Source organism: Caballeronia terrestris (assembly GCF_001544515.1).
GTDB lineage: Bacteria > Pseudomonadota > Gammaproteobacteria > Burkholderiales > Burkholderiaceae > Caballeronia > Caballeronia terrestris.
On record NZ_FCOL02000042.1, the window covers coordinates 1 to 48396 of the forward strand.

A 48396-nucleotide genomic window follows, 5' to 3' on the forward strand; every position below is an offset into this window, starting at 1 on the left:
GTGCACCCCACGTCTGAGCGCGTAGCGCGAGGACGGATGTATGACTGCTGCACCTGTCCGGTGTACTGCGAGTTGCCGCAGTGGGTCCGCGAGCCAAGCCCGGTTCCGCCGTGAGGGCGACACTTACTCTCCAGCGCCAATCCGTTTTTATGCGAGTGAGGGTTGGTTAGCTTTGGCGGTGGGAAGCTGCTTTCTTTGCTTACTTTCTTTGCAGCAGCAAAGAAAGTGAGTCCCGCCCCGGACAGGGGCAGAGCAAATAGACCGCTAAGAAAGCAAGTTCCATCGAAGCGCAGCAACATCAAACGGCGTACACAAACCCCCGAGCGAAGTGCAAACGCAGCCTCACTCCACGACAATGGTCCCCATCATCTGCGGATGCATCGAACAAAAATAGTGGTAAGTCCCCGGTTTGGCGAAGACGAACGAGTACGACTGATCCGTATCCATCGGGTCCGACTTGAACGATCTCGGCGTAGCCGCATCGACGGTCGTATGGATCATGTCATCGCGATTGACCCAAGTTACCTTAGTCCCCGCCGACACGCGCAATGTCGGTGGATTGAAAGCGAAGTTATCGATGTGAATCGTCGCATCGGCGGCCCGAGCGGGCGCACTGCTGAACAGCACGAGCGCCGTGAAAACCGCAAGCAAAGTCGCACGTTTCATCATGATCACGCTCCCAGCGTTGTATCGACGATCGCCAGCTCGCCACGGCCGGGCACATAATTGACCGACCGCAGCCCGAGCATCGAACGCAGCTTGTCTGCAGGCACTTTCATCGGCCCAGGCCCTGCCGCCGTGCCCGGCGCGGGCTGCGGAAACGCCGTCGACAACGCCGAATAGAAGCTCAAGTTGCCTTCTACTTTCTGCGCCACCTGATGTACGTGGCCATTGAGAACCGTCACCGACCCGAAGCGCTTCAGATAAACCAGCGCTCGTGCGCTGTCATCCGTGCCCCAACCCCATTGCGGATACAGCGACCACAGCGGAATGTGCGCAAACACGACGATCGGCGTGCTGCTCGACTTTCCTTCGAGATCGCGCCTGAGCCATTCGAGTTGCTCGTCGCCGAGAAAGCCGAGGCCGCCGCCCTTCAGGTCGATCACGTTCACGAGACCGACGAAATGCACGCCGCCCTGGTCGAAGCTGTACCACTTCGTGCCGCCGTTCTGCTTCGAAAAGCGCTCGAAATACGGATCGCCATTGTCGACGAGCACGTCGTGTTCGCCCGGCACGTAGTGCACGTCGAGACCGGCGCCGTCGATGATCTTCGCGGCCGTATCGAATTCGGCCGGTTTCGACAAGTGCGTGATGTCACCGGTGTGGATCATGAACGCGGGCCGCTGCGGCATCGCGCGGACGCGGCCGATGGCGTCGGCGAGCGTGCTCGTCGGCTCCGTGTTCGGGTCCTTTGCGAAGCCGATGTGGCTGTCGCTGATCTGCACGAAGCTAAATGCGCGGCTGTCGGCGGTCGCGGCCTCGGCGCCGCCGATGAGCCGCGAGCCCGGAATGCCGCCGCTCAACGTCCACACGACGCCCGCGCCCGCCCACGCCATGCACGTGAGCGCCGTGCGGCGGCGCTGGCCGTGCGCGCTGAGTTCTTCGTCCGCGCCTGGGACGCGGGGTGTATCGTCGGTCATGTCTGTTCTCCTCGAAGCGGGCTGCAACAATGAAATGTGGGGCTCGTGCACGCAGCATCGGCACGAGGGAGCCGTCTCGAGCGAGACGTGCGGCATCCGTCCATCGAACCATCGGCGGGACGCGCTTATTCCGGATTTATTTTTTGCATCGGCGATGAAAATCGGGAATAAAGCAGGCGCGGCAGCAGTATTTATCGATGAGAACGCGCGGCACGCTACGCGTCGCGCCGTCCGATGAACATGCTTGGCGACCGGAGAGCCGCGCGATGTGGCATCAGAAATCCGCGCAGGAGAAGGACGCGAAGCCGGCGCGCTTCGAAGCGGCGTTGCTGCCGCATATCGACGCCGCGTACAACCTCGCACGCTGGCTGACCGGCAGTCCAAGCGATGCCGACGATGTCGTGCAGGAAGCGTTTCTGCGCGCGTTCCGCTTCTTCGATGGCTTCGAAGGAGAGGAAGCGGCGAACGCGCGCGCGTGGCTGCTGCGTATCGTGCGCAATACGTGGTACACGGAATGGCGCCGTCGTATGCACAAGGCGGACAGCGTCTCCTACGACGACGAGTTGCACGCCGACGACCCGCTGCCTGGCTGGATCGACGACTCGGGGAACGATCCGGAGACGCTCGCTGTCAGGCGCGACGAGATCCATCTGATTCATCACGCGCTGGAGGCGCTGCCGGTAGCGTATCGGGAGGTGCTCGTGCTGCGCGAACTGGAGGACATGAGTTATCGCGACGTCGCGGCGGTCATCGGCGTGCCGATCGGCACGGTGATGTCGCGGCTTTCGCGTGCACGGCCCTTGCTTGCCGCGGCAGTGCGCGCGGCGCAGGGTGCGGCAGGAGAACGGCCGGGTGTCAGGCTCGTAAAAAAACCATCGGCGGGATCGGCCGAATCGGGGGAATCGCGCAATGGACAATGACAACGACATCGCGTCGCTCGGTACGAGACTGCGCGACGGCTCGCTCTACGAGCGGGCACCGGACCACCTGCGCGCGCAAGTGCTCACGCGCATCTGGAATGAGGCGCCGCCCGCGCTCCCGGCCCGCGCGCGCTCGCGCTGGACGTGGCCCGCCTGGAGCATGCCGTGGCAGTTCGCCGGCGGCGGGCTGGCGGGTGGTGCGCTCTGCGCGCTTATCTTCACCGCCGTGCTCACGTTCCAGCGCCCGGCACCCACGGACCCCATCGCGCAGGAGATCGTGTCGAGCCACGTCCGCGCGCTGCTTTCGACGCGCACGATCGACGTCGAATCGAGCGACAAGCACACGGTGAAGCCGTGGTTCAACGGACGCATCGACTACGCGCCGCCCGTGGTCGATCCGGCGACGCCGGGATTCGCGCTCGTCGGGGGACGGCTCGACTACGTGGGGCATCGGCCGGTCGCGGTGCTGGTGTACCACTACCTGAAGCATCCGATCGACGTCTACGTGTTCCCGGACAACAGCCGTGCGCCGAACGCCCCGTCGAAGCCGACCACCGCCGTCACGCAATCCGACGACGGTTACGGCCTTGCGAACTGGCACAGCAACGGCATGAGCTACTGGGCGGTGAGCGACGCGTCCACTTCGGTGCTGCACCAATTCGCGCAGGCGCTCCAGGCGGACGAGGCGCGTTGAGGGCGCCCAGGCTCCATCGGCATAGCGATTGCTGCACAAGCTGTGCCGCAGCGAACCCGGATGGCGTCGCGGCACGCCCGAAGGCCAGCGGCTGGCGGACGTCGACGAAACGTGCATCCGTCCCGAACGACTGAATGGAGCGCCGCATGGACAATACGTCGAAGGACGAAGAAATTCGCAGGAAAGCGTACGAACTTTGGGAAGAGGCCGGGAGCCCGGAAGGACGCTCCGAAGAGTTCTGGGAACAGGCGCGTGCGGCAGTGGGCGACGATGCGGAACCCGTGTCGTCGGATCAAAGCGATACCGGACCCGCCGGCGAGGTCCTGACGAAGACGTGACACGCATCGCGCGGACGCCGCGCATCGCATCGCCTGAGACGCGCACCCCGCAGTGCACGAAGAAGCGCCTTCGCTCGAATGAATCCGATCAAGCAAAAGCGGCGACTCCCGGTGGACTCGCCGCTTTTCCAATGTGCGTCAGCGCTCCCTACACTCGGGTAACTCCGAATATTGTCTGATTCTTACAATTTCTACACTCGGACACCGATAAGTATTGAACAAACGTTCGGATTAAAAAAGCGACAGGCAGCGAGTGATGCGACCGCATTACGCTGTAATCGATTCATGCGACGGAGACTGAAAACATGGGTATCAAACTGAAGCTCATCGCGGGTGCGCTCGCGTTCGGCATGTTCGCCTCGGCCTTTGCTGCCGACCCGATCAAGATCGGCGTCGACGGCCCGTTCACCGGCGGTTCTTCGTCGATGGGCGTGAGCATGCGCGACGGCGTGCGTCTCGCGACCGCCGAAATCAACAAGGCGGGCGGCGTGCTCGGCCGGCAGATCGTGCTCGTCGAACGCGACGATGAAGCGAAGAACGAACGCGGCGTGCAGATCGCGCAGGAGCTGATCAACAAGGAGAAGGTCGTCGCGGTGGTCGGCTACATCAACACGGGTGTCGCGCTCGCGTCGCAGCGCTTCTTCCAGGAAGCGAAGGTGCCGGTCTTCAACAACGTCGCGACGGGCACCGTCATCACGCGTCAATTCGACGACCAGCCCGACAACTACGTCTTCCGCAATTCCGCCGCCGACCGCATCCAGGCGCCGATGATCGTCGAAGAAGCCGTCACGAAGCGCGGCTTCAAGAAGGTTGCGATCCTCGCCGATTCGACCAACTACGGCCAGCTCGGCCGCGAGGATCTGGAAAAGGCGCTGTCGGCGAAGGGCGTGAAGCCGGTGGCCGTCGAGAAGTTCAACATCAAGGACGTCGACATGACGGCCCAGTTGCTGAAGGCGAAGGAAGCGGGCGCCGAAGCCGTGCTGACCTACGGCATCGGACCGGAACTCGCGCAGATCGCGAACGGCATGGCGAAGCTCGGCTGGAAGGTGCCGCTCGTCGGCAGCTGGACGCTCTCGATGGCGAACTACATCGACAACGCCGGCGCGAACGGCGAAGGCGCGCGCATGCCGCAGACCTTCATCCAGGAAGAAAATACGCCCAAGCGCAAGGCGTTCATCGAAGCCTATCTGAAAGAGTTCAAGCCGAAGAACAACCGCATCGATTCGCCGGTGTCGGCGGCACAAGGCTATGACTCCATCTACCTGCTCGCAGCGGCGATCACGCAGGCCAACTCGACCGAAGGGCCGAAGATCCGCGCGGCGCTCGAGAGCCTGAACACGAAAGTGGAAGGCGTCGTGATGGTCTACGACAAGCCGTTCACGAAGGGCGATCACGATGCGATCAGCCCGAACGTGCCGGTCGTCGGCGAAGTGAAGGGCGGCCGCGTGGTCTACGCGTACGACACGGACAAGAAGGGCGGCAGCACGCTGCGCGCCAAGCAGTCGACCGCCTCCAACTAAGGCGTTCTTCGTGCATGTTGGAGCCGCGCCCGCCTGATGGCGGGGGCGGCTTTGCTTTGTTGTCTGACCGTTCGAACCGTAGGCGACTCGACGATGGCCATCCTTCTACAGCTTGTGTATAGCGGCATCGCGCTCGGCATGATCTACGCCGTGATCGCGTTCGGCTATCAACTCACCTTCGCCACTTCCGGCACGCTCAACTTCGGCCAGGGCGATGCGCTGATGCTCGGCGCGCTCGTCGGCCTCACGCTCGTCACGATGGGCGTGAACTACTGGCTCATGATTCCGCTCGTGTGCCTCTTCGGTCTCGCGCAGGGCGCGTTCGTCGAACGCATCGGCGTGCGGCCCGCGATCAAGATCAAATCCGAATTCGGCTGGATCATGTCGACGATCGCGCTCGGCATCATCTTCAAGAACGTCGCGGAAAACGTCTGGGGCCGCGACGACCTGCGCTTTCCTTCGCCGCTGCCCGAGGCGCCGATCAAGGTGTTCGGCGCGAATGTGCTGCCGATGGAACTGCTCGTCGTGGGCGGCGCGCTCGTGATGATGCTTGCCGTCGAGTTCTTCAATCGCAAGACGATCTTCGGCAAGGCCGTGGTCGCGACCGCGAACGATCGCGATGCGGCTTCGCTGATGGGCATCAATACCGGCCTCGTGATCACGTTTTCGTATGCGCTTTCATCGTTGACGGCCGCGTTCGCGGGCGTGCTGATCGCGCCGCTCACGCTGACCGGCGCAACGATGGGCGCGGTGCTCGGCCTCAAGGCGTTCGCGGTGGCGATCATCGGCGGGTTGTCGAGCGGGATGGGGATCATCGTGGGCGGGATGATCCTCGGCATCGCGGAGACGACGACCGGGTTCTATATTTCGACCGGCTACAAGGACGTACCGGGACTCGTGCTGCTGTTGATCGTGCTGGCGATGAAGCCTGCCGGTCTCTTCGGCAAGACTGCCATCAAGAAAGTCTGAGGCTACCGTGAAAACAGGCAAAATCGTCGCGACTGCCGTCGGGCTCGCCGCACTCGCGGTATTCCCGGTGCTTTCGGGCAATCCGTATTACATCCATCTCGTCGAGACCATCATGATCTACGCGATCCTGCTGTTCGGTCTCGATATCGTCGTGGGATACACGGGGCAGGTGTCGCTCGGACACGCGGGGCTGTTCGGCGTCGGCGCGTACACGGCGGGTGTGCTCTTCATCAAGCTCGGCATGCCGTTCTACGTAACCGTGCCGCTGTCGATCGTGGTGACGTCGGCCTTCGGCGCGATCCTCGCGTTGCCCGCGCTGCGTGTCTCGGGACCGTACCTCGCGATGGTGACGCTCGCGTTCGGGACGATCATCCAGATCCTAATCAACGAGATGGACTTCCTGACCAACGGACCGATGGGCCTCAAGATTCCGAAGCCCACGCTCGCGGGTCACGCGCTGAACGAAGTCGAGTACTACTGGCTCGTCGCGGCGCTGCTCGTGGTGTCGCTCGTGGTGGTGCATCGCGTGCTGAAGTCGCATCTCGGACGCGCGTTCGAGGCGTTGCGCGACAGCCCGATCGCATCGGACTGCATGGGCGTGTCGGTCTACAAGTACAAGGTCTACGCGTTTGTGATCAGCGCGGGCTTCGCGGGTCTTGCCGGCTGCCTCTATTCGTATTCGGAGCAGTACATCTCGCCGAATACGTACAACTTCGAACTGACGATCCTGTTCCTGCTCGCGATCATCATGGGCGGGCGCAAGACGCGCACGGGCGCCGTGCTCGGCTCGACGATCATCGTGCTCCTGCCGAAACTGCTCGATGACATCGCGCTGTTCCGCATGGTCTCGACCGCGCTCGCGGCAGTGGTCGTGATCGGCGCGGTGGTTGCGCTCGCGCGCCGCATCAGCACGCCGCAGAAGGTGGCGATACCGGTGATCGGCACTGCGGGTCTCGCGATCTTCTCGTACTGGATCGACGCGCTGACCGACTGGCGCCTGACCATCTTCGGGTTGATGATCCTGCTGGTCGTGTACTACCTGCAGGACGGTATCGTCGGATTCGTGCGCAAGATTCTGAGCCTCGGTCGCGTGCGCGTGACGAAGATCGATCCCGCCGATCTGAAGAACGCGCAAGCCGATGCGTTGCTCAAGGTGCGTCCCGAAGGAGCGGAGACGATTCTCGATCTGCGCAACATCCTGATGCAGTTCAGCGGCCTGAAGGCGCTCAACGACGTAAATCTGACAGTGCGGCGCGGCACGATTCACGGCCTGATCGGACCGAACGGTTCGGGCAAGAGCACGATGATGAACGTGCTGACCGGCATCTACGTGCCGACCGCGGGTTCGATCGAATACGACGGCCATTCGATTGCAGGGCGCACGTCGGCGAACATCGCGCTTTCGGGTATCGCGCGGACGTTCCAGAACGTGCAACTCTTCGGCGAGATGACGGCGCTGGAGAACGTGCTGGTCGGATTGCATCACACGTTCAAGTCGAATTTCGCCGACGTTGGTTTGATGAGCGGGCGCTATCGGCGTGAAGAGCGGCTCGCGCGCGAACGTGCGTTCAATCTGCTGCGCTTCGTCGGCCTGGAAGACGTGGCGACCGAGGAAGCGCGCAACTTGCCTTACGGCAGGCAGCGGCTGCTGGAAATTGCACGGGCGTTGGCGCTCGATCCGCAACTGCTGTTGCTCGACGAACCCGCTGCCGGCCTCACCGCGCCGGATATTCGCGAGCTCGTCGCGATCATTCGCAAGGTTCGCGATCACGGGATCACGCTCGTGCTGATCGAGCATCACATGGACGTGGTGATGAGCGTCTGCGATACGGTGTCGGTGCTCGACTTCGGGCAGAAGATCGCGGAAGGCAAGCCTGCGGAGATTCAGGCGAATGACAAGGTCATCGAGGCTTATTTGGGCGGGCAGGCGGCGGAGGTCGTTTAAGGCCAGCGACCTCAGCGCTCAACCACCTAACACGGACCCAAATAAAAAATGCTATCGATCAGAAACCTGCACGCCGGCTACGGCAAAGTTAAAGTGCTGCACGGCATATCGATGGACGTGCCGAAGGCGAAAGTGGTCACGCTGATCGGCTCGAACGGCGCCGGCAAGACCACGACGATGCGTGCCATCTCCGGGATGATCAAGGCGACCGAAGGCGAGATCACGATGGGCGTCGGCAGCGATGCGAAGCGCATCGACGCGATGGACTCGCACAAGATCGCGCGCCTGGGTCTTGCGCATTCACCTGAGGGCCGGCGCGTCTTCGCGACGATGTCGGTGACCGACAACCTGATCCTCGGCGCCTTCCCGCGCCTGACCTGGGCGCGTCCGAAGGGCGACGTGTCGGCAGACCTCGAACGCGCGATCGAACTCTTCCCGCGCCTGAAGGAGCGTCGCCATCAACTCGCGGGCACGCTCTCGGGCGGCGAGCAGCAGATGCTCGCGATGGCGCGCGCGATCATGCTCAACCCTGACCTCGTGCTGCTCGACGAACCGTCGATGGGCCTGGCGCCGATTCTCGTCGAGGAAGTGTTCCGCATCATCGCGCGGCTGAAGGAAGAAGGCGTGACGATGCTGCTCGTCGAGCAGTTCGCGGCCGCCGCGCTCAACGTCGCGGATTACGGCTACGTGCTGGAGAACGGACGGATCGCGACGCACGGCCCGGCGGAACAGCTGCGCAACGACCCTTCGGTGAAGGCGGCTTATCTGGGGACGAGTCACTAATTCGGCAGACGCTTAAAGCGCCATCTTGAGAAAGGCCCGATGCGATTTGCACAGAATGTACCATCTGGTACACAATGGCGTGCCGGCATGCAAATGACTGGCGTGCCATTGCTGGCAGGCGCACTATGACGTTTGCCGCGGCCGGCACGAGCCGCAGGCAATCGTAAGCCTGATCCAGGAACTCGTTAGAAAAGGAGCGCTGCGATGATCAGCGGAAAGACGACGCTAATCGCCCATCTGGGATTCCCGACCGAGGCGTTCAAGGCGCCGATGATTTACAACCCCTGGTTCGACAAGAAAGGTATCGACGCGGTCGTCATGCCGATGGGCGTCAAGCCCGAGGACTACGCGGCGTTCCTGCCGCTGCTGTTCCGCCTGAGCAACATCCGCGGCGCGCTCGTCACGATGCCGCACAAGGTCACGACCGTCGGCCTCGTCGATGAAGTCACGCCTACCGCGCGCATCGCGGGCGCTTGTAATGCGATCCTTAAGCGCGAAGACGGCAAGCTCGTCGGCGACCAGTTCGACGGCGCGGGCTTCGTGCGCGGCGTCGAGCGCAAGGGCCGCGCGCTGAAGGGCGCGCGCGCGCTCGTGCTCGGCAGCGGCGGCGTGGGCTCGGCGATTGCTGCATCGCTCGCGGCGGCGGGCGTCGGCGAGATGGCGCTCTTCGATACGAACACCCCGTCGGTCGAGGCCCTCGCGGGCCGCCTGCGCGAGCACTATTCTCAGCTCGTCGTGACGACGGGGTCGAAAGACCCGGCGGGCTTCGATCTGATCGTCAACGCGACGCCGCTCGGCATGAACGAAGGCGATCCGTTGCCATTCGACATCGACCGCATTGCGCCGAGCACGTTCGTTGGGGAAGTGGTGATGAAGTCGGAGTACACGCCGTTGTTGCGCGCTGCGAAGGACAAGGGATGCGGCGTGCAAGTGGGCACGGACATGCTCTACGAGATGATCCCGGCGTACCTGGAGTTTTTCGGCTTCGGCACGGCAACGGCCGATGAACTGCGTGCCGTATCGCAGATCAAGTACGCGTAAACCCATAGAGCGCGGTGCAGGAGCACACCGCGCCCTACCGTTCCCTATACTGATACCCAAAGCAAACGCAGCAGCGCTCATCCTCTGACGAATAAACCGGCGCGCGGAAAAGCGTAAATCTGGGAGGCATCATGGGATTGATTGCATCCGGCGCGCCGGCAGGCGGCAAGGCGGGCGAGCCCGCTCCGCATCATCCAGCCCTCCTGGGCCTTTCTCTGGCGGCGCTCGGCATCGTCTACGGCGACATCGGCACGAGCCCGCTGTACACGCTCAAAACCGTCTTCGATTCCGAGAACGGCTTACCGCTCGAACCCCTGAACGTGATCGGCATCGTTTCGCTGATCTTCTGGTCGCTGACGGTGGTCGTCTCGCTCAAGTACGTCACGCTCATCCTGCGCGCAAACAATCACGGCGAGGGCGGCATCATGGCGCTGCTCGCGCTCGCGGCATCGTCGGTAGCGAACAAGCCGCGGCTGCGTCATCTGCTGCTTGCCATCGGCGTGATGGGCGCGGCGCTGTTTTACGGCGACGGCGTGATCACGCCCGCGATCTCAGTGCTGAGCGCGGTCGAAGGGCTCGAAGTCGCCACGCCCTTGCTCAAGCCCTACGTCATTCCGATCACGCTCGTCGCGCTGATCGCGCTCTTCGTGATGCAAAAGCGCGGCACCGCTGGCATCGGCGCGGTATTCGGGCCGGTGATGGTGGTGTGGTTCGTCGTGTTGGCCATTTCGGGCTTGATCAACATCTTCGATGCACCGCGCATTCTCGAAGCGCTCGATCCGCTCGCGGGCCTTGCGTTCTGCCTGCATCACCGCTGGCTCGCGTTCGTCGCGCTCGGCGCGGTCGTGCTGTCGCTTACAGGGGCCGAGGCGCTCTATGCCGACATGGGTCACTTCGGCGCGCGGCCGATTCGCCTGATGTGGTTCGCCGTCGTCTTTCCCGCGCTCGCGCTCAACTATCTCGGACAGGGCGCGCTGCTGCTCGCCGATCCGTCCGCGCTGCAAAACCCGTTCTACCGCTTGTTTCCGGGGTGGATGCTCTATCCGATGGTCGGCCTCTCGACGGTCGCGACCGTGATCGCTTCGCAGGCCGTGATCTCCGGCACGTATTCGATGACCAAGCAGGCGATGCAACTCGGCTTCCTGCCGCGCATGAACGTGGTGTACACGTCGGCGAAGGAGATCGGGCAGATCTACGTGCCCGGCATCAACTGGACGCTTCTGATCGCGGTGGTGGCCGCGGTGCTTGCGTTTGGTTCGTCGACGGCGCTCGGCTCCGCTTACGGCATCGCGGTCACCGGCACGATGCTGATCACGACCGTGCTCACCTTCTTCGTGATCCGCTACGCGTGGCACCTGAACTGGGGGCTGTGCGTATTCGCGACAGCCTTCTTCTTCGTGATCGACGCGACGTTCTTCTCCGCGAACCTGCTGAAGATCGGGCAGGGCGGCTGGTTCCCGCTCGCGATCGGCCTGGTCATGTTCACGATCATGGCGACCTGGGGACGCGGCTGGGAGATGATGCTCGCCGAAGCGCGCCTGCGCGCCGGCACGACGCCGCTCAGGCCGTTCCTCGCGACGCTACTGGCGCGCCCGCCAGTGCGCGTGGAAGGCACGGCGATCTTCATGAACGCCGATCCGCACGGCGTGCCGCATTCACTGCTGAACAACCTCGTGCATAACCGCGTGTTGCACGAGACGGTTGTGTTTCTCACGGTATCGAGCCGCGAGGTTCCATGGGTGCCTGCCAACGAGCGTGTCGCCGTGCAGGCACTCGGCCAGGGCTGCTATCAGGTGACGGTGCATTACGGCTTCAAGGACGAAGTCGATCTCCCCGCCGCGCTCGAAGCCTGCGCGTCGTCGGGGCTCACGTTCGATCGAACACAGATATCGTGGTTCCTGAGCCGTGCAACCGTCGTGCCGGTGCCGGGCAAGGGCATGGCGCTCTGGCGTGAGCGCCTTTTCGCGGTGATGCTGCACAATGTGGGGAACGTCGCCGCTTATCTGAAACTGCCCGCCGATCGCGTGATCGAACTGGGCGCGCGCGTCGAGATCTGAGCTGGGCGGGTGCTGTATATGGAACACTGAAAAGCACGGAGGTTCGCCTCATACGTGCGTAACGGAGACATCATGAGCGAAGGGTCCCGGCCTCACTTTCCCGCCACGGCACGCACGGTCGAGCGCGGCAAGATCGTCACGGCGCGCGAGGCGGTAAGGCTGATCCGTTCGGGTAATACCCTCGCGACGAGTGGCTTCGTCGGCATCGGCTTTGCGGAGGCCGTAGCGATCGCGCTCGAAGAACGCTTCCTCGAAGGCGACGTCCCCGGCGGCGAAGCCCTGCGGGACCTGACGCTCGTCTATGCGGCGGGCCAGGGCGACGGCAAGACGAAAGGGCTTAATCACCTCGCGCACGAAGGCCTCGTGCGCCGCGTGATCGGCGGACATTGGGGCCTCGTGCCGGGGCTGCAGCGGCTCGCTATCGAAAACCGCATCGAAGCGTACAACCTGCCGCAAGGCGTGATCTCGCAGCTCTTTCGCGATATCGCCGCGCATCGTCCGGGGCATCTCTCGACGGTCGGGCTCGGCACGTTCGTCGATCCGCGCAACGGCGGCGGCAAGCTCAACGCGAGCACGAAAGGCGATCTCGTCACGCTGATGAACATCGACGGCGCCGAGTATCTGTTCTACAAAACCTTCCCGATCGATGTAGCGATCGTGCGCGGCACCACTGCCGACGTCAACGGCAACATCACGATGGAGAAGGAAGCGCTAACGCTCGAAGGGCTATCGATTGCGATGGCCGCGCGCAATTCGGGCGGCATCGTGATCGCGCAGGTCGAGCGGCTCGCCGAGTCGAACACGCTCAACTCGCGGCAGGTGAAGATTCCGGGCGTGATGGTCGATTGCGTCGTCGTGGCGCCGCATGAACATCACTGGCAGACCTTTGGCGAGCCGTACAGCGCGGCGTTTTCGAGCGAATTGCGCGTCGCCGCGAGTTCGGTGCCGCCGATGCCGCTCACCGAACGCAAAGTGATCGCGCGGCGCGCGGCCTTCGAACTGATGGCGAACAGCATCGTGAATCTCGGCATCGGCATGCCGGAGGGCATCGCGAGCGTCGCGAACGAAGAGCAGGTGATCGATCTCTTCACGATGACGACCGAGCCCGGCGTGATCGGCGGCATTCCGGCGGGCGGCCTGAACTTCGGCGCCGCGACCAACACGCAGGCGATCATCGATCAGCCCTACCAGTTCGATTTCTACGACGGCGGCGGCCTCGACATTGCGTTCTTGGGTCTCGCGCAGGCGGATCGCGACGGCAATCTCAACGTCAGCAAGTTCGGCCCCAAGCTCGCGGGCGCGGGCGGCTTCATCAACATCAGCCAGAGCGCGAAGAAGGTCGTGTTTGTCGGCACGTTCAACGCGGGCAAGCTCGATATCGCGATCGAGGGCGGGCGCCTCAAAATCGTGCGCGATGGCAACTGTCAGAAGTTCGTCGATGCTGTCGAGCATCGCACGTTCAGCGGCACGTATGCGGCCGAACGTGGGCAGCCGGTGCTCTACATCACCGAGCGTTGCGTGTTTTCATTGACGCCTGCGGGCCTCGAACTGATCGAAGTGGCGCCGGGCGCCGACGTGCAGCGTGACATCGTCGCGCAGATGGGCTTCGCGCCGATCATCAACGCACCGCCGCGCCTGATGGACGCGCGCATCTTCCAGAACGCGCCGATGGGCTTGCGCAATATCCTGCTGGGTTTGCGCCTCAGCGAGCGCTTCAGCTACGACGCCGAAAAGAACATGATCTTCATCAACTTCGAAGGCCATGAAGTGGCGACGCTCGAAGACGTCGAAGCGATCCGGCGCGAAGTCGTGGCAAAGGTCGGTGGCCTGACGGTCAAGCCGCACGCGATCGTGAACTACGACAACTTCTCCATACGCCCCGACATGCTGGACGCGTATTCGGAGATGGTGATGAAACTCGTGAACAACTGCTATGAAGGCGTCACGCGCTATACGACCAGCAGCTTCCTTCGCCTGAAACTCGGCGATGCATTGAAGAAGCGGGGCGTCGCCGCGTACATCTACGAGAGCCCGGAGGAAGCGCAGGAGCACGCGGCGAAGCCGTCCTCGCAGTGACGGCTTCGGGCTTGGTCTCTAACGCAAACGCCCTTCCGCCTTCGCGCGCTGCTTGCTGTGCCGGATGCCATAGCCGAAGTAGATCACGACTCCGATCGCCATCCATACGATGAGCCGGATCCATGTATCGCCGGGGAGGCCTGCCATCAGGAACACGGATGACAGCGCGCCGAGCGGCGCCACGATGAACACGGCCGGCGTTTTGAAAGCGCGCTTGAGTTCGGGCTGCGTGATGCGCAGCACCATCACGCCGATGCACACGACCGCGAACGCGAACAGCGTCCCGATGCTCACCAGTTCTCCGACGAGCCCGATCGGCAGAAGCCCCGCGAGCACCATGACGATGAGGCCCGTGATGATCGTCGTGATGTAAGGCGTGCGAAAGCGCGGGTGAATCTTCGATGCGAATGGCGGCAGCAAGCCGTCCTTCGACATCGAATAGAAAATGCGCGGCTGGCTCAATAACAGCACGAGTACCACCGACGTAAGCCCGAAGATCGCGCCGATCTTGACGATCGGTGAGAGCCACTTCATGCCGATCGCATCGACGCCGACGGCGATCGGGTCGGCTACGTTCAGCTTGTCGTAAGGCACGATGCCCGTAAGCACGTACGACACGAGTACGTAAAGCAGCGTGCAGATCGCAAGCGATCCGAGCAAACCGATCGGCATGTCGCGCCGCGGATTCTTCGTCTCTTGGGCGACCGTCGATACCGAATCGAAGCCGATGTATGCGAAGAACACGACGGCCGCGCCGCGCACCACGCCGCTCCAGCCAAACACACCGGATTCGCCCGTGTTAGGCGGTATGAACGCGCCGTGCGGATTGGTGCCCGTCACCCAGTTGCGGGTGTCGACGAACGTGAAGCCCGCCGCAATGAACGCGATCACGATCACCACCTTGATGATCACGATGACGCTGTTCACGCGCGCCGACTCGCGAATGCCGAAGACGAGCAGGATCGTGATCAGCCCGACGACCAGCATCGCCGGCACGTTGAGGAGCGCGCCCGAATGGCTCCAGCCGTGAGCGGGATCGAAGATGAAAGGCGCCTGCGCGAGCGCCGCCGGTATGTCGATGCCGAGCGAATGCAGAAAGCTCACCACATAGCCCGACCATCCGATCGCAACGGTCGTTGCGCCCACCGCGTATTCGAGGATCAGGTCCCAGCCGATGAGCCACGCGATGAACTCGCCCATCGTCGCATACGCATACGTGTACGCGCTGCCGGACACGGGTACGGTCGATGCCATCTCCGCATAGCACAATCCCGCGAGGCCGCAGACGATGCCGCCCAGCACGAACGAGATGGTGATTCCAGGGCCCGCATTGGTCGCGGCCGCGTGACCCGTGAGCACGAAGATCCCCGCGCCGATGATACAGCCGATGCCGAGCATCGTCAGGTCCAGCCCTGAAAGCGAGCGCTTCAGCGTATGCGTCCCATGCTCCTGCAACGCTTCGTCTGTTTCATCGGCTTCGGCCTGCAATGAATCGATGGACTTTCTTTGCATCATGGTCACAATGGGTTCTCCCTTCGATGGAGTCATCGGGACCAAATGCGCCCCAGTTCCGTGATAGCAGATTTCATCGGAGAATTCGAGGTCAAAACGGCAGCAAGACTTGCGCCCGGCGCGCACTATAATCTGTTTGTCAGTTTGATCAACCCGGCCCCGGCGCCCTGTCGCGTTCATGGCGAAGCTCCTGGAAGGCGCCGGTTCAATCACATTGTGGAGAATGAATATGACCATCCGTATCGGTGACGAAGCGCCCGATTTCACCGCAGAAACGACTCAAGGAACCATCCGCTTTCATGAGTGGATCGGTGACCAGTGGGCGATCCTGTTCTCGCATCCGAAGGATTTCACGCCTGTGTGTACGACCGAACTCGGCTACATGGCGCGGCTCAAGCCTGAGTTCGAAAAGCGCAATACGAAGGTCATCGGCCTGTCCATCGATCCCGTCGACAACCACGCGAAGTGGGCGAAGGACATCGAGGAAACGCAAGGCACGGCGGTGAACTATCCGATGATCGGCGACGCAGACCTCAACGTCGCGAAGCTCTATGACATGATCCATCCGAATGCGAGCGGCAGCGGTCCGCGCACCGCGGTCGACAACGCAACGATCCGCGCGGTGTTCATCGTCGGACCCGACAAGAAGATCAAGGCGACCTTCACGTATCCGATGAGCGCGGGCCGCAACTTCGACGAAGTGCTGCGCTTGCTCGACGCGCTGCAACTGAACGCGAAGCACGCGGTGGCGACGCCGGTGAACTGGAAGCCGGGCGAGGACGTGATCATCCCGACGTCGGTGTCGGACGAGGATGCCAAGAAGAAGTATCCGCAGGGCTTCAAGACGTTGAAGCCGTATCTGCGTACCGTCGAGCAGCCGAAGTAAATCGCGCTCGACAGATGAACGGCCGCTCCGAAAGAAGCGGCCGTTTTTTTCAGTGCGCCGAGACCGAACGATCTACAGGCGCCGCAGCGGCATCGACCGGATGCACGGCCTGCTTGATCAGCAGCGCGACGCACGCGACCACGCCCGCCACCGCGACCACCGTGAAGATGCCCGCGAACGAGAACTGACGGCGCGTGAGTTCGGCAACGAGAAACGATCCCGCGATCCCTCCGAAGCGCCCGATGCCGAGCATCCACGCGACGCCCGTTGCGCGCCCTTGCGTCGGATAGAACGCTGCCGCGAGCGCTGGCATCGACGATTGCGCCGTGTTCATCAGAATGCCTGCCGCGAACACGCTGACCATCAGCCAGCCGACGTTGCCGATCGATTGCCCGATCGCATACACGGTCACGGCCGTGAGTGCATAGCCGACTGCGATCACGCGGTTCGGGTTGAAGCGATCCATCAACATGCCGAACAGCACGGCGCCCACGCCGCCGAGCGGGAAGAGCGCGGAGATGAGCGTCGCGCGCTGCGGGGCGAGGCCGGCTTCCTTGAAGAGGATCGGCATCCAGTTGATCGAGGCGTAGAAGATCACGAGGCCCATGAAGTAAGCGAGCCACAACATGATCGAGCCGACCACGTATGAAGGCGAGAGCACGACGCTCAAGCCGCCTTTCGCATCGGTGCGCGGCGCCTGCTCGGTCATCACGAAGGCGGTCGCGCGCGAAGCCGTCGCGGAGATGCGCGAGAGCGCCGCGCGAACCTTCTCGACCGGCTGGTTCTTCGCGACCATATAGCGAACCGATTCAGGCAAGACCAGCAGAAGGAACACTGCGAGAATCAGCGGCGTCACACCGCCGAGCATGAGCACGCTGCGCCAGCCGAAGTGCGGAATCATCCACGCGGCGAGGAAGCCGCCGAAGGCCGCGCCCAGCGGAAAGCCGCAGAACATGAGGTTGGTCATCGTGGCGCGGCGGCCGTCGGGGCAGTACTCGCTCATCATCGTGACCGCGTTCGGCATGGCGGCGCCGAGGCCGAGACCCGTGACGAAGCGCAGCACCGTGAGCTGCGTGAGGTCGGCGGAAAACGCGGAGGCGAGGCACGCGATGCCGAAGATCGTCACCGAGACCATCAGCAGCACGCGACGTCCCAGGCGGTCGGAGAGGGGGCCTGCCGCAAGCGCGCCGAACGCGAGGCCGAAGAGCGCGGCGCTCAGAACGGGCGCGAGCGCGGGGCGGCTGATGTGCCACTCCGTCACGAGCGAAGGCGCGATGAAGCCGATCGCGGCGGTATCGAAGCCGTCGAGCAGAACGACCACGAAGCACATCACGAAGATGAGCCACTGAAACCCGGAGAACGGGTGCTCGTTCAGGAACGTCTGTATGTTGACGGTCGTGTCTTTATCCATTTTTATAACCCGTGGGTTTAGCCGTGATGTGGTCGGTCAAATCAGGCGATGCGTTTCGCTCCCCGGATTGTGCAGTGGCGCCCGCATGCGCGTCGATTGCCCGCAGCACAGGATTACCCTAATTGAAATGTCGCGAAGTCGCGCTGGACAGGCGCGGCTTCGCGCGCCATGAACTCAGGCTTTGCCCGTCTGCCGCTCGGTCGAGGTCGTCATCTCGCCGGGGCGGCGCAGCATCTTGTCGACTTCGCCCGCGTGCATTTCTTCGGTATGAATCATCTGCCGCGCGAATTCCTCGAGCGCTATGGAGCGGCCTTCCACGAGGGTGAGCAGGTCGCGATAGAGGCCGAGCGCGACGTTCTCCGACTGCAGTGATTCACGCAGGATCGACGCGATGTCGAACGTGTGCGAGTCGAGCAGCGGCCCGATCGCAAGCGACGGATACGCGCCGATCGTCGTGATCCATTCGCCGACCTGCTGTGCGTGCAGCAGCGATTCGTCGGCCTGCTCGCGCAGCCACGACACGATCGGAATGCGACCGAAGCCGAAGACGAGAAACGAGTAGTGCGTGTATCGGACGACGCCAGCCAGTTCGGATTCGAGAATCTGGTTCAGCACCGCGACGACTTTTTCCTTGTCGATCTCTGCCATTTGCTGCCTCCGTTCGTATATCCGTGGCGGATGCCATCGCGCGGTCCGCCGCTGGTTCGGCTGCCGTTGCTACCTGACAGGGCATCAGGACATTGTAGGCGTGCGGCAGGCGACGTGAGGTGCGCAATATATGCGCCACGTAGGAAACGGAACGACGAAAGCCCGCCGTATGCGAAATACGGCGGGCGTGCAGCGAAGCTGCTTTTACGCGGCTTCCATCAGACGTTCTGCGGCATTGGCGAGCAATAGCGTCATGGCGGCTCTGGCACCTTCGGCATCGCTCGCCTCGATCGCACGCACCACCTTCGCGAAGTGCGCGAGATGCACTTCGCATGCGAGCGCGTGCGGGTGAATGGCCGGCCGCGCCCGCATGCCCATGCGCACGACGCTGCTCATCTGTTTGAGCAACTCGTCGCCGCTCGCATCGGCGATCGCGGAAAGCAGTGCGTCTTCCGCCGCGCAGGAATCCGCGCTGTTCGCGCTCGCATGCGCCAGGTTCTGATAGGCGATGGCGATCGCGATCCTTTGCTGGCGTCCCGCACGCATCGCCGCAAGCGACGCCGCACGCGGATCGACAAGCGCCCGGAACTCCATCAGCCCGCGCAGATACTCGGGGTCGGCTGTCGCGCGCAGGCGCCACTCCGCGACCTCGTGATCGATGATCAGCCATTCCTTCGACGGCTTGATGCGCGTGCCGGTTTTCGGCCGGACGTCGAGCATCCGGCGCGAAATGAGGATGCTCAGCGCCTCGCGCATGATGGTCCGGCTGACGCCGTACTTCTTCGACAGGATCACCTGCGGCGGCAAAAGGTTTTCCGCGTATTCGCCATTGACGATGCCTGTGACTAGCTGATTCACCACACGCTTCACGAGCGATGCTTCGTATCCATGGTTCATGTTCTTCTTCTCATAGAGTCATCCCCGCGCGCCGCTCGTTCGCCACTTCCCCCGAAGTGGCTGTGGTGCCTGAACGCCGGCGCGAAATTTTTCTGCCGCCACATGCTGCGGTATTCCACTGGCGAGCGCCGTTCTCCTCCGAACAGACGGAGGACGTCGCGCCTTGTATTCCCTGTATTGTTTTAACCGGCTTCGAGGCCATCCGGTCGCGGCAAAGCGCGACCGGACATCCCCAAACGAGCACCGGGCCGCGCGGTAATTTTTATTCGGTCCACCGTCAGCGGTTCGGTAAAAGCAAGACTATCAACGCACGGCTTCATTGCCAATACGGTGCACACGGGATTCGTCTGTGGAGCGTTCGTGAACCCACACAGGTCGTGCCAGGTCCCGTCGCGCAAGCGTTTGCGCGCATTTCGAGCTCACCGCACGTGTTGGAAAATGTCCCTGAGCCACTGCGCGAAAACCCTGACGCGCGACGATAGCTGACGGCTTTGGGGATACAGCACGGAGACCGGCATCGGTGGCGGAGGGAAGGCATCGAGCACGACTTCGAGCGTGCCCGCCGACAATTCGCCGAGCACGCGATAGCGCGGCACTTGCACGATGCCGAGTCCCGCGATGGCCGCGCCCGCATAAAGATCCGCGCCCGTGACGGAGACGACCGACGGCAACGGTATTTCCACCACGCGGTCGTCGACGGTGAATTCCATCGGCAGGATGCGGCCCGTTGCGCTCGACACGTAGTTCACCGCGCGATGGCCGTCGAGCGCATCGAGCGATTGCGGCCTGCTGAATTGCGCGAGATACGCGGGACTCGCAACCGTCACCTGTTCCAGCAGCGCCACGCGCCGTCCGACCATCGACGAATCCTGCAGGATGCCCGCGCGCAAAACGCAGTCGATGCCTTCGCGCACGAGATCGACGAGCCGGTCGTCCTCGCCGATCTGCAATTCGATGCCGGGATAGTGCGCGATGAAACCGGGCAGCGCGGGCACGACGAAGTTCTTCGCGAGCGTGCCCTGCAAATTCACGCGCAGTAGACCCTTCGGCGCGACGTGACGGAACGATCCCTCGGCTTCCTCCATATCGGCGATTAGACGCACGCAGCGCTGGTAGTACGCGTCGCCGTCGTGCGTGAGGCGCACGGTGCGCGTGGTGCGCTCGATGAGGCGCGTGCCGAGCCGTTCTTCGAGCCGCTTGAGCAGGTTCGTGACGGTGGCGCGCGGAATCTGCAGATCATCGGCGGCCTGCGTGAAGCTGCTTCTTTCCGCGATGCGGATGAAAACCTGCATCTCCTGAAAGCGGTCCATGCGTGCTCTTGGTTGGCGTGCTGATTGTTGAAGCAAACCGAGCGATGGTAGCGCAGCGCGGCGATTATTGGCGCGGCAGACGCAGCGGAAAAATGATCGTCGCGGCGACAATGCCGAGCATCCCGCCGATCAGCGTCTCCCATGCGCGCGCGGCGAGCAGCGGCACGGAATGAAGGCCGCTCACCGCCATCGTCACGATCAGCGTGAACGCGAACGCCCCGCACGCGACGTCGTAGCGCTCGGGCAGCGCCATCGCGTAGATGATCATCGCGATCGCGGCCGCGCACCAGATCAAAAGCGGCGCATGCAAGGCGAGCGGCAGGCACGCGAGCCCGATCGGCACGCCGACGAGCGTCCCGATGATCCTGCGCCGCACGCGCTCGACCGTGCCCGTCGCCGAGCCCGCGACGACATACGTGCACGCCGTGATCGCCCACGCCGATTCCGCGAGATCGAACGCTTCGTTCAACGCGACGACCACGAGCGCGCCGCACGCTGCCTGCAATCCCATGATGAATTCCGCGGATAACCCGTTGCGCCCCGCCGGCGGTCCGGGCGCAAGCGCAGCGACGCTTGCCGGGCGCTCGGCGGGACCGCTCAGGACGCGCGGCACGATCGACGCGAGCGCGGCAATCGCTGACGCGACGGCGATCGCCGGCAGATCGGCCGTGCTGAGCTGCACGCCGTAAGCGAGCAATTGTCCGATGTAGATCTGCGAGCCGAGGCCCGCGCCGAGCACGCCGAAGCGCTTCAGATAGCCCACGAGAAACGCGCCCGTCACGAGCATGAGTTCCGGTCCCGCGCGCGCGACACCGTGCAACAGCGGCGCAAGGATCACGAACATCGCTGCGCCGAAGCCCGCCGCCAGGCAGAGCACTGCTAGATCGCGGCTCGATTCGAAGCGCGTCGTGCGCGCCTCGGACACGCTTGCCCACAACGCGAAACCGCTCGCGAGCATGCCGAGCAGCCCGCCGCCGGGCAGGCCGTGCGTGATGTCCTGCAAGGTGCCGAGCGAGGCGGCGATGCCGTAAGCCGTGACGAGGCGCAGCCCCTTGATCCGGCGATGCGTTCCTGGATCGATGCGGTCGATCCACGCGATGCCGCGTGTCACGAACGATCGTGCGTTGAGAGCGGATTGGTCGTCGTCGGTCGGGTTCATCGAGCAGTCGTCAATTCATCGAAAAAGCCGCCAAACCGGGCGCTGTTTGGCGGATCGCACCAATGGCGATGCGGGCAGAATCTGTCAACGAGGGAGAGAACCAAAGGCTACTATGCAATCGAATCAGCCGGGCATCGACAGGGAAAAAGCACGGCTTCGAGCACTTGTGCTCGTTCCCGCTCTGACCCTCCTCGTGTTGTGTGTACTGTGGGTCACGATCCTCGTGAGACTGCAGATCGAGAAAGAGTCTGTCGTGCGCGACACGCAGGACGCCGCGCGCACCATCGCGCACTCGCTCCAGACACACACGCTCAAGACCATTCACGACGTCGACGTGATCGCGCTCCTCATGAAGTTCGGCTACGAGACTTCGCCGCTTACGTTCGATCTCACGCGCTATCAATCCTACGGCCTGATCACTGCCGATACGGCGCTGCAAGTGACCATCGTCGGCCCGAACGGCCACGTGCTCAGTTCGACACTGCCGGTCAAGGGTATCGTCGATCTCAGCGACCGGGAGCATTTTCGCGTGCATCGCGCGAGTGAATCGGTCGGGCTGTTCATCAGCAAGCCCGTGATCGGGCGCGTGTCGAAGCAGTGGTCCGTGCAGGCGACGCGTCGCCTCAATAATCCGGACGGGAGCTTCGCCGGCGTCGTCGTCATCTCCGAAGACCCCGCTTATCTCACCGACGGTTTCTACAACAGCGCGGCGCTCGGCAAGCACGGTTTGATCGCGGTCGTGTCGAACAAGGGCTTCACGCTGTCGCGCCGTGCGGGCGAATCGCGTAGCGTCACAGGCGGGCCGCAACTCGAAAGCTATCAGGACATTGCACGCGCGCCGAACGGCACGATAGTGGACCCGGTCGATGGCATCGAGCGGATCGTCGCGAGCAGCACGATCGATCGTTACGGTATCGTCGTGATCGCGGGCCTCTCGCTCGACGAAGCGCTCGACGATTATTACCGCATGCGCCGCGTCTACGTGACGATGGCCGCCGTCATTTCGGTGATGCTGATCGGTTTCGCGATCTGGATCATGGCGCTCGTCTCGACGCTGCATCGCCGCAAGGACTTGCTGCGCCGTCTCTCGGAAACAGACCGGCTGACAGGCCTCTACAACCGCGGACGCATCAAGGATCTCTTGCAGGAAGCGGCCGCCGAGCAGCATGCATGCGGCAGGGTCGCGGCGATCTTCGTCGACCTGGACAACTTCAAGCAACTGAACGATACCTACGGGCATCAATGCGGCGACGAAGTGCTCACCGTGCTCGCGGAACGCTTGCGCATGGCGGTGGGCGAGCGCGGTGTGATCGGCCGTCTGGGCGGCGACGAGTTTCTCGTGGTGCTCGAATGTGACGACGCACTCTTCGCGGCCAAACGCACGGCGGACGCGATCGCGCATGCGCTCGCCGCCGACATCAGCGTGCGCGGCAAGCCGTACGTGATGCGCGCGAGCCTGGGCGTCGCGGTGCTCGCCGCCGGCGAAACGGCCGACGATCTCGTGCGCAAGGCCGATCATGCGATGTACGAGGCGAAGCAGGGCGGCCGTGGTGGACGCACGACGACGTGGCACGCTTTCGGCGACGAGACCCTCCTCGCTGAAGAAGACGCGGCGTAAAAACTCACGCGTGCCACGCCGCGCCGTCGGGAAACGTGTAGCGATCGAGCGATTCGGCATGGATCTCGATGCTGTAGCCCGGCGCTTGCGGCGGCATGTAGTGACCATTCGCGATCACGACGGGATCGATGAAATGCTCATGCAGATGATCGACGTATTCGAGCACGCGGTTCTCCAGCGACCCCGACACGCACACGTAGTCGAACAGCGAAATATGCTGCACGTACTCGCATAATCCGACGCCGCCCGCATGCGGGCACACCGGCACGCCGAACTTTGCCGCCATCAGCAGCACGACCAGCACTTCGTTCAATCCGCCGAGCCGGCAACTGTCCACCTGACAGAAATCGATCGCTCCTGCCTGCAGCAACTGCTTGAACATCACACGATTGTGGCAATGCTCGCCCGTCGCGACGCCGATAGGCGCCACGCGTTGCCGGATCGCGGCGTGGCCGAGGATGTCGTCGGGGCTCGTCGGCTCTTCGATCCACCACGGATCGAATTCGGCAAGACGCCGCATGTTCGCGATCGCCTGATCGACTTCCCAGACTTGATTCGCGTCCATCATCAGTTTGCGGTCCGGCCCGATCTCCTCACGCAGGATGCGCGCGCGCCGCACGTCTTCATCGAGATCGCCACCGACCTTCTGTTTGAAATGCGTCCACCCCTGCGCGACGCCTTCGCGCGCGAGGCGGCGGATCTTGTCGTCGTCGTAGCCGAGCCAGCCGGCCGAAGTCGTGTATGCGGGATAGCCGTCGGCCCGCATCTCGCGTTCGCGCTCGCGCTTGGTGGGCTCATGACGGCGCAGGATCGCGAGCGATTCATAAGGCGTGAGTGCATCGGTGACGTAGCGGAAGTCGAGGCAGCGCACGAGCTCTTCCGGGCTCATGTCGACGAGCAGCATCCAGAGCGGCTTCTTCTCCGCTTTCGCCCACAAGTCCCACACCGCGTTGACGACGGCGGCCGTCGCGAGATGGATCACCCCTTTCTCCGGGCCGATCCAGCGCAACTGGCTGTCGGACGTGAACGCCCGCCAGAAGCCGCCCATGTCGGCGGCGATGTCCTCCAGTCGCTTGCCGACGACGAGCGGTGCCAGCGCCTTCACCGCCTGCACGACCACCTCATTGCCGCGCCCGATCGTGAACGTGAGTCCATGACCTGCGAGTCCTTCGGGCGCGTCGGTTTCGAGGATCGCGTAGGTCGCCGAGTAGTCGGGCGCGGCGTTCATCGCGTCGGAGCCATCGAGCGAGCGGGAGGTCGGAAAGCGAATGTCGCGCACGGAGAGATGGGTGATCGTGGTCATTGTCGGCTCCTTGAAAACATCATGACGGCTTGCAAGCCGCGTCGATTTGTTCAGGCGAATGACGGCGCGCAGGACGATGTTGACAAGCGCGACTCCGCCTCCTAGCCTGCTAGCATGTTAGTTCGAAATCAGGGGCTGCGTGAGCGATTCGACCGACGATGCGAGTCTTGCCGCCAACCCCTATCGCGCTCTGGAAACGCTCCAGGGCGCCGGACGCGGCAGTCTCACCGACGCCGTGGCGGAGGCGTTGCGTGGCGCGATCATCAGCCTCGCGATGGAGCCCGGCATGATGATCGACAAGCTCGCCGTGTGCGAACGCATGGGCGTGTCGCGCTTTCCGGTATCGGCGGCGCTCGCGAAGCTCGCGGCGGCGGGACTCGTCGAAGTCTTGCCGCAGCGCGGCACGCGCGTGATGCCAATAGTGATGCACGACATCCGCCAGCATCTGTTCATTCGCAGCGCCCTCGAAGTGGAGACGGTGCGCACGCTGACAGGTGCTTCACCCGATGCAATGATCGACGTGCTCGGTGCACTCGACGCAAATCTGAACCGGCAGCGCGAGATTGTCGCGGCGGGCTTGCGGCCCGAATTCCATACGCTCGATCTCGCGTTTCACGAGATCCTGCTCGATGCAACCGGCTTGCCGCGCGTGAAGGAGATCGTCGCGGTGTCGCGCAGTGCGCTCGATCGCGCGCGACGGCTGATGGCGAGCCCCGAGCGCCACGCGCATACGCTTGCCGAGCACGAGCGCATCGTCGAAGCCATACGAACACGCGATGCGGAAGCGGCCGCGCATGCGATGCACCATCACCTGGATGAAGTCGTCGCGGAGTTGCGGCGCTTCGCCAGCGAACGGCCGGATTTGTTCAGGGAATGACGAATAACGGATAACGCGTGACTGAGGAGATGACTCAGGTTAGTCAACCCGGTGTGGAGGAGACAAAAAATGAAGCTGCTAAGACTGGCAAGCGCGGCCGTTGCAATGGCGGCCGCGGGACTCGTCGCGGGCACGGCAGAGGCCGCGGAGGACTTCAAGGGCGTGACCGTCAACGTAATGACGTTCGTCGGGCCGCAGATCGCGGAGCCGTTGCAGCGCCGCGCGCCCGAGTTTGAAAAGCTGACGGGCGCGAAGGTCAACATCCTGACGGTGCCGTTCTCGGATCTCTATCAGAAGCTGTTGACGGACTGGGCTTCCGGTACGAACTCGGTGGACGCCGCCGTGTTCGCGCCGCAATGGATGGTCGATTACACGAAGGGCAATTTCCTCGAAGACCTTTCGGGACGCATCGCGAAGGATGCGGCGCTGAAGGAAGGCGACGTGATGCCGTTCTTCGTCGACTTCTCGCAGAAGTTCAACGGCAAGACGTATCTGGTCGCGCTCGACGGCGACTTCCAGATGGTCTACTACCGCACCGATATCCTGAAGGCGCTCGGCAAGCAGCCGCCTAAAACCTGGGACGACTATCTCGACATCGCGAAGGCGGCCAACGGCAAGACGTTCGAAGGCGGCGACGGCAAGCCGGTTGCCGGATCGTGCATTTCGAAGAAGCGTAACGCGCAGGCTTACTGGGCGATCATTTCGATCGCGGGCGGCTATCTGCAATCGAAGGGCACGGCGCAAGGCGCGTTCTTCGATCCGCGCACCTTCAAGCCGCTCGTGAACAACGACGCGTTCAAGGCCGCGCTCAACGTGCTCAAGGAATCGACGAGCTACGGGCCGCCCAACGAGATCAATCTCGACGTCGGCGATACGCGCAGCGCGTTTATCTCCGGACATTGTGCGTTGACGCTCGACTGGGGCGACGTCGGCGTGCTGGCGATCGATCCGAAGCAGTCGAAGGTGATCGACAAGGTCGGCGCCGTGATCCTGCCGGGCTCGACGAAAGTGCTGAACCGCGATACCGGCAAGCTCGTGCCGTGCGACAAGAGCACGTGCCCGTATGCCGTCGATGGCGTGAATCACGCGCCGTTCGCGGCGTTCGGCGGGTGGTCGGGCGGGGTCAATTCGAAGGCCAAACCGAAGGTGAAGGAGGCCGCTTATGCGTTTCTCTCATACATGAGCCAGCCGGCGCAATCGAACGTGGACGTGACGATCGGCGCGACGGGTTTCAATCCGTATCGCCGCTCGCAGTTCACCGACATGGCGATGTGGAAAAAGGCGGGCATGAGCGAGCCGGCGGCGAATTCGTATCTCGGCGCGATCAAGTCGAGCCTGGAAAGCCCGAACATGATCATCGACTTGCGCATTCCGCAGAATCAGCGCTATGAACAGGTCGTGCTCGACACGGCGGTGGCGCGCTTCCTCGCGGGCGAACTCGATGCCGATGCGACGATGAAGGCGATCCAGAGCGGCTGGGACGAAATCACCGAGGACCTCAACAAGGACACGCAGTTGCGCGCGTACAAGGCGTCGATCGGAGCGAAGTAGCGTATGCAATCTTCGTCGCAGGCATCGTCGGCGGGCGCGCCGCGTCGCGCGTGGCGGCGCTCGTCGGTATCGAACTGGCTCGACCGGCAGGCGCCGTATGTATTCGTCCTGCCGACGGTGCTCGTGATCCTCGCGTTCTCGATCTTTCCGCTCGTAAGTTCGGCGTATCTGTCTCTGATGCGTTTTTCGCTGGGCGAGGGCGGCTATGAACTGACGTTCGTCGGACTGCGCAACTACGTGCGGCTTTTCAGCGGCACGCAGCAGTTTCATTTCGTCGGCGTGTTCAGGCCGCCGGGCATCGCAAGCATCGCGGTGATGGTTGTAGCGGTGTTGCTCGTCGCGTGGTGGTTCGTGCGCTATTTGCGTGGCGCTCGCCGGTCGATCATCGGCTTCATCGGACGATCGATTTCAGCCGTCCTGTTCCTCGCGCTCGTGTGGCTCGCGGCCAATACGACAGGCAACGGCGGCGCGCTCGGCAGCCTGATGGTGACGATGTTCTATGTCGTGTTCGGCGTGGCCTTGCAGTTTCTCATCGGGCTCGGCCTCGCTTATCTTTGCACGTTGCCGCTCAAGGGCGGGCGCTTTTTCCGTCTGCTTTTCTTCCTGCCGCTGATGGTCACGCCCGTAGGCATTGCGTACATGTTCCGCATGATGGCCGACACCTCCGTCGGTCCGCTCGCGCCGCTCTGGGCGGCGCTCGGGCTCGGGCAGATCGCGTGGGCCGCGGACCCGTGGCTCGCGCGCTCGGTCGTCGTGATCGGCGATACGTGGCAATGGGTGCCGTTCATGTTCCTCGTGCTGCTCGCCGCGCTCGAAGGCACGTCGCGCGATCAGATCGAAGCGGCGCAGCTCGACGGCGCGTCGAACTGGCGCATCTTTCGCGACGTCACATGGCCGTCAATTGCGCCGGTCGCCGCAAGCGCGGTGCTGATCCGTCTGATCGAAGCGTTCAAGGTCGTGGACTTGCCGAACGTGCTGACGAACGGCGGCCCCGGCATCGCGACGGAATCGATGACGCTGCACGCGTTCATCGAATGGCGCACGCTGAATCTCGGCGGCGCTTCGGCGGTGGCGTACATGCTGTTCTTCGTCTCGACGATTGCGTGCGTGTCGTTCTTCCAGCTCGTCGTCAGGCGCGCGAGGGGGCAAGCGGCATGAACGTGTTCAAGCGCTGGTTCGTTCGCGCGCGCATCGACGAGATGCCGCCTGGCTCGCGCGTGATCGCTTATGCGCTGCTCGCGCTGTGGTCGCTCGTCGTGCTTTTTCCGCTCTACTGGATGGCGATCACGTCGTTCAAGCTGCCCATCGACGTATCGAGCGGCCCGGTATATCTGCCCTTCATCGACTTCAAGCCGAGCCTCGATGCGTGGCACTACATCTTCGTCGACCTCGGGCCCGACACGTTCCGTCCGTACCTCAACTCACTGATCATCGCGACGTGCGGCACGGCGGCGTCCGTCTTCTTCGGATCGATGGCGGCGTATGCACTCGCTCGCATCGAATACAAGCCGCCTGTGGCCGCCGTGGGCCTCGGCGTGCTGATGATCGCGGCGCTCATCGCGGCGGTGGGCTGGGGCGGAGTCGATTTGCGCATCGCGGCGGCCGTAGGCATCGCGCTCTTCGTGCTGCTCTTGCGTCCGATCGTGCGCCGCGCGCGCCGGCATCTCGGCAACGACGACATCCTGTTCTGGATCGTCTCGCAGCGCATCCTGCCGCCTGTCGTCACGGTGATCCCGATCTATCTCACCTTCAAGAGCGTCGGCCTGCTCGACACACATCTCGCGCTCATCATTACCTACGCAACGGCGAACGTGCCGATCGTCGTGTGGCTGATGTTCGACTTCTTCGATGGCGTACCGAAGGAGATCGAGGAGAGCGCGCAGATCGACGGCGCGACGCGTTTCGCGATCCTGTTCGGCATCGTGTTTCCGCTCGTGGCGCCGGGCCTCGTCGCGACGAGTTTGCTCGTGCTGATCCTGTCATGGAACGAGTACCTGTTCGCGCTCTTTCTGACGACCGCCAACGCGCAGACGCTGCCGCTTCTCGTGGCCGCGCAGAACGCAACACGCGGGCCGCAATGGTGGAACATGTCAGTGCTGATTCTGATCATGATCCTGCCGGTGATGTTGCTGACGCTCACGCTGCAGCGCTTCATCGTGAAGGGCATTCTCGTGGGAGCGGTCAAGGGATGACGGACATGCACATGCCGGCAGCGGACGCGCGGCTCGGCCAGATCGCGGCTTCGCAGCACTCGAAGAGCGTGTCGCTGCGCAACGTCGGCAAGACCTTCGGCGATACGCGCGTGCTGCGCGATCTCACGCTCGACGTGCACGCGGGCGAGTTCCTCGTGCTGCTCGGCGAATCGGGCTGCGGGAAGACCACGGCGCTGCGCATCATCGCGGGGCTGGAGTCGGCGACCGAAGGCACGGTGCACGTCGGCGAGCGCGACGTGACGAACGACCTGCCGCGCGATCGCGACGTGGCGATGGTGTTCCAGTCGTACGCGCTCTACCCGCACAAGACGGTGTTCGAGAACATCGCGTATCCGCTGATCGTGCGCAAGCGCGCGAAGGACGAGATCGAAGCGGCTGTGCGCGAAGTCGCCGCGAGCGTGCAACTCGAGCCGCTTCTCACGCGCTATCCGCGCCAGCTTTCAGGCGGACAGCGGCAGCGCGTGGCGCTCGCCCGCGCGATCATCCGCCGGCCGGCGGCGTTCCTGATGGACGAGCCGCTCTCGAACCTCGATGCGAAGCTGCGCGGCCACATGCGCGCGGAACTCAAGCACATGCAGCACGAACTCGACATCACGACGATCTACGTCACGCACGACCAGATTGAGGCGATGACGCTCGCGCATCGCGTCGCGCTGATCGACAAGGGTGTGCTGCAGCAACTCGATACCCCCGCGCGCATCTACTCCGACCCCGCGAACCTGTTCGTCGCGGGCTTCATCGGTTCGCCGCCGATGAACTTCCTGCGCGGCACGCTTGGAGGCCGCCGTTTCGAGGCGCAAGACCTGGCACTCGCCGCCGACGTGGACCATCGCGGCGATGCGACGCTCGGCGTGCGGCCAGAGGAGTGCGCGCTCGTCGCGGCATTGGAGGGCGAGATGCAGGGCCGCATCTACTCGGTGGAGCTGATCGGCGACCACTCGCTCGTCACGCTGAATGTAGGCGAGCAGAAAGTGATCGTGAAGGTGTCGAACATGTTCGCGGGCGAGATCGGCAGCGCGGCGGGCGTGCGCGTGAACCGCGAGCGTATTTATTTCTTCGACCAGCAGACTGGGCAGCGCATCCGGCAAAAATAACCGTCCAAAGCGACTATATTTGAAGGGCAGGACTTTGCCAGCGCGTCCTGTAAGGAGGCGCACCATGCGGCGTATTTATTTTCTCCTGCCCGACGTAAAAAGCGCGAAGGGCATCATCGACGAATTGCTGCTCAAGCGGGTCGAATGGCGGCACATTCACGTGCTCGCGCGGCCGCACATGCCGCTCGAAGACCTGCCGCAGGCGACGCTCGCGCAACGCAGCGACCTGCTCTACGCGCTCGGGCGCGGCACGGCGGCGGGCGGCGTCACCGGCATGCTCGCGGGACTCGTCGCGATGGCGTTTCCGCCCGCGGGGCTCACGATCGCCGGCGGGGCGGTGGTGTGCATGACGCTCGCGAGCGCCGGTTTCGGCGCATGGACCGCGACGATGATCGGCGTCGACGTGCCGAACACGCGTCTCAGGCGCTTCGAGCAGGCCATCGAGAACGGCGAGCTGCTGATGATGGTCGACGTGCCGAAGGGTCGCGTCGAGGAGATCGAGGAAGTCATCAAGAGCCACCATCCCGAGGCGGACGTCGAGGGCACGGACCCGACGATCCCCGCATTTCCGTAGGCCTTCACCGCGAGGTTTTTCTGATGCGCTAAGATCACGTGCCGGCACGTGATGCGCATCGCCTTGCGCGCCGAAAACAGTCAGCATTTCGCTAAAAAATACGAAAATAAATGTCGAACTTCGTTTCAACGATGATTCTCAATCAAGGATGAATAATTCGATGCGCCGAGTCGTATTCAATCAGAAGGGTGGTGTCGGAAAATCCACCATCGTATGCAATCTGGCCGCGATCAGTGCATCCCAGGGTTTGCGCACGCTCGTGCTCGACCTCGATCCCCAAGGTAATTCCAGCCAGTACCTGTTGGGCGCCGATGCGAAGGACGCGCAGCCGAATCTGGCGAGTTTCTTCGAAACGGCATTGAGCTACAGCTTTCGCGAACCGGAAATCAATTCATTCATCCATTCGACGCCATTCGAAAATCTCGACATCATTCCTTCGCATCCGAATCTGGATGCGTTGATGGGGAAACTCGAATCGCGTTACAAGATCTATAAGCTGCGTGACGCTTTAAAGGGCCTGCAGGATTACGACGCCGTTTATATCGACACACCGCCCGCGCTGAATTTCTTTACGCGTTCGGCGCTGATCGCGGTCGAGCGCTGCCTGATTCCCTTCGATTGCGATGACTTTTCGCGCCGCGCGCTCTATTCGGTGCTCGAAAACGTGCAGGAAATCCGCCACGACCACAATCCCGGTCTCGCAGTGGAAGGCATCGTCATCAATCAGTTCCAGCCGCGCGCGAGCCTGCCGCAGCAACTCGTCGACGAATTGCGCAGCGAAAGCCTGCCGGTGCTGAACTCGCATATTTCACTGTCGGTGAAGATTCGCGAGAGTCATCAGCATGCTCGGCCGATGATCTATCTGGAACCACGTCACAAGCTCGCGCAGGAATATCTCGCGCTGCATAACGAGCTCAACGGTTAAGGCAGCGCAAAGGCGGGCGCGGGAAGCATGAACCCCCTCCTGCTCGCCAATTTTGTGCTGATCGTGCACCTGGCGTTTGTTTTGTTCGTGGTGTTCGGCGGCGTGCTCGCGCTGCGCTATCGCAAGCTGGTCTGGCTGCATTTGCCTGCACTGGCATGGGGCATCGCGATCGAATTGGCGGGCTGGGTGTGTCCGCTGACGCCGTTGGAAAATTACTATCTGCGCCTCTCCGGCGAGGCGGGCTACGCGGGCGGTTTCATCGAGCGGATGATTTCGCGCGTGCTCTATCCCGTCGATCTCACGCCCGCGCTGCGCTACGTGCTCGCGTCGCTCCTGATCGCCGTGAACGCGACGGTCTATGCGTTCGTCATCGTGCGCAAGCGGCGCGCGATGTGACCCGTTTCAACTCTTCTTCGTCGTACGCGCGACGAACGGCGTCGGGGCGTGCTGCACCTTGTCGCTGCCGCATTTGGGGCACTGGAGATTGACCGTCGCGTGCTCCGCGAGATGCTCCGCATGCTCGAACGTGGCGCCGCACTTTTCGCATCGGTACTGATAGGTCGGCATGACTTTCCTCCAACACAAGCCCTAAAAAGCATTCTAGGCCGCCGAGCGACGCACGACCGGCGTTTCCGGCGTCGGATAGCCCGCCTGCGTGAAGGTCTCGACGATCGCGCGATTCGTGTCGAAGTAGACCTGCCAGTAGTCTTTCGTGCTCGTGTACGGACGCACGCACAAGAGCGGTCCTTCCGGCGTGAACGAGAGGATCTCGACATCGGGCGCGGGCGTCTCGGCGACGTTCGGAATCGCCGCAACGGCCACCTTCAGGCGCGCGATCGCATCGAGCGGATCGACGCCGTTCGCGATCTTCGCCGTCAGTTCGACGCGCCGGGTCGGCAACAGGCTGTAGTTCCAGATCGTGTCGGAGAAAATCTTGTTGTTGCCGACAATGGTCGCGACGTTGTCGGGCGTCGTGATCATCGTGCCGAAGAGGCCGAGTTCCATGACGGTGCCGGTCACGCCGCCCGCCGTCACGAAGTCACCGACCTTGAACGGCCGCAGCACCTGCATGAAGATGCCCGCCGCGAAATGCGCAAGCAGTCCGCCCCACGCGACGCCAATCGCAAGACCGAGACCGGCGAGCAGCGCGGCGAACGAGGTGGTCTGAACGCCGAAGATCTGCAGGATTGCGAGAATCAGGAAGAGGTTCAGCAGCGCGCCGAGGATCGAGCCGAGATAGTGCGCGAGCGTCGGGTCGACGCGTCCGTTCTTCGCGAGAACCTTGCGCATCCCGGTGATCACAAGGCCGATCAGCCAGCGCCCGACGATCCACAGTGCGATTGCCGCGATCACGTTGATCGCGAAATCGACGCCACGGGTCATGATGAAAACGCGCACCGTTTCGATGTTCATATTTTTCTCACCTTACGCGCTGACCGGAAAATACTTCCCCTGTGCCTCGTGAGTTATAGGCGACCGACTGCGCGACTGCAAGGCACGCGCATGGTGTCGTTTTCAGGTCCAGTCGGTGGCTGAATCCTGCAGGTCGGGAAGCGTCAATCCAGCGGAAGGCAACGGCAGCGCGGTCTTGTACCGCACCTGCTTGAGCGCGAAGCTGGAGCGAATATTCGACACGCCCGGGATCTTCGTCAGCCGGTCGAGAATGAAGCGTTCTAACGCCATCACGTCGGGCACGACCACGCGCAGCAAATAGTCGGCATCGCCCGTCATCAGGTAGCACTCCATCACCTCGGGCCGCGCGCTGATCGCTTCCTCGAAGCGCAGCAGCGCGTCTTCGACCTGCTTTTCGAGGCTCACCTGGATGAACACGTTGATGCGCAAGCCGAGCACTTCGGGATTGAGCAGCGTGACGTGCTGCTTGAAAAGCCCTGCCTTTTCCAGCGCCCGCACACGGTTGAAGCAGGGCGTCGGCGAGAGATTCACCGCGCTCGCCAGTTCCGCGTTCGTGATGCGCGCATTCTGCTGAAGCTGGTTGAGGATGCCGATATCGATGCGATCGAGCCGCTGCTTGGCCGAGGACGTCATAGTCTAAATATTCCGTGAATGGCGAAGGATGAAGAATAAATACACTATCGGCGGCGCGGAAGCCAGGCAAAAGAGACGCACATTCTGCGCGAGGATGGCTATCCTGTTTCGATCGCCTCGAACAAATGCGGAGTCGCGTCATGACGGATTTAGCCAGCGGAACCACCCAGATCATTTCGATAGCCAAGGGACGCGAAGACAGCGATCCGCAAGAGACCGCCGAGTGGCTCGACGCGCTCGATGCAGTGGTGAAGCACGTCGGCATGGAGCGCGCGCAGTATCTGTTCGACCGGCTGTCGGATCATGCGCTGTCGGTCGGGGTGGAGTCGATGCGGGCGCGGATCACGCCTTATCGCAATACGATCGATGTCGCGCGGCAGCCGCCGTATCCCGGCAACCTCGACATCGAAGAGCGGCTCGCCGCCGTGCTGCGCTGGAACGCCCTTGCGATGGTCGTGCGTGCGAACCGCGCGTATGGCGAACTCGGCGGCCATATCGCGAGTTATGCATCGGCGGCGGATCTTTTCGAGGTCGGGTTCAATCATTTCTTCCGCGCGGATGGCGACGACGGCCACGGCGGCGATCTCGTGTACTTTCAGCCGCATTCGTCGCCGGGCGTCTATGCGCGCGCGTTCCTCGAAGGCTTTCTCGATGAGGCGCATCTGCGGCACTATCGCCGCGAAATAGCGGGGCCGGGGCTTTGTTCGTATCCGCATCCGTGGCTGATGCCCGACTTCTGGCAGTTCCCCACCGGCTCGATGGGCATTGGTCCGATCAACTCGATCTATCAAGCGCGCTTCATGCGCTATCTGCAGAATCGCGGCCTGCAAAAAACCGACGGACGCAAGGTGTGGGGCTTCTTCGGCGACGGTGAGATGGACGAGCCGGAATCGATCGGCTCGCTGTCGCTCGCCGCGCGCGAACAGCTCGACAACCTCGTCTTCGTCATCAACTGCAATCTGCAACGGCTCGACGGTCCCGTGCGCAGCAACGGCCGCATCGTCGACGAACTCGAAGCGCAGTTCACCGGCGCGGGCTGGAACGTGATCAAGGTGCTGTGGGGTTCCGACTGGGACGCGCTTTTCGCAAGAGATCGCACGGGCGCGTTGCTGCGCGCGTTCGCGCATACCGTCGACGGCCAGTTCCAGACGTTCTCGGCCAACGACGGCCGTTACAACCGCGAGCGTTTCTTCGGCCAGAACTCCGAGCTTGCCGCGCTCGCGGCGCACCTCTCCGACGAGGACATCGACCGCTTGCGGCGCGGCGGCCATGACGTGCGCAAGCTCCACGCGGCATACGCGGCGGCGCTCGCGCACAAAGGCCGGCCGACCGTGATCCTCGCGAAGACGATGAAGGGCTTTGGCATGGGCACGGGCGGGCAAGGCCGCATGACGACGCATCAGCAGAAGAAGCTCGATTTCGACGACCTGAAGGCGTTCCGCGACCGCTTTCGCCTGCCGCTTTCCGATGCGGACGTCGAGCAATTGAAGTTCTACAAGCCCGCCGACGATAGCCCCGAAATGCAATATCTGCATGCGCGCCGCGCGGCGCTCGGCGGCTACTTGCCGCGCCGGCGCAAAGTGGCGTCGAAAGGGCTCATCGTCCCGCCGATGCAAAGCTGGGCGCAGTTCGCGATCGAATCGAACGGCAAGGAAATGTCCTCGACGATGGCGATCGTGCGCATGCTCGGCAGCCTCATGAAGGACGCGGCGCTCGGCGCCCGCATCGTGCCCGTGGTCGCGGACGAGGCGCGCACTTTCGGCATGGCAAACCTGTTCCGGCAAGTCGGCATTTATTCGCCGCTCGGGCAACTTTACGAGCCGGAGGACATGGGCTCGATGCTTTACTACCGCGAGGACACGCGCGGACAAATTCTCGAAGAAGGCATCTCGGAGGCGGGCGCGGTGTCGTCGTGGATCGCGGCGGCGACCTCCTACAGCGTGCACGACCTGCCGATGCTGCCGTTCTACATCTACTACTCGATGTTCGGCTTCCAGCGCATCGGCGACATCATCTGGGCCGCCGCCGACCAGCGGGCGCGCGGTTTCCTGATCGGCGCGACGGCGGGCAAGACGACGCTCGGCGGCGAGGGCCTGCAGCATCAGGACGGCAGCAGCCATCTCGTGGCATCGACGATTCCGAACTGCCGCGCCTACGATCCCGCGTTTGCGTACGAAGTCGCGGCGATCGTCGATGAAGGCATGCGCGAAATGGTCGAGCGCCAGCACGACGTGTTCTATTACATGACCGCGATGAACGAGAACTACGCGCATCCGTCGGCACCGGGCGGTGCGTTGAGCGATGCGTTGCGTGCCGATATTCTCAAGGGCATGTACCGGCTTTCGTCGGACGAATGCGCGCAGGTGCAGTTGCTCGGCGCGGGCGCGATCCTCGGCGAAGTCATTGCCGCGCAAGCCATGCTCAAGGACGACTGGAACATCGACGCCGCCGTCTGGAGCGTGACGAGCTTCACCGAACTGCATCGCGATGGCGCGGCGGCAGAGCGCAACGCGCGGCTCGGCATCGAATCGGCCGATGCGTTCGTCACATCGTCGCTGGCGGAAGCGCGCGGCCCGGTGATCGCCGCAACCGACTACGTGCGTGCCGTGCCCGAGCTGATCCGCGCTTACGTGCCGCGCCGCTACGTGACGCTCGGCACCGATGGCTTCGGCCGCAGCGACACGCGCCAGTCGTTGCGCGAGTTCTTCGAAGTCGATCGGGCATCGATCGTGATCGCCGCTTTGAAGGCGCTCGCGGACGATGGCGAGATCGAAGCCGCCACCGTCGCGCAGGCCCGCGAGCGCTATGGCAAGACGCACGACAACGCACCGTGGCAGCGTTGAAACCGCTATGAATCTGCTAGGCTGCGACTCACCGAGTCCACGCCTAGCCCGATGACCGATCAGCCTTTCAATCGCTTTTCCGATGCGGAGATCGCCGCTGTCTATCGTGCGATCCGCGAGCGGCGCGACATGCGTCATTTCACTGACGCGCCGGTCGCAGCCGAACAACTGGCGCGTCTGCTAAAGGCCGCGCATGACGCGCCGAGCGTCGGCTTCATGCAGCCGTGGCGTTTCGTGCGCGTGACGGATCGCGCGCTCCGTTTGGCGCTGCATGACATCGTCGAGACCGAACGACGCGCTACCGCGGAGGCGCTCAACGAACGCGCCGACGAATTCATGAAACTGAAAGTGCAGGGCATCCTCGATTGCGGCGAGGTGCTGGTCGCGGGCCTGATGGAGGATCGCGAGCGCCACCTGTTCGGGCGCCGGACGATGCCGGAGATGGACCTGGCCTCGGTGGCGTGCGCGATCCAGAACCTGTGGCTCGCGGCGCGCGCGGAAGGGCTCGGCGTGGGCTGGGTCTCGCTCTTCGACGTCGACGCCGTGCGGCGCCTGCTGCACATGCCCGCCGATGCGAAGCCAGTCGCGATTCTGTGCGTCGGGCACGTCGAGCGCTTCTACGATGAGCCGATGCTGCAGGCGCAAGGCTGGGCCAAACGCGTGCCGCAGGTGTTGTGCGTCGAAGAAAACCGCTGGCCGGCGGCGATTCAATTCAAATAACGCCTTTCCGCCGCCGACGCGCGTCCGAATCCTCGCGCGCCTGCTTCAGCAAGCTGGACACTTCCTCGTCGCTCGTCTGCGAAAAGTCGACATAAAACTGCCCGACGCCGAAATAATTGCGCGGCCGCATCACGCAGACGAATTCATCCACGACGCTTTCGATGCGCGCATCCGAATCCGCGGGCGCCACAGGCAGCGCGGCCACGATGCGCGCCGGCTTCCTGTCGCGCAGCGCCATCGCGGCGGCTTTCATCGTGGCGCCGGTCGCCATGCCGTCATCGACGACGATCGCGACGCGACCTTCCACATAGAGCGGCCCGCGCGTCCCGCGATACGCCGATTCGCGCCGCGCGAGTTCGTTGCGTTCGCGCGCGATCACGGCATCGAGCTCGGCTTGCGTTACGCCCGTGTAGCGCACGATGCTGTCGTCGAGATAGAACGCGCCACCCGAAGCGATTGCGCCCATCGCGAGCTCCGGCTGGATCGGCACGCCGAGCTTGCGCACGACGAGCACGTCGAGGTCGGCGTCGAGCGCGCGCGCCACTTCGAAGCCCACCGGCACGCCGCCGCGCGGCAGGCCGAGCACGAGCACGTCGTCGCGGCCGGCGTAGGCGCCTAGCAACGCGGCGAGCGCGCGGCCCGCGTCGATGCGATTGTCGAAGACCGTATCCATGCTTAGAAACTTAGTTCGCGTTAGACGGATTGCAAGGCTCCATCGCGGGGCATGAAGGCTCAAATAAGGTGCAGAGTCTTACGAAGATTTCGATCGAAGCACCATCGTCATGCACAGCGCAGAGCGTGGCTGCACCAATCCAAACCGCGGAAACGCCCGTTACGCACCGAAGAGGAGCGGCAAGCACCATCGTTGGTCCGGAACTTGCAAACCAAGCCGCTTTTTTGCCAACAGACGAACCATGCAGGCACTTCAATCCGGTACCGACACGCTCTTTCTGCTTTTAGGCACCGCCATGGTGCTCGCGATGCACGCGGGCTTCGCGTTTCTCGAACTCGGCACGGTCCGCAAGGAAAACCAGGTCAACGCGCTGGTCAAGATACTCGTCGATTTCGCGGTTTCGACGCTCGCGTACTTCTTCATCGGCTACAACATCGCATACGGCGTGCAGTTCATGCGCAGCGCCGACGTCCTCGCCGAACACAACGGCTACGCGCTCGTGCGCTTTTTCTTCCTCTTGACCTTCGCCGCCGCGATTCCCGCGATCGTCTCCGGCGGCATTGCCGAGCGCTCGAAGTTCAACCCGCAACTGTTCGCGACGTTCGTGATCGTCGGATTTCTCTATCCGCTGCTGGAAGGCGTCGCGTGGAACGAGCGGCTCGGCGTGCAAGCGTGGCTCAGAAGCGCATTCGATGCCCCGTTCCACGACTTTGCTGGCTCCGTCGTCGTACACGCGTTCGGCGGATGGATCGCGCTGCCCGCCGTGCTGCTGCTCGGCGCGCGCCACGGGCGCTATCACAAGGACGGACGCATCGCGGCGCATCCTCCGTCGAGTATTCCGTTTCTCGCGCTCGGCGCGTGGGTGCTTGCGGTGGGCTGGTTCGGCTTCAACGTGATGAGCGCGCAAACCGTCGACAAGATCAGTGGGCTCGTCGCCGTCAACTCGCTGATGGCGATGGTCGGCGGCACGCTGACCGCGTGGTTCGCCGGACGCAACGATCCGGGCTTCACGTACAACGGACCGCTCGCGGGACTGGTCGCGGTCTGCGCGGGCTCGGACGTGATGCATCCGCTCGGCGCGCTGATCGTCGGCGGGGTGGCGGGGGTGCTCTTCGTGCAGATGTTCACCTGCGTGCAGAACCGCTGGCGCATCGACGACGTGCTCGGCGTCTGGCCGTTGCACGGGCTGTGCGGCGCGTGGGGTGGCGTGGCTGTCGGCATCTTCGGGCTGAAATCGCTGGGCGGGATCGGCGGCGTGTCAGTGTGGTCGCAACTCATCGGCACGGCCGGGGCGATCGTGCTCGCGCTCGCGGGCGGCGCGTTGGTCTACGGCGCGATCAAGGCGACGGTGGGCCTTCGGCTCGATCGCGAGGACGAGTTCAACGGCGCCGATCTCGCGATCCATCAAGTTTCCTCGACACCAGAGCGCGAACTGGCCGGCTGACTTTTCAGTTGCCTCCGGGAATCTTTCAAAAAAGCGATCCAATCGCGCGCGGCACATCGCTTGCTGAAATGGTTGGCAGGAGCGGCGCCTTTTCGACAGTGGCCGCTCGAACCAACGGAGGAAACATGAGACAAGCAAACAAGGCGATACTCGCAGTGCTTCTGGCATTCGGCTGCGGCGCGGCGATGGCGCAGAACGGCGGCGGCAGCGCGGGCGGGCAGGGCGGCACGGGCGGCGGCAACGCGCACGGCGCCGCGACGGCGGGACCGACGGCCGGCGGCGACCCCGTATCAGGCGCGATGGCGACGAGCAAGCCGCACAAGATGCAAAAGAAAGCCGCTACCGATACGACCAACTTCCCCGGCGCCAACGCCAGCAGCGACACAAAGGGGCAGTAAATCCGACGGCCTTGGCTACTCACGGCCAAGGCTTCTCAAAGCCCGCATAAAAATCCCCTTCCTGCACACGCGAGTGTCCGATAAGGCAGCCCGCGCGCCGGTATGATATGGACTGACCATATCCGGGGGCCGACGCTTGAATCCAACAGAGACTGCGACCTTCGACCTGCCGCTGCCCTCGCGCAATTTCGCCGAGACGCGCCGGGTGCTGCTGCTCGTGCTCATCGGTTCGATTTTGGTGCCGCTCGTGTGCCTCGCCGTCTACGGCTACTACGACTATCAGCGGCGTATCGCCAATGCGGACGATCTGGTCGAGCGCGTCGTGCGTGTCGCCAACGAGCACGCGGTCAAGGTCATCGACCTGAACCAGCAGCTCGTCACGCGCATCGTCGACATGCTCGGCGAAAGCGACGACCAGAACGTCTCGGGCCGCGAGGCGCAGTTGCACCGCACGCTCGACGACGTCGGCGGCGGCTTTCCGCAAGTGGCGGCGATCTCGGTCTTCGGCGTGAACGGCGACCTGCTCGCGAACAGCCGCTACTATCCGGTGCCGCGCGTTTCCGTCGGCGGGCGCGAGGACTTCCGCTCCGCCCGCGCGATGGCGCCCGTCACGTACTTCTCGCTGCCGCTGCGCGGCAAGGTCGGCCAGGCCGACGTCTTCACGACGACGATGGGCCGCGTCTCGCACGGCGGACAGTTCCTCGGCGCGGTATCGATCGCGTTGAAGCGCGACTACTTCAGCGACTTCTACCGCGAACTCGCGGGGAGCGATCCGGCGCTCACTATCGGCCTGTACCGGCGCGACGGCGGCATCATGGTGCGCTATCCGCCGGAGCCCGCAGGCGCTCACCCCGCGACCAACACGCCGTTCACCAACGCGTTTCGCAACAACGAGCTATATGGCCGCCTGCGCATGACATCGACGGTGGACAACGTCGACAAGCTGCTCGCCTACCGTCGCGTCGCGGACTATCCGCTCTACGTCGCAGCCGGCTACGCGATGGAATCGATCTACCAGAACTGGTGGCGCAACTGCGCGCTGGTCGCGGCGATCGCGCTCGTGCCGTGCGTCGTCGTGTGGCTGCTGGTCGTGTTCTCGATCCGCCGGCTGAACGCCGAGCAGGCCGCGTGGGAGCGCTGGCAGGCCGAGGTGGCGATCCGGCTGTCGATCGAGGCGTCGAGCCGGCAGTTGCGGCGCATGGGCGCGCTCGGCAATCTCGTCGCGAACGTCGCGCACGATTTCAACAACCTGCTGATGGTCGTCGCGTCGAACATGGAGCTTGCGCGGCGCAAGAACTTCAGCGATGTCGAACCCGAAGTGCTGGCCGTCGAGCGCGCGACCGCCGGCGCGGAATCGCTCGCGCGCCGCCTGATGAGCGTCGCGAGAAAGCAGCCGCTCAAGCAGGAACTCGTCGATCCCGCCGCGTGGCTGCCGGGCATCGCGGAGCTGATGAAGTCATCGGTGCAAGCGAATATCGTCGTGTCGATCGAATTGTCGCCGGATTTGTGGACCGTGCGCGCCGATCCCGTCGAACTGGAACTGGCGCTCGTGAACATCGTCGTGAACGCGAGCGAGGCGATGCCGCGCGGCGGGCGCATCGTGATCCGCTGCCAGAACGTGCGCGTGAAGGCAGGCGAGAGCGAGCTGCCGAACGGCGAGTACGTGCTGATCTCGGTATCGGACAACGGCGAAGGCATGAGCGACGACGTCCGCCAGCGAGCGTTCGAACCGCTTTTCACGACTAAGGTCCGCGGCGCGGGCACGGGCCTCGGGCTCGCGCAGGTGCTCGCCGCGTGCGAGCAGGCGGGTGGCACGGCGCGCATCACGAGCGTCCCGGGCGCGGGCACGACGGTGCGGCTCTATCTGCCGCATCACCATGCGGCGGCGCCGTTGGAGACGCCCCTTCCGCCTGTGCCGCCGCCGTCCGAAGCCGAACCGTTCATCGCGGAACACGAGCGGGACGCAGAGCCGGAGCGCCATCAAGAACTGCGCGGCATGTCGGTGCTGCTCGTCGAGGACAACGCCGATGTCGCGGCGGCCGTCTCGGCGGTGCTGGAGGTTTTCGGCTGCGCGGTGCATCACGTCGAAAGCGCCGATGCCGGGTTCGAACTGCTCGGGCAAGGCTATGGGTTCGACCTCGTCCTGTCCGACATCCAGATGCCGGGGAGCATGAACGGCATCGACCTCGCGGAGCAGATTCTCCTGCGTTTGCCGTCGCAGAAGGTCGTGCTGATGACCGGTTACGCCGACGAGCTCGAACGCGCGAAACATCTCGGCGTGCTGATTCTCGCGAAGCCCTTCGATATGGAAGACCTGCGCGAACTCGTCGCACCGGGCGTCCACTAAACCCAACTTCTCCTCTGCACCAATTCCTTCTCGCAATCGCGCGAGAGGGAACGCTGCGTGCGTATGTCCTTTGGCGCATGCATCCAGTTCCGGGCAAGCAGGCGGCGTGCAGCGCGCGCGTGAATCGCTCTGTCAGGCATACAGGCCAAGCTTTCGATCGTACGAAAAGCAGACCTTGTGCGTTTGGCGCAAGCGTTTAGCGATCGCAAACGAATGCGAATTTAGCTATGGCGGCACGCGCGAATTACTGCAAAAAGGGGCTGAGGAGAGAGAAAGTGAGAAAACCCAAACTGGCCTATTCGAAGGCGGCCCAGAAGCCGGGCGCGCACCACGCGCCGCCGACGGAGGACGATTTCGAGATCTACGCGTCGTATCAGGTGAACGCGGCGGGGTTGTATATCGGCACGCTGAAAGTCGTGCGCAAGACCGACGGACGCCTGCTGTTTCCGTTCGCCGGCGCGCCGGTCATCGGACCGTTTCCGACGCGGCAGGAAGCGCGCGTCGCGGCGGACACCTACGGGTCGCGGATTGTCGCGGGCGACATCAGCAACCCGGAGGCTTGATCAACCTTACGACGAACGGCCTCCCGCCGTCGCCGCGACCGGCACTACGCCGTTCACAGGCGCGTTTTCGTCGACCGTTGTGCGTCCGCCGTCCTTGAAGAATGCCTGCTCGGCCGCCTTGTTCAGCACGAGAATGCTGATGCGGCGATTGGTCGGTTCGTCGGCGACGTCCTTGTTGAGCGGCAGCACGTCGGCCAGGCCGCGCACTTGCAGCACCTTCTTCTCGCTCATGCCGCCCGCCACCAGCGCGCGCCGCGCGGCGTTCGCCCGTTCGCCCGAGAGCTCCCAGTTCGAATAGCCGGACTGGCTGCCGGAGTACGGCACGGCATCGGTGTGGCCCGCAATCGACACGCGATTGTCCACGTCGTTCAGCGATGCGCCGATCTGCGACAGAATCGTCGTCACGTAGCTTTCGAGGCGCGAACTGCCCGAGGCGAACATCGGCCGCTTGAGCGAATCGACGATCTCGATGCGCAAACCTTCGCTCGTAATCGCGATGCGGATCTGGTCCTTGAACGCGCGCAAAGCGGGCGTGTTTTCGATCAGCGCGGTGAGTTTCTGCTTCAGATGCTGCAGGCGCTGCGCGTCCTCGGCGGCGACGGCGGCGCGCGCGATCGACGGCGGCACCGGCTGCGTCTGGCTCTTGGTGGCTTCGCCCGGACGCGAGCTCGAAAGATCACGCCCGCCACCTTCGATCACGCTGGTACGCGCTGCACCGCTGCCGTCCTTGCCGCCGAACACGGCCGCGAGCGGCGTGTTGAAGTAATCTTCGATGCCTTGTTTGTCATATTTCGACGTCGATCCGAGCAGCCACATCAGCAGGAAGAACGCCATCATCGCCGTGACGAAGTCGGCGTAGGCGATCTTCCAGGCGCCGCCGTGGTGCCCGCCGTGGCCGCCTTTCTTCTTGCGGCGCACGATGACGGTCGGCGCGAGCACGGATTGCAGCGGATCGCGGGAAGGTTTTTCAGCCATGTTCGTGCTCCGTCGGGCTCAGGGTCACGCCGATTTCGGCGACTTGGTGGCGCGCACGGCGTCGTCGAGTTCCTTGAAGCTCGGGCGATCGGCGGTGAAGAGCACCTTGCGGCCGAACTCGACGGCGAGCGTCGGCGCGTAGCCGTTCATCGACGCGAGCAGCACCGACTTCACGCACTGGTACGGCTTGGCTTCGGCCTGGCCCTTCGCGTTGAGCAGGTCGGCGAGCGGCCCGATGAAGCCGTACGCGAGCAGAATGCCGAGGAACGTGCCGACCAGCGCGCCGGCGATCATCTCGCCGAGCACGGCGGGCGCGGCGCCCACGGAACCCATCGTATGCACGACGCCCATCACCGCCGCGACGATGCCGAACGCGGGCAGGCCGTCGGCCATCTTCTGGATCGCGTTCGCCGCCACCGACGCTTCCGTGTGGTGCGTTTCGAGCTCTTCGTCCATCAAATCCTGCATTTCGAGCGCGTTCACGTTGCCGCTCGACATCATGCGCAGATAGTCGACGATGAAATCGAGCAGGTGATGGTCTTTCATCACGTGGTCGTACTTCTGGAAGAGCGGGCTGGATTCGGGCGCATCGACGTCCGCTTCGAGCGCCATCATGCCTTCCTTGCGCGCTTTCTGGAGCAGCTCGTAGAGCAGGGCGATCAGGGAAAGATACTTTTCCTTCGTGTACGCGCCGCCCTTGAACGCGGTCGGCAGGGCCTTGAGCGTTTTCTTGAGCGTCGCCGTCGGATTCGACACGACGAACGCGCCGAGCGCCGCGCCGAAAATGCACAGCAACTCGAACGGCTGCACGAGCGCGCCAAGATGGCCGCCGACGCCGACAAAACTACCGATCACCGAGGCGATCACCACGATCCATCCGATTGCGACAAACATGATTTCTCCGGGAAGTCAGGGCTTCGCGCGGCGCGCCGTCTGCGTTTGCAGGCATGCTCGGCGCGCGAAGTCGTCTTTGTTCTTAACGGCCCGGTTAATCGGAGATTTAGGGGATAGACAGAGAAACTTTACGCGGAACGTTTGCGCGGTAATTTTTACTTTACATGCCAGGTGCTTCATCGATGAAACCGGTCATCGACACGATGCGCGATTCTTCGTCGACGATGGCGAAGTCGGTTCCTTTCACGATCGATTGTCCTTCCGGCGTGCGCAGTTCCCAACTGAAGCGCAGATGGTTCGCGAAGCCGTCGATGCCGGTCGTGCGGCTGAACGTGTGCGCCGGAAAGCGCTCGTGGACGGCGCGGATCATCGCGTCGATGCCGTCGTGGCCGTCGCCGCGCAACAGCGGATCGCGGTACGACGCGTTCGCCGCGTAGCTCTCGCGGATCAGCGACGCGCGGCGTTCAGCGTCGATTTCGTTCCAGGCGTCGAAGTAGCGGTCGATCAACGTGTCGTGGACATTGGCTTGCGTGTTCATGCTCGGCTCCTTGAGTGGACGTTGGCGCAGCGGCGTTTTGCGTCTGCGTGGCCCACTATCGGAAACCGGCGGCGGGCTGTCGATTACGCCGGAGGTAATGGAAAGCTCGCCTGCTTCGTCTAAGATCGGCTCATGAACTCGACCCTTGCCCACGCCGCGCCGCCTCCGCCCGTCGGCGCTCTGCTGCGCGAATGGCGGCAGCGCAGACGCATGAGCCAGCTCGATCTCGCGGGCGAGGCCGAAGTTTCGACGCGCCATCTGAGCTTCGTCGAATCGGGCCGTTCCGTGCCGAGCCGGGAGATGGTCATGCGCCTTGCCGAACAGCTTGACGTGCCGCTGCGCGAGCGCAATACGCTGCTCGTCGCGGCCGGTTACGCGCCGCTCTACCGCGAGCGCAATCTCGCTGATCCGCAACTGTCGGCCGCCCGCCGGGCCGTCGAACTCGTGCTGAAAGGGCACGAGCCGTATCCGGCGCTCGCCGTCGATCGCCACTGGACGATGGTTTCGGCAAACGCCGCGATCGCGCCGCTCGTAGCGCTCGCCGATCCGTCGCTGCTCGAAGGGCCGGTCAACGTGCTGCGCCTGAGCCTGCATCCGCAGGGCCTGGCAAATGCGATCGTCAACTGGCACGAGTGGCGCGCGCATTTGCTCGCGCGTGTGCGGCGTCAGGTGGAAGTTTCCGGCGACGCGACGCTCGGCGCGTTGCTGCGCGAACTGGAGGCTTATCCGGCGCCCGCGCATGCCGGCGCGCCGACGCACGGCGAAACCGATGCGGTCGTCGTCCCGTTGCAACTGCGGATGCCGTCGGGCGTGCTGTCGTTTTTCAGCACGACGACCGTGTTTGGCACGCCGGTCGACATCACGCTGTCGGAACTGGCGCTCGAGGCGTTCTTTCCCGCCGACGCCGCGACGGCCGAAGCCCTGCGCCAGTCCGTCCAGGCCGATTCTTACAAAATTTGAACCTCCGGCGCGCGTGCCGATCAATGGAACAAGACTTGCGACCGACACACTGGCAGGTTTCCTCATTCAATCAACGAGAGGCGAAAGAGCGATGATCCAGACATTCGAGCAAACCATTGGCGGGCAGCCGATGCAGTTCTGCGCCAGCATCGCCGACGGCGGAGGGCCGCAGCGCGTGATCATCAGCCGCGCGGATTCGGCGGAATCGCTCGTGATCGTCGATGCGACGGGCATCATCGGCGCGATTCGGGCGGAAGTGGAAGCGCCGGAGAATTTCGTCGCCGATGCGGTCAGGAAGGCACAGCAGGAGGCGCTGATCGAGCGGGCGCTGGAGACAGGTGAAGTGCAGACTACGAGTCTTTAGGTTTTTGAGATTGGGCGGGAATTCGTAGTTTTCGGCCGGTTTTGGTGGTTTTTCAGCTGGTTCGACACTGAAACGCCGCGCACGCGGATTTCGCGGCGCGGGCGTTTTTGCAGATGCGCGTGCTATATGAAGTCTCCGGGCGCGAGCGGTGTTGTGGAATCGGGAGTCGCATTGACGTTCAGCGCAGCATTGTCGTTTCGGGGCCATTTTTGACGGAAACGCCTGCACGCGATGTGTCGCAGTGCGGGCGTTTTTGCACCCAGCCGGGCGCTGACGTGGCTACGCGCTTGTCACGGCGTCGCCCGGCGCGAACGGCGTCGCGGAATCGGGACCATCGGGGAGATCGGGATCATCAGGGTTCGGCGCGGCATCCGGATCCAGCAGGGTGTCGGGATCGGGATCGAGCGGCTGGCCGGGATCGTGTGGCGTTGACATGGCGGCTATCCTCGTACGGCCTGCGGACCGGGCGTTGCACGGTGTGTGCGGATCGGATGACGCAACGGGCGTTCCCGCGTGGGGTGTTGTAAGACAGTCGGAGAAGCGAGCCGACGTCATCGATCTTTAGCATACGTCGCGCGCTTTACTCCGTCGTGTTGTGCCGCGCGACGCCGGGTTCTCTTAGAAATACGCGGAACCAACGCCCACGCGTTTTGACTTGAATTTCCGCGCAACGTGTGCGGATTGCCCGAGCCCCGACGCACAAGCTCAGTCCCCCTGCCGCACCGCTCGCCCACACGACGCACCTTCCTCCCGCGCCGCCGCATTCCTCACGAACCACGCGGTCAACGCCCCGCATATCAAAAGCCCCACCGAAATCCCCGCCGACCACTTCACCCCCACGACGATCTGGGCCGCTTCCGCCCCGCCCGCGCCGTGACTGGCAAGCGCGCCAAACGCCGCGACACCGATCGCCCCCGCCGCCTGCCGCGCCGTATTGAGCACCGCCGACGCCGTCCCCGCCCGCTCCCGAGCGACCGCGCCGAGCACGGCGGTCGTCATCGCGGGGACGGCCAGGCCCATGCCGGACGGAATCAGCAGGAACGGGATCAGCAACGCGACGGTGGGCGTCGAGGCATCGACGAAGGCGAGCGCGGCGAACCCGGCGGCGTCGAGAAGCGCGCCCGCGATCATCGGTCCGCGCGACCCGAAGCGCGCAACGACCGGCCCGCTCGCCAGATTCGACAGCAGGAACCCGCCCGTCAGCGGCAAAAAAGCGAGGCCGGTGGCAAGCGGGGTATGACCGAGCACGCGCTGCAAGTAAAGGCTCAGCACGAACACCATCCCGTAATAGGTCAAATTCGCGAATATGCCGAACGTGACAGCCGCGCTGAACGTGCGGTCGGCGAAGAGCGAGAGCGGCAGCATCGGCGCGGCGCTCTTCTTTTCGACGGTGATGAAAAGGCCGCCCGCGACCGCCGCCAGCGTGATCCCGCCCAATACCAGCGGATGCGTGATCCCGAGCGGTCGCAACTCGATCATGGCGCCGACGAACGCCGCCAATGCGACCGCCGCGAGCGCCTGGCCCGGCAGATCGATGCCGCGCGCCTTCGCGGAGCGCGGCGTGTCGTCGACCCAGGCGCAAGTCGCCGCGATCCCCAGCGCGCAAATCGGCAGGTTCACCCAGAAGATGCCGCGCCAGCCAAAGCCCGCGATCAGCATCCCGCCGACGA

The 48396-nt window shown here is 63.6% G+C and carries 46 protein-coding genes; 28 read left to right on the forward strand and 18 right to left on the reverse strand.

The window, feature by feature from the left end; translation table 11 throughout:
• Positions 1 to 342 precede the first annotated feature (342 nt).
• Both AWB67_RS25435 and AWB67_RS25440 read right to left on the reverse strand, forming a co-directional pair.
• Positions 343 to 669 (reverse strand): plastocyanin/azurin family copper-binding protein, encoded by a 327-nt coding sequence (locus AWB67_RS25435; protein WP_087659021.1) that lies wholly within the window; start codon positions 667 to 669, stop codon positions 343 to 345.
• 2 nt (positions 670 to 671) lie between these two features.
• On the reverse strand, positions 672 to 1640 hold the full coding sequence (locus AWB67_RS25440; RefSeq protein WP_087658983.1) for a metallophosphoesterase family protein: 969 nt from the start codon (positions 1638 to 1640) through the stop codon (positions 672 to 674).
• Positions 1641 to 1906: 266 nt separating this feature from the next.
• On the opposite strand from AWB67_RS25440, the gene AWB67_RS25445 reads away from it, so the two are divergent.
• From AWB67_RS25445 to AWB67_RS25490, 10 genes are all read left to right on the forward strand, one after another.
• On the forward strand, positions 1907 to 2560 hold the full coding sequence (locus AWB67_RS25445) for an RNA polymerase sigma factor (RefSeq protein WP_087658984.1): 654 nt from the start codon (positions 1907 to 1909) through the stop codon (positions 2558 to 2560).
• Positions 2550 to 3254: an anti-sigma factor family protein gene (locus AWB67_RS25450; protein ID WP_087658985.1), complete on the forward strand. Its 705-nt coding sequence runs from the start codon at positions 2550 to 2552 to the stop codon at positions 3252 to 3254. The genes AWB67_RS25445 and AWB67_RS25450 overlap by 11 nt, the downstream gene beginning before the upstream one ends.
• 146 nt (positions 3255 to 3400) lie before the next feature.
• A complete protein-coding gene (locus tag AWB67_RS25455) occupies positions 3401 to 3592 on the forward strand; it encodes a DUF2934 domain-containing protein (RefSeq protein ID WP_200822302.1) in 192 nt (63 codons plus the stop codon).
• A 305-nt stretch (positions 3593 to 3897) separates the two neighbouring features.
• On the forward strand, positions 3898 to 5112 hold the full coding sequence (locus AWB67_RS25460; RefSeq protein ID WP_087658987.1) for an ABC transporter substrate-binding protein: 1215 nt from the start codon (positions 3898 to 3900) through the stop codon (positions 5110 to 5112).
• Positions 5113 to 5205: 93 nt separating this feature from the next.
• Positions 5206 to 6081: a branched-chain amino acid ABC transporter permease gene (locus AWB67_RS25465; RefSeq protein ID WP_087658988.1), complete on the forward strand. Its 876-nt coding sequence runs from the start codon at positions 5206 to 5208 to the stop codon at positions 6079 to 6081.
• 7 nt (positions 6082 to 6088) lie between these two features.
• A complete protein-coding gene (locus tag AWB67_RS25470) occupies positions 6089 to 8026 on the forward strand; it encodes a branched-chain amino acid ABC transporter ATP-binding protein/permease (RefSeq protein WP_087658989.1) in 1938 nt (645 codons plus the stop codon).
• Between the two features lie 48 nt (positions 8027 to 8074).
• Positions 8075 to 8809, forward strand: a complete 735-nt coding sequence (locus AWB67_RS25475) for an ABC transporter ATP-binding protein (protein WP_087658990.1) — start codon at positions 8075 to 8077, stop codon at positions 8807 to 8809.
• Between the two features lie 204 nt (positions 8810 to 9013).
• Positions 9014 to 9850, forward strand: coding sequence for a shikimate dehydrogenase family protein (locus tag AWB67_RS25480; protein WP_087658991.1), 837 nt, complete (start codon positions 9014 to 9016; stop codon positions 9848 to 9850).
• A gap of 131 nt (positions 9851 to 9981) precedes the next feature.
• Complete coding sequence (locus AWB67_RS25485; protein WP_087658992.1) at positions 9982 to 11907, forward strand: potassium transporter Kup; 1926 nt, start codon at positions 9982 to 9984, stop codon at positions 11905 to 11907.
• Positions 11908 to 11979: 72 nt separating this feature from the next.
• A complete protein-coding gene (locus AWB67_RS25490) occupies positions 11980 to 13983 on the forward strand; it encodes an acyl CoA:acetate/3-ketoacid CoA transferase (RefSeq protein WP_087658993.1) in 2004 nt (667 codons plus the stop codon).
• 18 nt (positions 13984 to 14001) lie between these two features.
• Here the strand turns inward: AWB67_RS25490 and AWB67_RS25495 are convergent, their stop codons facing one another.
• Positions 14002 to 15495: an amino acid permease gene (locus AWB67_RS25495; protein ID WP_087659022.1), complete on the reverse strand. Its 1494-nt coding sequence runs from the start codon at positions 15493 to 15495 to the stop codon at positions 14002 to 14004.
• A 229-nt stretch (positions 15496 to 15724) separates the two neighbouring features.
• On the opposite strand from AWB67_RS25495, the gene AWB67_RS25500 reads away from it, so the two are divergent.
• The gene (locus AWB67_RS25500) at positions 15725 to 16381 is read left to right on the forward strand and encodes a peroxiredoxin (RefSeq protein WP_087658994.1); all 657 of its coding nucleotides are present in this window, start codon (positions 15725 to 15727) and stop codon (positions 16379 to 16381) included.
• A 49-nt stretch (positions 16382 to 16430) separates the two neighbouring features.
• Here the strand turns inward: AWB67_RS25500 and AWB67_RS25505 are convergent, their stop codons facing one another.
• The 5 genes from AWB67_RS25505 to AWB67_RS25525 all read right to left on the reverse strand — a co-directional run bounded on the left by AWB67_RS25505 (position 16431) and on the right by AWB67_RS25525 (position 21806).
• Positions 16431 to 17792 (reverse strand): MFS transporter, encoded by a 1362-nt coding sequence (locus tag AWB67_RS25505; RefSeq protein WP_087658995.1) that lies wholly within the window; start codon positions 17790 to 17792, stop codon positions 16431 to 16433.
• Between the two features lie 174 nt (positions 17793 to 17966).
• Positions 17967 to 18440 (reverse strand): ferritin-like domain-containing protein, encoded by a 474-nt coding sequence (locus AWB67_RS25510; RefSeq protein ID WP_087658996.1) that lies wholly within the window; start codon positions 18438 to 18440, stop codon positions 17967 to 17969.
• A 204-nt stretch (positions 18441 to 18644) separates the two neighbouring features.
• Positions 18645 to 19337, reverse strand: a complete 693-nt coding sequence (locus AWB67_RS25515; RefSeq protein WP_087658997.1) for a FadR/GntR family transcriptional regulator — start codon at positions 19335 to 19337, stop codon at positions 18645 to 18647.
• Between the two features lie 419 nt (positions 19338 to 19756).
• Positions 19757 to 20647 carry a LysR family transcriptional regulator gene (locus tag AWB67_RS25520; RefSeq protein WP_087658998.1) on the reverse strand — a complete coding sequence of 297 codons (891 nt, stop codon included), beginning with the start codon at positions 20645 to 20647 and terminating at the stop codon, positions 19757 to 19759.
• A gap of 64 nt (positions 20648 to 20711) precedes the next feature.
• On the reverse strand, positions 20712 to 21806 hold the full coding sequence (locus tag AWB67_RS25525) for an FUSC family protein (protein ID WP_087658999.1): 1095 nt from the start codon (positions 21804 to 21806) through the stop codon (positions 20712 to 20714).
• A gap of 166 nt (positions 21807 to 21972) precedes the next feature.
• Here AWB67_RS25525 and AWB67_RS25530 point away from each other — a divergent pair, with 166 nt between their 5' ends.
• Complete coding sequence (locus AWB67_RS25530; RefSeq protein WP_235025312.1) at positions 21973 to 23424, forward strand: sensor domain-containing diguanylate cyclase; 1452 nt, start codon at positions 21973 to 21975, stop codon at positions 23422 to 23424.
• 4 nt (positions 23425 to 23428) lie between these two features.
• Here AWB67_RS25530 and AWB67_RS25535 read toward each other — a convergent pair whose 3' ends face one another.
• Positions 23429 to 24727 carry an L-fuconate dehydratase gene (locus AWB67_RS25535; RefSeq protein ID WP_087659001.1) on the reverse strand — a complete coding sequence of 433 codons (1299 nt, stop codon included), beginning with the start codon at positions 24725 to 24727 and terminating at the stop codon, positions 23429 to 23431.
• Positions 24728 to 24866: 139 nt separating this feature from the next.
• Here AWB67_RS25535 and AWB67_RS25540 point away from each other — a divergent pair, with 139 nt between their 5' ends.
• The 8 genes from AWB67_RS25540 to AWB67_RS25575 all read left to right on the forward strand — a co-directional run bounded on the left by AWB67_RS25540 (position 24867) and on the right by AWB67_RS25575 (position 32357).
• Complete coding sequence (locus AWB67_RS25540) at positions 24867 to 25604, forward strand: GntR family transcriptional regulator (protein WP_235025313.1); 738 nt, start codon at positions 24867 to 24869, stop codon at positions 25602 to 25604.
• 69 nt (positions 25605 to 25673) lie between these two features.
• Positions 25674 to 27155, forward strand: coding sequence for an ABC transporter substrate-binding protein (locus AWB67_RS25545; protein ID WP_087659002.1), 1482 nt, complete (start codon positions 25674 to 25676; stop codon positions 27153 to 27155).
• Between the two features lie 3 nt (positions 27156 to 27158).
• Positions 27159 to 28313: a carbohydrate ABC transporter permease gene (locus AWB67_RS25550; RefSeq protein ID WP_087659003.1), complete on the forward strand. Its 1155-nt coding sequence runs from the start codon at positions 27159 to 27161 to the stop codon at positions 28311 to 28313.
• On the forward strand, positions 28310 to 29347 hold the full coding sequence (locus AWB67_RS25555; protein ID WP_087659004.1) for a carbohydrate ABC transporter permease: 1038 nt from the start codon (positions 28310 to 28312) through the stop codon (positions 29345 to 29347). The genes AWB67_RS25550 and AWB67_RS25555 overlap by 4 nt, the downstream gene beginning before the upstream one ends.
• A gap of 11 nt (positions 29348 to 29358) precedes the next feature.
• Positions 29359 to 30462, forward strand: coding sequence for an ABC transporter ATP-binding protein (locus AWB67_RS25560; protein WP_087659023.1), 1104 nt, complete (start codon positions 29359 to 29361; stop codon positions 30460 to 30462).
• A 64-nt stretch (positions 30463 to 30526) separates the two neighbouring features.
• The gene (locus tag AWB67_RS25565; RefSeq protein WP_087659005.1) at positions 30527 to 31036 is read left to right on the forward strand and encodes a DUF1269 domain-containing protein; all 510 of its coding nucleotides are present in this window, start codon (positions 30527 to 30529) and stop codon (positions 31034 to 31036) included.
• 160 nt (positions 31037 to 31196) lie between these two features.
• Positions 31197 to 31961: a ParA family protein gene (locus AWB67_RS25570; RefSeq protein ID WP_087659024.1), complete on the forward strand. Its 765-nt coding sequence runs from the start codon at positions 31197 to 31199 to the stop codon at positions 31959 to 31961.
• Positions 31962 to 31988: 27 nt separating this feature from the next.
• Complete coding sequence (locus AWB67_RS25575) at positions 31989 to 32357, forward strand: DUF2784 domain-containing protein (protein WP_087659006.1); 369 nt, start codon at positions 31989 to 31991, stop codon at positions 32355 to 32357.
• 6 nt (positions 32358 to 32363) lie between these two features.
• Here the strand turns inward: AWB67_RS25575 and AWB67_RS25580 are convergent, their stop codons facing one another.
• The 3 genes from AWB67_RS25580 to AWB67_RS25590 form a co-directional block, all read right to left on the reverse strand.
• Positions 32364 to 32528, reverse strand: coding sequence for an FmdB family zinc ribbon protein (locus AWB67_RS25580; RefSeq protein WP_087659007.1), 165 nt, complete (start codon positions 32526 to 32528; stop codon positions 32364 to 32366).
• A 33-nt stretch (positions 32529 to 32561) separates the two neighbouring features.
• A complete protein-coding gene (locus AWB67_RS25585) occupies positions 32562 to 33374 on the reverse strand; it encodes a mechanosensitive ion channel family protein (protein WP_087659008.1) in 813 nt (270 codons plus the stop codon).
• Between the two features lie 102 nt (positions 33375 to 33476).
• Positions 33477 to 34007 carry an Lrp/AsnC family transcriptional regulator gene (locus tag AWB67_RS25590; protein WP_087659009.1) on the reverse strand — a complete coding sequence of 177 codons (531 nt, stop codon included), beginning with the start codon at positions 34005 to 34007 and terminating at the stop codon, positions 33477 to 33479.
• A gap of 140 nt (positions 34008 to 34147) precedes the next feature.
• Here AWB67_RS25590 and mdeB point away from each other — a divergent pair, with 140 nt between their 5' ends.
• Positions 34148 to 36850: an alpha-ketoglutarate dehydrogenase gene (gene mdeB, locus AWB67_RS25595; protein ID WP_087659010.1), complete on the forward strand. Its 2703-nt coding sequence runs from the start codon at positions 34148 to 34150 to the stop codon at positions 36848 to 36850.
• Between the two features lie 51 nt (positions 36851 to 36901).
• Positions 36902 to 37570, forward strand: coding sequence for a 5,6-dimethylbenzimidazole synthase (bluB, locus tag AWB67_RS25600; RefSeq protein ID WP_087659011.1), 669 nt, complete (start codon positions 36902 to 36904; stop codon positions 37568 to 37570).
• Here bluB and AWB67_RS25605 read toward each other — a convergent pair.
• Entirely contained in the window at positions 37563 to 38243 is a 681-nt protein-coding gene (locus AWB67_RS25605) for a phosphoribosyltransferase (protein ID WP_087659012.1), read from the reverse strand. The genes bluB and AWB67_RS25605 overlap by 8 nt on opposite strands.
• A gap of 241 nt (positions 38244 to 38484) precedes the next feature.
• On the opposite strand from AWB67_RS25605, the gene AWB67_RS25610 reads away from it, so the two are divergent.
• The 4 genes from AWB67_RS25610 to AWB67_RS25625 all read left to right on the forward strand — a co-directional run bounded on the left by AWB67_RS25610 (position 38485) and on the right by AWB67_RS25625 (position 42995).
• Positions 38485 to 39687: an ammonium transporter gene (locus tag AWB67_RS25610; RefSeq protein WP_087659013.1), complete on the forward strand. Its 1203-nt coding sequence runs from the start codon at positions 38485 to 38487 to the stop codon at positions 39685 to 39687.
• A 125-nt stretch (positions 39688 to 39812) separates the two neighbouring features.
• Positions 39813 to 40085, forward strand: coding sequence for a hypothetical protein (locus AWB67_RS25615; RefSeq protein ID WP_087659014.1), 273 nt, complete (start codon positions 39813 to 39815; stop codon positions 40083 to 40085).
• A 136-nt stretch (positions 40086 to 40221) separates the two neighbouring features.
• Positions 40222 to 42432: a hybrid sensor histidine kinase/response regulator family protein gene (locus AWB67_RS25620; protein ID WP_087659015.1), complete on the forward strand. Its 2211-nt coding sequence runs from the start codon at positions 40222 to 40224 to the stop codon at positions 42430 to 42432.
• A gap of 275 nt (positions 42433 to 42707) precedes the next feature.
• Positions 42708 to 42995 (forward strand): DUF6723 family protein, encoded by a 288-nt coding sequence (locus tag AWB67_RS25625; RefSeq protein ID WP_374729740.1) that lies wholly within the window; start codon positions 42708 to 42710, stop codon positions 42993 to 42995.
• A 6-nt stretch (positions 42996 to 43001) separates the two neighbouring features.
• On the opposite strand, the gene motB is transcribed toward AWB67_RS25625, so the two are convergent.
• From motB to AWB67_RS25640, 3 genes are all read right to left on the reverse strand, one after another.
• The gene (gene motB, locus AWB67_RS25630; RefSeq protein WP_087659016.1) at positions 43002 to 43970 is read right to left on the reverse strand and encodes a flagellar motor protein MotB; all 969 of its coding nucleotides are present in this window, start codon (positions 43968 to 43970) and stop codon (positions 43002 to 43004) included.
• Between the two features lie 24 nt (positions 43971 to 43994).
• A complete protein-coding gene (gene motA / locus AWB67_RS25635; protein WP_087659017.1) occupies positions 43995 to 44864 on the reverse strand; it encodes a flagellar motor stator protein MotA in 870 nt (289 codons plus the stop codon).
• Positions 44865 to 45024: 160 nt separating this feature from the next.
• A complete protein-coding gene (locus AWB67_RS25640; RefSeq protein ID WP_087659018.1) occupies positions 45025 to 45402 on the reverse strand; it encodes a nuclear transport factor 2 family protein in 378 nt (125 codons plus the stop codon).
• 132 nt (positions 45403 to 45534) lie between these two features.
• Here AWB67_RS25640 and AWB67_RS25645 point away from each other — a divergent pair, with 132 nt between their 5' ends.
• Both AWB67_RS25645 and AWB67_RS25650 read left to right on the forward strand, forming a co-directional pair.
• Entirely contained in the window at positions 45535 to 46362 is an 828-nt protein-coding gene (locus AWB67_RS25645; RefSeq protein ID WP_087659019.1) for a helix-turn-helix domain-containing protein, read from the forward strand.
• A gap of 91 nt (positions 46363 to 46453) precedes the next feature.
• Positions 46454 to 46726 (forward strand): hypothetical protein, encoded by a 273-nt coding sequence (locus tag AWB67_RS25650; protein WP_087659020.1) that lies wholly within the window; start codon positions 46454 to 46456, stop codon positions 46724 to 46726.
• A gap of 279 nt (positions 46727 to 47005) precedes the next feature.
• Here AWB67_RS25650 and AWB67_RS40890 read toward each other — a convergent pair whose 3' ends face one another.
• Together AWB67_RS40890 and AWB67_RS25655 are read right to left on the reverse strand one after the other, a co-directional pair.
• Positions 47006 to 47161, reverse strand: a complete 156-nt coding sequence (locus tag AWB67_RS40890) for a hypothetical protein (RefSeq protein ID WP_159964934.1) — start codon at positions 47159 to 47161, stop codon at positions 47006 to 47008.
• A gap of 270 nt (positions 47162 to 47431) precedes the next feature.
• On the reverse strand, positions 47432 to 48396 hold a 965-nt coding region (locus AWB67_RS25655), incomplete at its 5' end, for an MFS transporter (protein ID WP_125477667.1).

Coding starts and splice junctions, on each gene's coding strand:
- AWB67_RS25435 (WP_087659021.1), bottom strand. CDS start 669: ATGATGAAACGTGCGACTTTGCTTGCGGTTTTCACGGCGCTCGTGCTG.
- AWB67_RS25440 (WP_087658983.1), bottom strand. CDS start 1,640: ATGACCGACGATACACCCCGCGTCCCAGGCGCGGACGAAGAACTCAGC.
- AWB67_RS25445 (WP_087658984.1), top strand. CDS start 1,907: ATGTGGCATCAGAAATCCGCGCAGGAGAAGGACGCGAAGCCGGCGCGC.
- AWB67_RS25450 (WP_087658985.1), top strand. CDS start 2,550: ATGGACAATGACAACGACATCGCGTCGCTCGGTACGAGACTGCGCGAC.
- AWB67_RS25455 (WP_200822302.1), top strand. CDS start 3,401: ATGGACAATACGTCGAAGGACGAAGAAATTCGCAGGAAAGCGTACGAA.
- AWB67_RS25460 (WP_087658987.1), top strand. CDS start 3,898: ATGGGTATCAAACTGAAGCTCATCGCGGGTGCGCTCGCGTTCGGCATG.
- AWB67_RS25465 (WP_087658988.1), top strand. CDS start 5,206: ATGGCCATCCTTCTACAGCTTGTGTATAGCGGCATCGCGCTCGGCATG.
- AWB67_RS25475 (WP_087658990.1), top strand. CDS start 8,075: ATGCTATCGATCAGAAACCTGCACGCCGGCTACGGCAAAGTTAAAGTG.
- AWB67_RS25480 (WP_087658991.1), top strand. CDS start 9,014: ATGATCAGCGGAAAGACGACGCTAATCGCCCATCTGGGATTCCCGACC.
- AWB67_RS25485 (WP_087658992.1), top strand. CDS start 9,982: ATGGGATTGATTGCATCCGGCGCGCCGGCAGGCGGCAAGGCGGGCGAG.
- AWB67_RS25490 (WP_087658993.1), top strand. CDS start 11,980: ATGAGCGAAGGGTCCCGGCCTCACTTTCCCGCCACGGCACGCACGGTC.
- AWB67_RS25495 (WP_087659022.1), bottom strand. CDS start 15,495: ATGCAAAGAAAGTCCATCGATTCATTGCAGGCCGAAGCCGATGAAACA.
- AWB67_RS25500 (WP_087658994.1), top strand. CDS start 15,725: ATGACCATCCGTATCGGTGACGAAGCGCCCGATTTCACCGCAGAAACG.
- AWB67_RS25505 (WP_087658995.1), bottom strand. CDS start 17,792: ATGGATAAAGACACGACCGTCAACATACAGACGTTCCTGAACGAGCAC.
- AWB67_RS25510 (WP_087658996.1), bottom strand. CDS start 18,440: ATGGCAGAGATCGACAAGGAAAAAGTCGTCGCGGTGCTGAACCAGATT.
- AWB67_RS25515 (WP_087658997.1), bottom strand. CDS start 19,337: ATGAACCATGGATACGAAGCATCGCTCGTGAAGCGTGTGGTGAATCAG.
- AWB67_RS25520 (WP_087658998.1), bottom strand. CDS start 20,647: ATGGACCGCTTTCAGGAGATGCAGGTTTTCATCCGCATCGCGGAAAGA.
- AWB67_RS25525 (WP_087658999.1), bottom strand. CDS start 21,806: ATGAACCCGACCGACGACGACCAATCCGCTCTCAACGCACGATCGTTC.
- AWB67_RS25535 (WP_087659001.1), bottom strand. CDS start 24,727: ATGACCACGATCACCCATCTCTCCGTGCGCGACATTCGCTTTCCGACC.
- AWB67_RS25545 (WP_087659002.1), top strand. CDS start 25,674: ATGAAGCTGCTAAGACTGGCAAGCGCGGCCGTTGCAATGGCGGCCGCG.
- AWB67_RS25550 (WP_087659003.1), top strand. CDS start 27,159: ATGCAATCTTCGTCGCAGGCATCGTCGGCGGGCGCGCCGCGTCGCGCG.
- AWB67_RS25555 (WP_087659004.1), top strand. CDS start 28,310: ATGAACGTGTTCAAGCGCTGGTTCGTTCGCGCGCGCATCGACGAGATG.
- AWB67_RS25560 (WP_087659023.1), top strand. CDS start 29,359: ATGCCGGCAGCGGACGCGCGGCTCGGCCAGATCGCGGCTTCGCAGCAC.
- AWB67_RS25565 (WP_087659005.1), top strand. CDS start 30,527: ATGCGGCGTATTTATTTTCTCCTGCCCGACGTAAAAAGCGCGAAGGGC.
- AWB67_RS25570 (WP_087659024.1), top strand. CDS start 31,197: ATGCGCCGAGTCGTATTCAATCAGAAGGGTGGTGTCGGAAAATCCACC.
- AWB67_RS25575 (WP_087659006.1), top strand. CDS start 31,989: ATGAACCCCCTCCTGCTCGCCAATTTTGTGCTGATCGTGCACCTGGCG.
- AWB67_RS25580 (WP_087659007.1), bottom strand. CDS start 32,528: ATGCCGACCTATCAGTACCGATGCGAAAAGTGCGGCGCCACGTTCGAG.
- AWB67_RS25585 (WP_087659008.1), bottom strand. CDS start 33,374: ATGAACATCGAAACGGTGCGCGTTTTCATCATGACCCGTGGCGTCGAT.
- AWB67_RS25590 (WP_087659009.1), bottom strand. CDS start 34,007: ATGACGTCCTCGGCCAAGCAGCGGCTCGATCGCATCGATATCGGCATC.
- mdeB (WP_087659010.1), top strand. CDS start 34,148: ATGACGGATTTAGCCAGCGGAACCACCCAGATCATTTCGATAGCCAAG.
- bluB (WP_087659011.1), top strand. CDS start 36,902: ATGACCGATCAGCCTTTCAATCGCTTTTCCGATGCGGAGATCGCCGCT.
- AWB67_RS25605 (WP_087659012.1), bottom strand. CDS start 38,243: ATGGATACGGTCTTCGACAATCGCATCGACGCGGGCCGCGCGCTCGCC.
- AWB67_RS25610 (WP_087659013.1), top strand. CDS start 38,485: ATGCAGGCACTTCAATCCGGTACCGACACGCTCTTTCTGCTTTTAGGC.
- AWB67_RS25615 (WP_087659014.1), top strand. CDS start 39,813: ATGAGACAAGCAAACAAGGCGATACTCGCAGTGCTTCTGGCATTCGGC.
- motB (WP_087659016.1), bottom strand. CDS start 43,970: ATGGCTGAAAAACCTTCCCGCGATCCGCTGCAATCCGTGCTCGCGCCG.
- motA (WP_087659017.1), bottom strand. CDS start 44,864: ATGTTTGTCGCAATCGGATGGATCGTGGTGATCGCCTCGGTGATCGGT.
- AWB67_RS25640 (WP_087659018.1), bottom strand. CDS start 45,402: ATGAACACGCAAGCCAATGTCCACGACACGTTGATCGACCGCTACTTC.
- AWB67_RS25645 (WP_087659019.1), top strand. CDS start 45,535: ATGAACTCGACCCTTGCCCACGCCGCGCCGCCTCCGCCCGTCGGCGCT.
- AWB67_RS25650 (WP_087659020.1), top strand. CDS start 46,454: ATGATCCAGACATTCGAGCAAACCATTGGCGGGCAGCCGATGCAGTTC.
- AWB67_RS40890 (WP_159964934.1), bottom strand. CDS start 47,161: ATGTCAACGCCACACGATCCCGGCCAGCCGCTCGATCCCGATCCCGAC.